32 protein-coding genes (1 of these 32 cut by a window edge) are annotated in these 40,527 nt (G+C 43.0%); 17 read left to right on the forward strand and 15 right to left on the reverse strand.

Annotated elements, in window-relative coordinates; all coding sequences use genetic code 11:
* The 3 genes in view from B2866_RS10320 to B2866_RS10330 are tightly spaced (each overlapping or abutting the next) and all read left to right on the forward strand, a layout consistent with a single transcriptional unit that may run on beyond the window.
* Positions 1-258, forward strand: the end of a protein-coding gene (locus B2866_RS10320; RefSeq protein WP_296193757.1) for an HNH endonuclease signature motif containing protein. Its footprint begins 348 nt before the window's first position; only the last 258 of its 606 coding nucleotides appear in the window; its start codon lies off the left edge, out of view; it ends in the stop codon at positions 256-258.
* Positions 255-761 (forward strand): DUF551 domain-containing protein, encoded by a 507-nt coding sequence (locus B2866_RS10325; protein ID WP_296193760.1) that lies wholly within the window; start codon positions 255-257, stop codon positions 759-761. The genes B2866_RS10320 and B2866_RS10325 overlap by 4 nt, the downstream gene beginning before the upstream one ends.
* On the forward strand, positions 754-972 hold the full coding sequence (locus tag B2866_RS10330) for a helix-turn-helix transcriptional regulator (RefSeq protein ID WP_296193763.1): 219 nt from the start codon (positions 754-756) through the stop codon (positions 970-972). Before B2866_RS10325 ends, B2866_RS10330 begins: the two co-directional genes overlap by 8 nt.
* Positions 973-1,216: 244 nt before the next feature.
* Here B2866_RS10330 and B2866_RS10335 read toward each other — a convergent pair whose 3' ends face one another.
* The 5 genes from B2866_RS10335 to hppD form a co-directional block, all read right to left on the reverse strand.
* The gene (locus tag B2866_RS10335) at positions 1,217-1,915 is read right to left on the reverse strand and encodes a hypothetical protein (protein WP_296193766.1); all 699 of its coding nucleotides are present in this window, start codon (positions 1,913-1,915) and stop codon (positions 1,217-1,219) included.
* A 170-nt stretch (positions 1,916-2,085) separates the two neighbouring features.
* Complete coding sequence (gene nhaC, locus B2866_RS10340; RefSeq protein WP_296193768.1) at positions 2,086-3,510, reverse strand: Na+/H+ antiporter NhaC; 1,425 nt, start codon at positions 3,508-3,510, stop codon at positions 2,086-2,088.
* A gap of 96 nt (positions 3,511-3,606) precedes the next feature.
* The gene (locus B2866_RS10345) at positions 3,607-3,948 is read right to left on the reverse strand and encodes a 4a-hydroxytetrahydrobiopterin dehydratase (RefSeq protein WP_296193770.1); all 342 of its coding nucleotides are present in this window, start codon (positions 3,946-3,948) and stop codon (positions 3,607-3,609) included.
* A 134-nt stretch (positions 3,949-4,082) separates the two neighbouring features.
* On the reverse strand, positions 4,083-5,036 hold the full coding sequence (gene phhA / locus B2866_RS10350) for a phenylalanine 4-monooxygenase (protein WP_296193773.1): 954 nt from the start codon (positions 5,034-5,036) through the stop codon (positions 4,083-4,085).
* Positions 5,037-5,203: 167 nt separating this feature from the next.
* Complete coding sequence (gene hppD / locus B2866_RS10355) at positions 5,204-6,316, reverse strand: 4-hydroxyphenylpyruvate dioxygenase (RefSeq protein WP_296193776.1); 1,113 nt, start codon at positions 6,314-6,316, stop codon at positions 5,204-5,206.
* A 154-nt stretch (positions 6,317-6,470) separates the two neighbouring features.
* Here hppD and B2866_RS10360 point away from each other — a divergent pair, with 154 nt between their 5' ends.
* From B2866_RS10360 to B2866_RS10375, 4 genes are all read left to right on the forward strand, one after another.
* Positions 6,471-7,400 carry a LysR family transcriptional regulator gene (locus tag B2866_RS10360; protein ID WP_296193778.1) on the forward strand — a complete coding sequence of 310 codons (930 nt, stop codon included), beginning with the start codon at positions 6,471-6,473 and terminating at the stop codon, positions 7,398-7,400.
* A gap of 177 nt (positions 7,401-7,577) precedes the next feature.
* A complete protein-coding gene (locus B2866_RS10365) occupies positions 7,578-8,774 on the forward strand; it encodes an aromatic amino acid transaminase (protein WP_296193781.1) in 1,197 nt (398 codons plus the stop codon).
* A gap of 211 nt (positions 8,775-8,985) precedes the next feature.
* Positions 8,986-10,275 (forward strand): fumarylacetoacetase, encoded by a 1,290-nt coding sequence (gene fahA / locus B2866_RS10370; protein WP_296193837.1) that lies wholly within the window; start codon positions 8,986-8,988, stop codon positions 10,273-10,275.
* 134 nt (positions 10,276-10,409) lie between these two features.
* Positions 10,410-10,985, forward strand: a complete 576-nt coding sequence (locus B2866_RS10375; protein ID WP_296193784.1) for a VOC family protein — start codon at positions 10,410-10,412, stop codon at positions 10,983-10,985.
* 80 nt (positions 10,986-11,065) lie between these two features.
* Here B2866_RS10375 and B2866_RS10380 read toward each other — a convergent pair whose 3' ends face one another.
* Positions 11,066-11,935 (reverse strand): IclR family transcriptional regulator, encoded by an 870-nt coding sequence (locus tag B2866_RS10380; protein ID WP_068405595.1) that lies wholly within the window; start codon positions 11,933-11,935, stop codon positions 11,066-11,068.
* An 87-nt stretch (positions 11,936-12,022) separates the two neighbouring features.
* On the opposite strand from B2866_RS10380, the gene maiA reads away from it, so the two are divergent.
* Positions 12,023-12,679 (forward strand): maleylacetoacetate isomerase, encoded by a 657-nt coding sequence (gene maiA, locus B2866_RS10385; RefSeq protein WP_296193840.1) that lies wholly within the window; start codon positions 12,023-12,025, stop codon positions 12,677-12,679.
* Between the two features lie 85 nt (positions 12,680-12,764).
* Here the strand turns inward: maiA and B2866_RS10390 are convergent, their stop codons facing one another.
* Positions 12,765-13,010, reverse strand: coding sequence for a hypothetical protein (locus B2866_RS10390; RefSeq protein WP_296193788.1), 246 nt, complete (start codon positions 13,008-13,010; stop codon positions 12,765-12,767).
* A gap of 359 nt (positions 13,011-13,369) precedes the next feature.
* On the opposite strand from B2866_RS10390, the gene dinB reads away from it, so the two are divergent.
* The 7 genes from dinB (at position 13,370) to infA (ending at position 21,866) form a co-directional block, all read left to right on the forward strand.
* A complete protein-coding gene (gene dinB / locus B2866_RS10395) occupies positions 13,370-14,455 on the forward strand; it encodes a DNA polymerase IV (protein WP_296193792.1) in 1,086 nt (361 codons plus the stop codon).
* Positions 14,456-14,629: 174 nt separating this feature from the next.
* Positions 14,630-15,892, forward strand: a complete 1,263-nt coding sequence (queA, locus tag B2866_RS10400) for a tRNA preQ1(34) S-adenosylmethionine ribosyltransferase-isomerase QueA (RefSeq protein ID WP_296193794.1) — start codon at positions 14,630-14,632, stop codon at positions 15,890-15,892.
* A gap of 112 nt (positions 15,893-16,004) precedes the next feature.
* Positions 16,005-17,639 (forward strand): type IV pilus assembly protein FimV, encoded by a 1,635-nt coding sequence (locus B2866_RS10405; protein WP_296193797.1) that lies wholly within the window; start codon positions 16,005-16,007, stop codon positions 17,637-17,639.
* 57 nt (positions 17,640-17,696) lie between these two features.
* Entirely contained in the window at positions 17,697-19,346 is a 1,650-nt protein-coding gene (locus B2866_RS10410) for a FimV/HubP family polar landmark protein (RefSeq protein ID WP_296193798.1), read from the forward strand.
* A gap of 160 nt (positions 19,347-19,506) precedes the next feature.
* The gene (locus B2866_RS10415) at positions 19,507-20,592 is read left to right on the forward strand and encodes an asparaginase (RefSeq protein ID WP_296193799.1); all 1,086 of its coding nucleotides are present in this window, start codon (positions 19,507-19,509) and stop codon (positions 20,590-20,592) included.
* A gap of 37 nt (positions 20,593-20,629) precedes the next feature.
* Positions 20,630-21,502, forward strand: coding sequence for a tRNA pseudouridine(38-40) synthase TruA (gene truA / locus B2866_RS10420; RefSeq protein WP_296193802.1), 873 nt, complete (start codon positions 20,630-20,632; stop codon positions 21,500-21,502).
* Positions 21,503-21,644: 142 nt separating this feature from the next.
* Positions 21,645-21,866, forward strand: a complete 222-nt coding sequence (gene infA / locus B2866_RS10425; RefSeq protein ID WP_021814850.1) for a translation initiation factor IF-1 — start codon at positions 21,645-21,647, stop codon at positions 21,864-21,866.
* A gap of 232 nt (positions 21,867-22,098) precedes the next feature.
* On the opposite strand, the gene B2866_RS10430 is transcribed toward infA, so the two are convergent.
* The 5 genes from B2866_RS10430 to leuC form a co-directional block, all read right to left on the reverse strand.
* A complete protein-coding gene (locus tag B2866_RS10430; RefSeq protein ID WP_296193805.1) occupies positions 22,099-23,187 on the reverse strand; it encodes a L,D-transpeptidase family protein in 1,089 nt (362 codons plus the stop codon).
* Positions 23,188-23,626: 439 nt separating this feature from the next.
* Complete coding sequence (leuB, locus tag B2866_RS10435) at positions 23,627-24,730, reverse strand: 3-isopropylmalate dehydrogenase (RefSeq protein WP_296193808.1); 1,104 nt, start codon at positions 24,728-24,730, stop codon at positions 23,627-23,629.
* A gap of 187 nt (positions 24,731-24,917) precedes the next feature.
* Positions 24,918-25,682: a hypothetical protein gene (locus tag B2866_RS10440; RefSeq protein WP_296193810.1), complete on the reverse strand. Its 765-nt coding sequence runs from the start codon at positions 25,680-25,682 to the stop codon at positions 24,918-24,920.
* Positions 25,683-25,839: 157 nt separating this feature from the next.
* Positions 25,840-26,490: a 3-isopropylmalate dehydratase small subunit gene (gene leuD, locus B2866_RS10445; RefSeq protein ID WP_296193813.1), complete on the reverse strand. Its 651-nt coding sequence runs from the start codon at positions 26,488-26,490 to the stop codon at positions 25,840-25,842.
* Positions 26,491-26,544: 54 nt separating this feature from the next.
* Entirely contained in the window at positions 26,545-27,963 is a 1,419-nt protein-coding gene (gene leuC / locus B2866_RS10450) for a 3-isopropylmalate dehydratase large subunit (protein ID WP_296193815.1), read from the reverse strand.
* A gap of 379 nt (positions 27,964-28,342) precedes the next feature.
* Between leuC and B2866_RS10455 the strand changes: the two genes are divergently transcribed.
* Both B2866_RS10455 and putP read left to right on the forward strand, forming a co-directional pair.
* The gene (locus B2866_RS10455) at positions 28,343-29,215 is read left to right on the forward strand and encodes a LysR family transcriptional regulator (RefSeq protein WP_144296455.1); all 873 of its coding nucleotides are present in this window, start codon (positions 28,343-28,345) and stop codon (positions 29,213-29,215) included.
* Between the two features lie 519 nt (positions 29,216-29,734).
* A complete protein-coding gene (gene putP, locus B2866_RS10460; protein WP_296193823.1) occupies positions 29,735-31,234 on the forward strand; it encodes a sodium/proline symporter PutP in 1,500 nt (499 codons plus the stop codon).
* Between the two features lie 95 nt (positions 31,235-31,329).
* Here the strand turns inward: putP and B2866_RS10465 are convergent, their stop codons facing one another.
* The 3 genes from B2866_RS10465 to B2866_RS10475 all read right to left on the reverse strand — a co-directional run bounded on the left by B2866_RS10465 (position 31,330) and on the right by B2866_RS10475 (position 40,271).
* Positions 31,330-32,883, reverse strand: coding sequence for a porin family protein (locus tag B2866_RS10465; protein ID WP_296193825.1), 1,554 nt, complete (start codon positions 32,881-32,883; stop codon positions 31,330-31,332).
* Positions 32,884-33,022: 139 nt separating this feature from the next.
* On the reverse strand, positions 33,023-37,261 hold the full coding sequence (locus B2866_RS10470; RefSeq protein ID WP_296193828.1) for a transferrin-binding protein-like solute binding protein: 4,239 nt from the start codon (positions 37,259-37,261) through the stop codon (positions 33,023-33,025).
* Between the two features lie 763 nt (positions 37,262-38,024).
* Entirely contained in the window at positions 38,025-40,271 is a 2,247-nt protein-coding gene (locus tag B2866_RS10475) for a transferrin-binding protein-like solute binding protein (protein ID WP_296193830.1), read from the reverse strand.
* Positions 40,272-40,527 lie beyond the last annotated feature (256 nt).

Consider the following 40,527-nt stretch of genomic DNA (forward strand, 5'->3'; position numbering starts at 1 on the left):
TGGCGACGCAAACACGTTGTTATATGGGAGCAGCATAACGGCAAAATACCCAAAGGTCACTGCATACGGTTCTTAGATAATGATCGTACTAATTGCAATATTGAGAACCTGGTGTGTATCCATCGGGGCGTCAATGCGGTTATAAACCATCAAAACCCCACTAACACTGATAATCCTGATATTAACCACGCCATCATACTGACCGAGAAAATAAATCACACGATTAAAAATATAGATAGATATAGGAGTGAGCCATGAATAATTTACCATTACAGCCGTTGAAGTGGTCACAAAACAACTATGCAGAGATTGTGACGCATACAGCCAAATCGCCACTGCATGACTACACCATTCGTTATGACGACTTAGAAGGTGCTTATCTGATTGACTACTACGAGCGCATGACTAACGAGCATGGAAACGAGTTTTTTAAATCAGTTGATGAAGCCAAGAATTGGGCGCAATCAACGCACTATAAAGACAAGATGCAGCCGTATATTAAGCCCTCGCCTACTTGGATAAGCGTTAAAGATAAGCTACCGACCCATCATCAAGACGTTATCGTCTATCGCTATGATGGTGAGCAAAGCAGCATTGAGCACTCGTTATATTTTGACGGTGAAGTAATGAAAGGATTTGGCAACGTGGCAGATGAAGAAGGGTTTTTTGATGATGTTTATTATTGGCAGCCGATAGAGACAAAAGCACTCTATGAGGCAATGGCAATGCAGTTACAGATTAGCGAGGCAGCAGATGACTAACTTACGGAGATTACGAATCGAGCAAGTGGTTGATAAAATGGCAATACCAAAATCAACCATCTATGAGAAAATAAAAGCCGGTACCTTTCCGGCCCAATATAAAGACGGGACCTCGTCTTTTTGGTTTGAGCATGAGCTTGACGCATGGCTAATAAAAGTGCATGATTTGCACATTGAACCGGCGCCGGTACCAGAGCATGACGAGGCTTGATATAAATTAATAACAGTAAAATTAACAGTAAACTAAGTTATTGGGATTAACTAAAACAATACTATCAATGACTTAGGTATTTAATTAAGTACCGACCACCGGTACCATATACGAAACCCTCGCAATCTATCGATTACGAGGGTTTTTTATGGTTTGCTGTTTAAAATTGGCTGTTCTATCAAAAAAAGACCACGCTAAATTGGCTAAGCGAGGTCTTTTTTAACAGTGGATGGTGTATTTAATGCTACTCGGCTTCATCTAGCAGTTTATTAACCGCATCTGCCATGTCGTCATCTATGATGTTGTCTTCTATATAGTCCACGAGCTCATGAATAGTAGTCAGATCCATTTCTCGAATACCCAAGCCTGCCAGTTGCTCATTAATAGACGCCAAGCTCTCAGTACCCTCAGGATTTTCTAGTAAATGCTCATCAAAGCTCTCACTGACAAGCCAATACATTTTTTCTAACACGCTCTCTCTTCTCGTCAAGGTAGAATAATTATCGCCATGGATAAATAAATTAAAATGATAAGGTATTTCTATCTCATTGATAAAAAAAGTACGCTTACACTCTAGGGTATAGGCTTGTACTTGTTTGTCTTCAGCGCCTTCTACATCACTTGCATCTTCTGCAATTTCTTCTTTTACCAAGCCTTCTAATATCTCATAACGCCCGACTTTGACTTTGTGGTTATAAATAATACAAGCGTCCGCAATCGCATCAAAAATCACCGCACTAACATCCAACGTATGGTCGTCGATATCATAAAACGCTTTTAAAAAAGGTAAGAACTCTGTGAGTTCATCTTCTGGCACTTCGGTCAAAAACTGCTGCTCGTAAATCGTAATCATGTCGTCAGGTGAATAGGTATTGGCGGTATTGGTCTCATTTCTGCCTGTTGGTTGCAAGGGTATCAGATTATATGGATTATTATGGGTCATGCAGGACTGCCTTTTTATTGAGGTAAGCGAAAATCTATGTCGTCTATTATCTCTTATTCAGCCACTTTTAGATATATGGTTTAGTCGTTCAGATTAACCAAAAAAAACCACTCTAAGCGATTTAGAGTGGTTTTTGGTCAACTATCGGCTTATCCTAAAATAGCCCCTCGCTAATTGGCCATTTGTACTTTATGTTGCTTACGAATGCTGGAACCATCTTTACAGCTGATGGTGATACCTGTGAATCCAAACAGTATCGTAAGCAGGAGTGATAAATAACAGAAAAAGGCATAAGGCAAATATTCAAGCACAGGCACGCCTAATGCTTGACTGATAAACACACCGCACACGCTCCACGGTACTAATGGATTGATAACCGTACCCGCATCTTCGATGGTACGCGATAGGTTTTTAGGGTGTAAATTCAAACGCTCAAAGGTCGGACGAAATGCAGTTCCTGATAATAAAATACTCAAATACTGCTCACCAATCAGCACGTTAATGCTTAAAGCCGCCAGCGCCGCGGCAAAAATAGCACGGCCTGAGCTCGTTAGCATATGTCTAATACCTAACAATAATGCTGGCAATATGCCCAATGCACGTAATAAACCGCCCAAACTTAACGCCAATATCACAATAGTCTGGGTAAAGAACATGCTTTGCATACCACCACGTGAAATCATACCTGCCACTTCGCCCAGCTCTAGATTTTCGGCAGGCGTATAACCGGCAAACAGATAGCCGCCCATCTGTCCAATACTTGGCGTACTGTGCAGATAAGTAAGCACTAAAGCGGTCGCAATCGTACAAATGATAGTATAGATGGCATTGACTCGGCATAACGCTAACACCACCAACACGATAAATGGCAACACGGCATAACCATGGACTAAGCCGCTATCGACCAATTGTGATTGCAATAAGGTCACTTGACCCAAATCGCCGGTACCTGTCTGGCCAGAGAAATACCAAAATAGCCCAGCCGTAATGAGCCAAGCCGGTACCGTGGTATACATCATATTGCGGATATGCTCAAACAAATCGATACCGACGACAGAAGATGCAAGCGTACAAGTATCTGACAAAGGCGACATCTTATCGGCAAAAAAAGCGCCCGAAACCACCGCACCAGCAGCAATAGCAACGTTGGCATCAAAGGCATTACTCATACCAATAAAGGCCACACCAAGTGTCGCGGCTGTGGTCAAACTACTACCTAGAGCGACGCCAATAATAGAAGTCAGAACAAAAGCAGAAATATAATAATACTGCGGTGAGATGAGATCAAAACCATAATACATAATGGTAGGAATAGCGCCCGACATCATCAGCGCGGCGACCAGCAAACCAATAAAAAATAATAAATAAATAGCACCGATACCACTGACAACGCCCGACGACATCTGCTCTTGCATCTTCTCAAAGCTTAGACCTTTATACATACCAAGGCCTAATAAAACAACGATTGCAAGCATCAATGACAGATGCGGTACCCAGCCAAAGCCGATCATGGTCACACCCATAATCGCGATGACAACGCTGGCAATAATAAAAGCTACCTTAGGAGATAGCTCGGTAAGTACTTGTGGAGGCATAACACATCCTTATGGTGCCATCATATATATTCTGGCGTTAGGGTTGGTTTTGGGTGGGACAATTTTAATGAGTTGCAATGATTATTGCCAGTCTCATCACTTACCCATTAGGCTATCGGTTTTGGCTGCCATGATAAAATCGTTGCGATGCAGACCTTTAATGCTATGTGACCACCAAGTGACGGTCACTTTGCCCCACTCTACCAAAATACCCGGATGATGCCCTTCTGCTTCCGCAATGTCGGCCAGCTCATTAGCAAATGCCATCGCTGTGACGAAATTTTTGAATTTATATTGACGCTGTAGTTGCTTAATGCCATCGACTTCGATGAGCGACCAATCAGGAATTTGTGTTAATAGCTCGCGTGCTTCTGTGTCATCGACGGTTGGTGCGCCGATACGGCAGGCTTCACAGCTGGCTTGTGATAATGTCGTCATGATAATGTCCTTTTAAGTTAACTATTATTTTTTTAATACTGTTAGGTTTAATACCGTTACGTCCGTGTTAATACTGTTTTTACAGCAGCATGCTTTACTACATTTTTATTTTAACCATGCATTTTTTTAATTTATTAAGAGCTTTTTGGCGCATAAGTTGGTTCAAACAAGCCAAGCGACATCGCTTGTTTGACCATGCCCATGATGTCGCTATCGACGATATCGAACAGCGTATCCAAATCATCAATGACATAATAAATCGGCTGAATATGATCAATGCGATAAGGCGTACGCAGTACATCCAGTAAATCAAATGTGCGGTGTTCTGGTTGATTTTGCGGTTGGTGATGCTTAGAGTGATGCTGATTTCCAGACTGATATCGTTTATCGCTACCATTAAGCGCATAAATCGTTTCAGAAGGCGAGCTTAAAATACCGCCGCCATAGATACGACGATTGTCAGGGTGAGTACCTACCAAACCAAACTCGATGGTAAACCAATAAAGCCGTGCTAAAAACCACCTTTCTTCTTTACTGGCATTCAAACCCAGCTTGCCATACGTCTCATTAAAAGCGGCAAACGCAGGATGGGTCAGCAGCGGACAATGGCCAACGATTTCATGGAAAATATCAGGCTCTTCAATATAATCCATGTCTTCGAATCGGCGGATAAAGGTCGCTACCGGAAAGCGTTTATTTGCTAAGAGTTTAAAAAACTTGCCAAAGCTAATAAGTGCAGGAACGGCAGCAGTTTGCCAGCCAGTTGTTGCTTGCAGGATTTGGTCAATGTCATTTAATTGCGGGATATGCGTCAATGGCAGGTTTAGCTTTTCTAAGCCTTCTAGATAGGCAGAGCAAGCTCGATTGGGTATTTGCTTGGCTTGACGTGTAAGCAGCGCCTGCCACATGGCATTTTCATCGGCGCTATAATCAATATGACCCTGACCGTCTGGCTGATGCGAGAGGTAAGGCTGCTTTTTAGCAGGTGAATCAGTATGGCTAGAAGCATCAGCGCCGAGAGCATTAGAAGTAATAGTCTTAGCACTAAGGGCTTGATGGATAGAATGTTGAGCTTGTAGGCGTTCCATGCCTGTGTTCCTTTTATTAGCGTTAGTACAGTCGCTTGTCGCCAGTAACTCTCAAGTATTGTGGATTTACCATCGCAAGCGGTACTTTGCCGATTAAGGACAAGACAAATTCCTTTTGTCCTGCCCATTTATCATATTTAGCGTATCTATAAGTGATTAAGCTAAAACTATGGCGTTGCCGTGTCTAGCTGACCAATCGTGCCGCGACGGACTTGGTCACGCTCGATTGATTCAAACAGAGCTTTAAAGTTACCTTCACCAAAGCCTTCTTCGTAATCGCCTTTACGTTGGATAAATTCAAAAAACACTGGGCTACCAAGGATGGTTTCAGAGAAAATCTGTAACAATAAGCGTGGCGTACCGCCTTCTGTGGTACCGTCTAACAAGATACCGCGCATTTGTAGCTCAGCGACATTCTCGCCGTGGTTTGGTAGGCGTTCATCCAGCATTTTATAATAGGTTTCATTTGGCGCTGTCATCAGCGGGATACCCATGTCTCTTAATTTGTCGATGCTAGACAACAAATCATCACTCAATAGTGCGATATGCTGAATACCTTCGCCATTAAATTGCATCAAGTACTCTTCAATTTGCCCGCCGCCCTGCTTTGATTCTTCGTTTAATGGAATACGGATTTTGCCATCAGGCGCAGTCATTGCTTTACTGGTCAGACCGGTGTACTCACCGGTGATATCGAAATAGCGGATTTCGCGGAAGTTAAAGATACGCTCGTAGAAGTCGGCCCAATATGCCATGCGACCACGGTAGACATTATGAGTTAAATGATCGATAACCTTGAAGCCAAAGCCTTTTGGATGCTTGTCGACGCCCGGTAGGTATTCAAAATCGATATCATAAATAGAGTTGCCATCGCTAAAGCGGTCAATGAGATAAATAAGCGAGCCGCCGATACCTTTAATCGCTGGCAAGCGCAGCTCCATGACCCCTGTTGGCACGTCTACTGGCTCAGCGCCATTCTCGATGGCAAGATCATATGCTTGCTGCGCATTTTTTACCCGAAAGCCCATGCTACAAGCGCCGGCGCCATGCTCACCTAAAAAATAGCTGCCATGGCTTTTTGGCTCACGGTTCAAAATAAGGTTGATGTCTCCTTGGCGAAACAAGGCGACATCTTTTGAGCGGTGATTGGCAATATGAGTAAAGCCAAGGTTGCGAAATAGCGTTTCGACAAGCTCAGGCTCAGGTGAGACAAACTCAACGAAATCAAATCCTTGCAAGCCCATTGGGTTATCAAATAAATCTGCCTTTAACTCTGACATTGTCATCATCCTTAATTTCAATTGGTGGTATAAATCACTAAAAATTAGCAAAAAATAAGTTTCATCAATCATTCCTATTGACGTGTGATTTATATTAGATTAGCTTAATTTATAAGACTAATCGTTTTTTTTGATTTATTTATCAGGTTTGCTTATGAATATCAGTATTCGCCAATTGAGCGCTTTTGTCAGTGTTGCCGACAATGGCAGTTTTACCCGTGCCAGCGAGCAGATGCATTTGACCCAATCTGCCGTCAGTGGTTTGATTAAAGAGTTGGAGTCCAGCCTTGGTATCGTGCTATTTGACCGCACCACCCGCCAGCTATCTTTATCCGTCGTTGGTTATAATTTATTACCACAAGCGCGGCGTATCTTAAATGAGATGCAGCTATTTGAAAATGAAGCCAGTAGCTTGACAAGTTTGGCGCAAGGTGAAGTCCGACTTGCGGTGTCGCAATTTGCTGCCTCTTCAATGCCAGCCGTTATTGCTCAATTTGCTAAAGCATATCCAGATATCAGCGTGTCTTTACTTGATTGCTCAGCAGAAAATGTTTTAGAACATATTCAAAACATCGAGGTAGATTTGGGCGTCGGTACTGAGCGTGGCTTTACGGAGTCTGAGGATGACATCAGCGCCGATTTGTTATATCAGCTGCCGTTTTGTGTGGTAATGCCAGATAACCATGCGCTGGCGCAAAAAACAGAAGTCATTTGGCAGGATTTAATAGACACACCGCTTATTACTTTACAAGGACCATTTATCGAGCAAGTCACTGCTGAGCTTGATGAGGAAATCGCCAGTCATATTCAGCAGGCGCGCTATAAAGTCAACTTTATGTCCACCGCCCTTGAGATGTCCCGCCAAGGTTTTGGCATTACCTTGTGCTTGCCTTATATGCCAGAGGTGATAGATTGGGTAAGTGCCAATGGTTTGCAAATGCGTCCGTTGGCACAGCCGGTTAAAATGCGCCGATTCTTTATTTATCAACGCTCGTCACGCGCTTTGTCACCCGCCAGCATTGCTTTTAAGCAATTTTTGCAAACTTACTTTGCTAGCCACTTTGACGATTTGCAGCGGGTTTAATGGCAATCAAAGCACTTATTATTTCAGTTTGGCAAAGGCTAAAATCTGTCCAAAAACTTGCTAATAAACAAAAAAATGCGTTAATTAATCAGTATCGCTGAATCTAACATTGAGTTAATCGCCAAACTGGTTTATGCTTTTTAACGCCTTAACTCATCTCCCTTGTAAGGAAAAAAAATGTTTGAACGTATCGATTATTATGCCGGTGACCCGATTTTAGGATTGATGGACAAATTTGCCGCTGACACCAATCCAGATAAAGTCAATTTGGGCGTTGGGGTTTATTATGATGAGGATGGCAAATTGCCTGTCCTTGAGTGTGTCAAAACGGCTGAAGAGCGCATTGCCGACCCTATCTCTCCTCGTCCGTACTTGCCAATGTCAGGCTTACCAGGACACCGTAAAGGTTGCCAAGAACTACTGTTTGGTAAAGACGCGCAAATCTTACAAGACGGTTTGGTTGCCACCATCGCCACTATCGGCGGTTCTGGTGCGTTAAAAGTCGGCGCAGAGTTTATCCATGACTGGTTCCCTCAATCTAAGTGCTACGTCAGCGACCCAACGTGGGGCAATCACATTGCTATCTTTGAAGGCTCGGACGTCGAAGTCGGTAAATATCCGTACTACGACAAAGCAACCAGCAGTGTTAAGTTTGATGAAATGATTGCATTTTTTGAAACTTTGAACAAAAACGATGTCGTCTTGCTGCACCCTTGCTGCCATAACCCGACCGGTATGGATTTGACTCGTGAACAGTGGGATACCACGCTAACTGTCATTAAAGCGCGTGAATTGATTCCATTTATGGACATCGCTTACCAAGGCTTTGGCGAAGATATGGACAGCGACGCTTACGCTATCCGTAAAGCAGTCGAGATGGGCCTACCCGTATTTGTCAGTAATTCATTCTCTAAAAACTTATCACTTTACGGTGAGCGTGTCGGCGGTCTATCGGTCGTGTGCCCGAGCGCTGACGAAGCTGAGCGCGTTTTTGGTCAGCTAAATGCGACCGTGCGTCGCATCTATTCAAGCCCACCATCACATGGCGGCCGCGTGGTCGATATCGTCATGAACGACGAAGCGCTACATGAGCAATGGGTTGGCGAAGTTTATGCCATGCGTGACCGTATCAAAGCCATGCGCTTAAAGCTCAAATCGGTATTGGAAGAAAAAGTCCCTGGCCGTAACTTCGATTACTTAACTGAGCAAAATGGTATGTTTAGCTTTACCGGTCTGACGCCTGAACAGGTTGAAAAACTCCAAAGCAAATATGGTATCTATATGGTTTCGAACTCACGTATGTGTGTGGCAGGCTTAAATACCAGTAATATCGACTATGTAGCCAATGCCATGGCTGACGTTTTAAAAGACTAACTCTCTAGCGTAATTTTAGAAAAAATATGTGATTAAAAAGGTTGAGTCATGATTCAGCCTTTTTTTATGTCTGCCACTTTCTAAAAAAATGTATAAAAAACACTGCACAAAAAACCTTGCAATCTATTTGGCTATAAATTACATTATACGTAAGTAGTTAAATATAACGTAATTATATACATGCTTTAGCAAGGAGCACCCCATGTCAACGATTGACAAAGACCTCACCTCATTTATCGATATCGCTGCCGATTCTGATTTCTCTATTCATAACCTGCCTTATGGTATTTTTAGTGATACCAAAGATTCTGCTGATAATAACCGTCGCGCAGGTGTTGCTATTGGTGAGCAGGTATTAGACTTGTCGGTACTCGAAGCAGAAGGGTTATTAAGTTTGACTGGCGGCCCATACTTTGATCAGCCAACCTTAAACGCCTTTATTGACTCTGGTCGCGACAACTGGACCAAGGCGCGCACCACCATTCAAACGCTGTTGTCTAGTGATAATGGTACCTTGCGCGACAATGCCGACTTGCAGGCAAAAGTCCTGTTTAAGCAAGCAGACGTCACTATGCACCTACCCGTGCAAGTGCCCGGTTTTACCGACTTTTACTCTTCTAAAGAACACGCCACCAACGTCGGTACCATGTTCCGTGACCCAAAGAACGCTCTATTGCCTAACTGGACGGAAATGCCAGTCGGTTACAATGGCCGCGCCAGTACCGTTATCGTTAGTGGCACGGATGTGATACGCCCATCGGGTCAGCTAAAACCCAATGCTGATGAGCGTCCTATTTTCTTACCTTGTAAGCGTTTGGATTTTGAGCTTGAAACCGCCTTTGTCGTTGGTCGTGGCAATGATATCGGTCAACCGATTGCAGTCGATGCAGCCGCGGATCATATCTTTGGCATGGTGCTACTCAACGACTGGTCAGCCCGCGACATTCAAAAATGGGAATACGTGCCTTTAGGTCCTTTTAATGCCAAAACTTTTGCTTCTGAGGTATCACCTTGGATTGTAACCATGGACGCTTTAACGCCGTTTAAAATCGCATGCCCAACGCAAGAGCCAAAACCACTGGCGTATCTCAATGAAAAAGACAGCAACAATAGCTTTGACATTCATTTATCGGTCGAACTCCTGCCTGAAAATAGCGATGAAGCAACCGTGGTTTGTGAAACCAACTTTAAATATATGTATTGGTCCATGGCGCAGCAGCTCACCCACCACACCATCACCGGCTGTAAAGTAGAAGTTGGTGACATGATGGGTTCAGGGACGATTTCGGGACCGACGCCAGACTCTTATGGCTCAATGTTAGAGATTGCTTGGAATGCCACCAAACCCGTCACTTTAAAAGGCGGCGAAACGCGCAGCTTTATCGAAGATGGCGATACCGTGATTATGAAAGGTTATAGCGAAAAAGACGGCATTCGTGTTGGCTTTGGTGAGGTACGCGGCAAGGTCTTGCCGGCGCTTAGCTTTGATTTTGACAAATAAGTCTATTTCATAAAGTAATTACAAATCAGACAAGCGTAAAAAAATTACTTAGGCTGTTAGACAATTATCACTACTTAGTTTAGCGAAATGCTGACAGCCAATTAAGTTGGACGCTTTATCAAAAGGAGTTTGATATGAGTTTTAAAATTGAAAAAATCCATCACGTGGCCTATCGCTGCAAGGATGCTAAAGAAACCGTTGAATGGTATAAAAAATATCTCAATATGGATTTTATCTTAGCATTCGCTGAGGACCATGTCCCCTCGACCAAAGCCTTTGACCCTTATATGCATGTGTTTTTAGATGCCGGTAATGGCAATGTCTTGGCGTTTTTTGAAGTGCCCAATCAACCTGAAATGGGTTTTGACCCCAATACGCCAAACTGGGTGCAACACTTAGCCATGAAGGTAAAAGACCGCGATGCGTTAATGGCGGCAAAAAAGCATTTAGAAGAAAATGGCATCGACGTAGTCGGCGTGACCAATCACGGTATTTTTCATTCTATCTATTTCTTTGATCCTAATGGCCATCGTATGGAACTTACCTACGATGATAGTACCTCAGAAGAAAAAGTCTCGATGATTACGGAAGAGATGAAACACGAGATGCTAGATGAATGGTCGCGCACCAAACGTGCGCCCGTTCATACGCAGTTTTTACACGCAGAGGAACTCGCTGAAGCAAGAGACGTGGCGCCCGTTGGTGAGTAACAGCATTAATTTATGGAATGGTTAAATCTTACTTTATTCAGCAGTTAAGTGGCGAAAGTAAAGAGCTAAGCGCGTCTTGACTAAGCTATTTGATAGCGTCGCGCAATGGCTAGTATTTGCTCGACCACGTTATGTTGCTCACTCATCGGTAACTGCTCGGTGGTACCAATGATAGTAATGGCATATTCTAATGGCAAGCTTTCAGCAGATGGTTTGTCATTAGCAGATAGTTGATTGTTGCTAAGCGGCTGATTAGTGGTCGAGGTATTGCTTTCTAGTGGCGGCACAAGCACTGGAATGGTAATGGCATTAATCCCCATTAACATATCGCCGGTAACTGTGGCATAGCCTTGGGTAAGAATTTTGGCGCGCAACTGGTTAAAATTCTGCCATCGCTCTGCGATAATGTCTTTATCATTTGTCTGCCATTCAGCGATAACCAATGGCTTAATAATCGTTTCTGGCTGATAACTGGCAAACAGCTGCCCTGTTGCCGACGTCGTTAGCGGCATACGTGAACCGATACGAGTAATGATACTAATCGGGCTATCAGGCTCAACCGATTGAATGATAATCGGACCTTCGCTGAACCATTTGGCGATTTGAACCGCACAGTTTACCGTGCCTTTAATCTCTGTTGCCACATGCGTCAGGCGCTCTAATAGGTTGTGTTGATTGAAGTCCGCATGCCCAAGCGAATTTCCTCGAGCGCCAAGTCCATAACGCCCATCACTGAGCTTACGTGCATAATTTTTACGAATAAGACTGACCAAGTAGCGATGACACTTTGCTGGATGCATCTGTACAGCTTGAGCGACGTCCTTTAACATCATAGGCTTATTTTGATCGATAAGAACATCTAACACCGACAATCCAACCTCAAGTGACTGCACGCCACCTTGGTTTTTATTGGTAGTAGGATTGTCTGGCAGGTTTTCAGATACGGGCATGTTTTGCTCAATTAATTATTTACTTTATCAATAATTATACCCATTTATATACCCAACAAGACAACATAATAAAAGGAATAAATAATGATGACATTTTATGGCTATTTTCGCAGTAGCACGTCTTACCGTACGCGTATCGCGATGAACCTAAAAGGCTTAGATTATGATTATATTGCGATTAATTTGGCGCAAGATGAACAATTAAAAAACGAATTTTTATCGCTTAATCCACAAGGATTGGTGCCTGTTTTACAAGCCGATGATTTGCTGTTATTTCAAAGTCCCGCTATCTTAGAATGGTTAGAAGAGGTTTATCCTAAAAATCCATTATTGCCTAAAGACGCTGCGGGGCGTATGCAAGTACGGGCGTTAAGCGCAATGATTGGCTGTGATATCCATCCGCTTAATAACCGCCGTGTTTTACAATATCTACGCAATGAGCTGTCGGTAGATGAAGCTGAGGTCATAAAATGGTGTAATCGCTGGATAAGTGAGGGTTTTGCTGCGTTAGAAAAACGCTTGGCTCAAGATTACAGTCGTGATAATAGCCGCGGGAAATTTTGCTACGGTGACAGTCCGACCTTTGCAGATTGCTATTTGATCCCGCAAGTTTCTTCGGCGCGGCGCTTTGAAGTAGACTTAAACCCTTATCCCAATATCGTCCAAATCGACGCCCATTGCCGCACCCTTAAAGCATTTGCTGATGCAGACCCGATGCTGCAACCTGATGCACCAAACGCTTAACCTTAAAAAAAATAACCTCTAAATGAGGATAAACCCCAATTTAGAGGTTATCGAAAATAGCTAGTTTCTTTATGTACGTCGCTGCTCAAATTTTCATCTCCTCTTGCGTGACCGCCACTATCTTAATAGGTACGGCAAATAGCCATGACATGCCCCCACTACAATAAAAGCAGCCATTTTTAAATGACACAATATAGGCGGTAAAGTCATTACCACATTGATCTTTTATGGCCTCTTCATCACTTTCATCATCGACCGCACACCATACTCGCTTATTACCTCGTTTAAGTAGCGCGCGGGTTAAATCGCTCCCTTTTAGCTCATTATTCATACCAAGCTCCTTAGCTATCCTGCTTTAGCATTACTCAATCCATAAGAATGACGCGAGCTCTAACAACCTCCTATTTTATTAAAAACAATACAACATGGGTCGTTAAATTAATTAACAACTCCTTATTTTTATAGAAACTCTAGTGTAGAACTTTAGTAGCAAAACTGTAACATAGAAAGCAGCATTCCCGACGGACGGTAGGTATTCAAGGACAAGCGGTATAAATTTATACTTTTTTACAAGATGCGCCTTATTCAAGGATAAATAAAATAATGAGCCTAAAATTAAGCTCAGTCTTTTATAATTTCTATTAGCAATAGAGGCTAAAACTCATCATAAAATCAGGTAAAATAGTGGTTATGACCGCTCTTATTCAACCTACTCCTCGTAAAATTATTCATATCGATATGGATGCTTTTTATGCCAGTGTGGAACAACGCGACTTTCCTGAACTGCGCGGCAAGCCCTTAGTCGTTGGTGGGGATCCAAATGGTCGCGGCGTGGTTGCGGCGGCAAGTTATGAGGTGCGTCAGTTTGGCGTACGCTCCGCCATGTCATGTTATGAGGCGCGTAAACGTTGCCCCGAAGTCATATTTGTGCAGCCGCGTTTTGAGGTTTACCGCGCGGTCAGTCAAGATATTCGCCGTATCATGCACCGTTTAACGCCGCAGGTTGAACCTTTATCATTAGATGAAGCCTATCTTGATGTGACAGGATTAAGCGTACATCACGGCTCAGCCACGCTAATGGCAAATTGGCTGCGGGCACAGATTTTGGCACAGACAGGACTCAATGCTTCTGCAGGCGTGTCATTTAATAAAATGCTCGCCAAAATTGCTTCTGATATTAATAAACCCAATGGCACGGCGGTTATCACGCCAGCGGAGGCCGACGCCTTTATTAGCACGCTGCCAATTGAGCGTTTTCACGGTATTGGTAAAGCGACTGCTCGGCGCTTGCATGCGATGGGGATTAGTAATGGCGCTGACCTACGACGTACGCCCGCTGCGCTATTGGTCAATGAGTTTGGCAAGCGTGGTCAGTTTTACCACGATATTGCTCATGGTCGTGACGAACGCCCTGTCAAATCGCAGCGTACGCACAAGTCGGTTGGCTCTGAGACGACTTTCAGAGATAATTTGAGTCATGATGATGAGCTACGTAGACAAATCTATGAGCAAAATACCGATGCCTTTAATCAGTTACGCAAAAAACAGCTTATCGCCTATACCATCACGCTCAAAATAAAATACGCTGACTTTACCCAAGTTACGCGCTCACATACCTTATCTACCGCTTTTGATAGCGCCGAATCTGCCCATTATTGGCTTGATAGGTTGTTTTTAGATATTCCACGCTTACTACCTATCAGGCTTGTCGGTGTGACATTTTCTTCATTGATGCCCGCTACTCAAATCTTGCCACAGTTAGATCTGTTTGAATAAGGGCATTTTATTTGTAGGAATAATGCTGAGTATTCAGCATTTATATATTTCTACTTAGGCTATTTTATAGCTCCTTAATATTAACATGACTGTTAGCCGCTTAGGAAAACGTTCTTTCATAACTGCATTTCTGCTACAATTACGTCAAAATCTCTATCTACTGAAAGACTGACTATGACTGATTCTCAACCTGTAAAATTAGATACGACTTGCACCAATACTATTGAAAAGAACTTTGATAAAAGTAGCATCAAAAGCATCAATGAAACGCTAGATGAAAAAACCGAGGTTTTAGAATATCTAAGTGTTGAGGATTATGATTATGAATTGCCGGACAGCTTAATTGCTCGTTATCCTCTAGCGCAGCGTTCGGCGTCAAAGTTACTATATTTAGCCACAAATCAGCAAAAAAATAGTGACAGCCAGATTATAGACAAACAATTCTCTGAGCTGCCCAATTTGTTAAACGCGGGCGATTTAATTGTTTTTAATGATACCAAGGTTATGAAAGCACGCTTATTTGGGCAAAAAGACACGGGCGGTAAGATTGAAGTTCTTATTGAGCGTTTGGTTAACATCTCAGATTTAGATAGCACAGTCTTACAGCTAGGAACGACGGACAAAGAGGCAATTAATAAAGAACATATCGCCCTTTGTCATGTTAAAGCCAGTAAAGCACCAAAAACTGGACAACGGCTAGAAATTGCAAATGGTCATATGCAAGCTGTGGTGATTGGTCGTCAAGATAATTTGTTTATCTTGGCTTTTGAAGCCCCTATTTTGCCGGATTTAGAGCGTTATGGTGAGCTACCTATTCCACCCTACTTTGAGCGCCACGCCGATGCGACTGACAACACCCGTTATCAGACCGTTTTTCATGATCCAGCTAAGCTTGCCAGCGTTGCAGCACCAACGGCCAGCTTACATTTTGATGAGCTCGTGTTAGATAAATTGGCTGCTAAAGGTATTCATACTGCTTTTGTTACCTTACATGTAGGCGCTGGTACGTTTGCGCCAGTAAAAACCGACAACTTACTTAACCATACTATGCATAGCGAATACGCTCACCTGCCTCAAGCCACCGCTGATCTCATCAACCAAACGCATGCTAATGGCAAACAGGTTATTGCAATTGGCACCACGGTTACCCGCGTCCTTGAGACCGCTTACCAAAAAACAGCGGTTAATGGACAAGCGCTTTCTAGCTGGGCGGGCGATACTGATATCTTTATTTATCCTGGGTTTAGATTTGGTGTGATAGATAAACTGCTTACGAATTTTCATTTGCCAAAGTCTACATTGCTCATGTTAGTGTCTGCATTTGCAGGTAAAGCCGCGATTGAACAAGCTTACCAACATGCTATTGATAACCAATATCGCTTCTTTAGCTACGGCGACGCCATGCTACTTGATAAAAAAGTAAATGTGCAAGCATAAACATCAAGCAAACAATAATTATATTGTTTATAACGGCGGCGAAATAAACTGGTAAACTAAACGCTATTTTGTTATAACAGCATAGATAACACTTATTTATAAAGGGCTGCCCATGTCTTGTCATTTACCTTATCGTCTGACTAAGCTACATCGCTCAGTATCAATGGCACTGCTTTATTCAGTCAGTTATGCCGCCCTTATATCTAACGCCCAAGCGGCTACCATGGGTAAGACAATCATTACTTCGGCTCAGCATGAACCTTTAGTAGCCAGTATTATGGTTACTAACATTCAAACGCCCGATTTTACTGCAAGTTTAGCGGACTCTAGCATTTACCAGCAAATGGGCTTGAGCCCAACTGACTCAATGACGGTTCGTTTCCAGCCTACTTCAGCCACTAGTGGACAGGTCTTTATTACAACCACAAAACCTGTTTCTAAGCCTTTTGCCGATGTGGTGTTAGCCATTAATGATGGTGCGCAGCGTAGCGTTATCCCTAAGACATTGCTTATGCCTCTTGATGGCAGCTTGCCCATTAATCCTTCAAAAAATAGCGTGACAGCCGCAAAGAAACCTAATTTGCCTACAGTTTCTGCTACTAATGCTCAGCCACTAATAGTTACAAAAGGAACTCCTCCGCCGTTGCTTTTGACGTCCACAGAAGTAAACAAGCCTACTGTACAAGGCAATAATACGGTGTATGCCACTGATCAGTCAGACACTAATCGTTTAAATAATGATGGCAATTCAAATAATAACTTTACTGTACCCATTACAAATAATACGAACACGAGTCCAACTGTGGCTCTGAACAGTCCTAATGCTGCGACTCCAATTAATAATACGCCGTTTGAGCTTGACATCTTAAACATTCAGATTATCCGTCAAATACAGCCTAATCGTGCAAATAAAGAAAACAAGGCAAAAAACTCTGACATTATCGTTTCTACCCCAATGTCACCAATGTCACCAATGTCAGATCATAGTCTATCAACCGCTAACACCGTTGCTAATGACACCATTCCTTATAATAACAATTCTTCTAATAGTATCTCTACGCTCGGTTCTAATACTGACATATCTAGCATCAGCCCTGATGATGCTAGTGGCTCTGAGTTCAACTATACAGTACAACGCAACGATAACTTATGGGTTATTGCTCAGCAAATCGCAGAAAAAAACAATCTTGACGTACAAATTGTTATGAACGAGATTCAAACACAAAACCCCAACGCCTTTATTAATAAAAATGCAAATCAGCTCAAGGCCGATGCACAGTTGAGCCTACCTAAATACGATGTCGTGCCATCGCAAAAAAAGCTACAGACAGCCATCGGCGAACAAAGAAAGCATAGTAGAAATGCAAATACGTCTGTTATCAAAAAAGATACTATTTCTAAAGCGGCATCTAAAACACAAACTGAGAAAGCTCAAGCGGCAAAACGCAATGAGACGCTAGCCATCAAGAAAACGCAGAAACTACCAACCGCCCAGTTTTCCGTAATTGCTCCTGGTCATAGTGGCAGCGCTGACGGTACTAAAACCAAAGCAGGCGTGGCAGCGGGCAATGGACTTAGTACAGATGTGTTAGATATTCTTAAGTCATCAAGACAAAGTACCGCAGACCAAGCGCAGCGTTTATCAAAGACTAACAGTACGCTTGACAGTTATACTAAAAAACTGCAATTACAAAACCAAAAACTGGCGGAGCTACAAGCTCGTCTCGAAAAATTACGCAATCAATAGTCGCCTAACTGATCAATATACTATGCTCCAACAATGATCATGAGCGCAGGAGTAACTATGGACTACATACTATACATTATCGCCGGATTAGTACTCATTGTACTAATAGCGGTGTTAGTCATGCGCAAAAACAAAGCGCAAAAACCACCAACACAGCCAAGTATCAAAGCAGATAAAGCTGCAACGTTACCGAAACATACTGCCGTTAAAGGTACTAATACTCAAGCTAATATCGATAATGATAAGCGATTTGATCATATTGAGATAGCACAGCGTTTTATGGAGCAACAGCGCTATGATAAAGCCATTGAAACTCTCAAGCGCGGTCTCACTGAAAGACCAAATGACAATCAGTTAACTCTTAAACTCTTAGCAGTATACGCAACAATAGACGAGTCTGATAACTTTAATAAGGTCTATGATTCCATTAAAACGCATGGTGATGCTAAAAGCATCGCGCAAGCTGATGATTTAAAGGCATTGCTGACGGAAGAACAAAACCAAGCGGCTGAACGTGCCTTGCCTGCTGATAACAATCTAGATACTGGCTTTGAAAGTATCGATTTTGATTTACCAGCGAAAAAAATCGAGAATAACGATCCAACTATCGATCCTAGCCTTAATAAACAAGCGGTCACTCATAACGAATATAAAAATGATTTAGCCGCTAGCTCAGATAGTACATTAGAAACCTCTCATGATTTCGATACTAGCGAGCAAGATTTTTCCCTGAGTTTAGACGACTTAGAACAAGATATTGATGTGCCAGCTGCTACTAGTGCCGCGCCTGTCATTGAGCTAGATATTGCCGATGCAGAAAGCTTATCAACGTCGACGGTTACCAACACAGATGACAACAGTGGTAAGAATGAGAGTGAGCTTGGTTTTGACTTTGATTTCGACCTAGCTGAACAAAATGTTGCTACTACTACCACCACTCTGTCTAGTGACGATTTAAGCGATGCTCATAATGAAATGACATTAGACGATGAAGCGTTCGTATTAGATTTAGCAGACTTAGAGCTAGATACGAGCGAAACTAATGTGAGTCTTAATGATGAGTCTATGACAGACGTCAGCTCATTAGAAGACAATCTTGCTTTATCTCTCAATAGTATAGATGATAATAACGACACACCTGTTGAAACAGAAACATTATCAAATGAAACGTCGACCGTTATTGATGATAGCTTGAATGATCTTGAATTTGACAACTTTGTTCTTGAAGACCATCCATCAGAGAATAACAGTGCTTCGGAAAGCAATAGCATCGACGAGCTTAGTTTCGTAGATGTGGATACGGCAGACAATCAAACCAACGAAACAGTAGCGTCTAGTGCCGCGCCAACTACTGGCAGATTCGATGACAATACTTTGATTGATGACGATTTTGACTTTGACTCTTTAGCAAGCGCTCCAACAGCGACGACGCCTGTTGACGTTGCAAGCGAAATTGAAAACAATGTTCCAAGTGAATTTACTGCTGATACTGAGGTTGAAACTACAAAGGACTTTTCATCACGTTTTGCCGCGGACTTTGATTTTGTTAAAACGTTAGACAGCAATCAAGTCACCTTAGACTTAGCCAGTCAATATGTGCAATTGGGCGAATATGATAGTGCCAAACGTTTACTTACAGAGGTCATTAACCAAGGTAATAGCGAGCAGCAGAGCCAAGCGCAAGCACTACTAGATCGCACTGCATAAAAAGTAGCGTTTTCTTCTATCAGCAAGTATTCTATTAGTATAAGAATACTTGCTGATTTTTTTTGCATTTAACTTTTATCCTATTGAGCATGCTAAATTACTCGTATCATCACCTTTTCCAATACTCTCTGATTGTGCCCCTACTATGCCCTGTTCCGCTATGATAAAAACACTTTCTACCCCTATTCAACTCATTTACGCTGGGGGCACTTTTGGTAGTTATGGACGCCCATTAGCGCCCTTATCAGCCGACGTTTTTTTGCCAACGTTGCAACAATTACTGGCTGAACATAACACGACTGCGCACCTACCGCCCATATCTTGGCTAGAAAACGGTCTGATTAAAGACAGTAGCCAACTTACCCCTAACGATTTTATTCATTTTTATCGGCTGCTACTATCGGCTTATGCACAAGGCTATAAACGCTTTGTTTTAATTACCGGTACAGATACCTTAAGTTATTTAGGGGCATTTTTAACTGAAGCGTTTGCCAGTAGCGATATTTGCGTTGTCGTTACGGGTAGCATGCGCCCCTTACTCGATAGTGAGGTGCTGGATGCTTATACTATTGATTCCCATAGCGACGCTTGGGACAACCTTACTGACGCATTAAAACTGGCGGTAGCGGGTGAGTCAGGTGTGAAGATTAGCTTTGGTGGCGAATCATGGCCTGCACAAACCGTGCAAAAAATTCATAGTCATGACTTTATGGCGTTTACCGGACATTCACGAGCGGCATACCCGGCCAATAGTTATATCAAAAACTTATCAGATACTCGCCGCCAGCATTGGCTAGATGACCAGCAAGCACTGGTCAGCACTATCAAAGCTCGGGCGGAGCAAGCACGCGTTCACGCTTTATACTGTTTGCCAAATGATACAGACGTTTTAAACAATCAGCTACGCGCCTTATTATCACAGCCACCTTGTGGCATTATCTTATTGGGTTTTGGCGCTGGCAATGTGCCTTATTCGCCAGCTTTAGCAGAAACATTGCAACTGGCTTATGAAAAAGGTCACACGGTGATATGTGCCAGCCAATGTCCGTTTGGCGGGGTTAGTGATACCTATGCGGCGGGCAGTTGGCAATACGATTATCACGTCATTGCCGGCGGACGCTTAACCATTCCCGCGATTTATGCGCGCTTGCTATGGTTATTGGTGCGTTATGATACCCCGGCCAGACGGCGTCAACGTTGGTTAAATAATGTCAATCAGGCCGGTACTACTATCAAGAAGCGCTAAATAACTATTCACTGTTCATTACTCTATAAGCTTTAACATGACAATACCTGAGACCGAAAATATCAAAAGTGACAACATTCAAACTGAAACCGCAACTGAAAAACGGGCAATTTATACCTTAGCTATTGCCATCGAGTTTTTAGGCACAAATTACTATGGCTGGCAACGACAACGAGAAGTGTTGGGTGTTCAAGAAGCGTTAGAAACCGCTATCAGCAAGGTCGCCAATGAAACGGTAGAAGTGGTAGCAGCAGGGCGTACGGATTCGAGCGTCCATGCCAGTAACATGATTGCGCATTTTGTCACTCATGCTTATCGCCCTACCCATAACTGGCTACGCGGCATCAATAGCTTATTACCGGATGATATTGCCCTGCGCTGGGTTCAACCGATGCCCGCTGACTTTCATGCGCGCTTTGGCGCTATTGCCCGCCGTTATCGCTATATCACTCTTAATCAAGCCCAGCGCCCTGCTATTTTAAATCATCAAGTGACTCACATTTATGAGCCGCTAGATTTGGCCGCCATGCAATTAGCAGCGGCTGATATTGCCGGTACTCATGATTTTAGTAGCTACCGTGCTGCCGCTTGTCAGTCTAATCAGCCTGTGCGTCATGTCAGTCATGCTAGACTATTTGCGCATGGGCAGTTTATCGTTTTTGATATTCAAGCGGATGGATTTCTACATCATATGGTGCGCAATCTAATGGGCACACTCTATGCTATCGGCCGACATGAGTTGCCGCCAGCCGCCTTTTTAGATATTTTAGCTAAAAAAGACCGTAACATCGCACCGCCGACCGCTTCTGGTGACGGCCTGTATTTTATCAATGCCTATTACCCTGAGCGCTTTCAACAGTTATTGCCACCCGCGCCTTTAACGCCTGTTTGGCTTAACCTGCCTGATTAAATAATGAGCGGGCATCGTTAATACAAATAGGCATACATATCACTTACAAGCTGTCAAGTAAAAATCAGGTACTGTATTGCTTTAATGCGCTAACTTGCGTATAATATGGTCTTATTTTTAATTGATTGATAGATAAAAAATTATGGCAAAAGACGATATTATTGAATTTGAAGGCGAAGTCATTGACACCCTTCCAAATACGTTATTTAAAGTTCGTTTAGAAAACGGACATGAGATCATTGCGCACATTTCAGGTAAGATGCGTAAACATTACATTCGCATTTTAACCGGCGATAAAGTTAAGGTTGAGATGACGCCTTACGACCTATCAAAAGGTCGCATTACTTACCGTGGTAAAAACTAAATTTTTATTACCTAAAGTGGTTATAACTGCATTGATATCAATGCTTGAGTGGTTTAACTGATAATAATAATGATATTGCTAACCTACTCATTATTGCCTAGCGAATTTTAGGGTTGTAATATCAGTTTTTTGCTTTTGCCATAGAAAAAATACCGCTATTTTAGCGGTATTTTTTTGTCTTCATTTCAAGCTCTGAGCTTTAAAAGTCTATTACTCTATACATAATAACTTCTTATTTAAACTCGACCGTAGCCCCATCTTGAATCACCCCCAACAGCGCTAAAGCATCCCAGTTGGTCAGGCGGATACAGCCAGCTGATGCCTGACGGCTAATACGCGCAGGATCTGGCGAGCCATGAATACCGTAAGAAGGCTTACTCAGGCCTATCCATACCAGACCGACCGGATTGTTTGGGCCTGGCGGAATGATAGACTTACTGCCATCGTCACCCGTATAGGTATAGTTAGGCTCATGTACTTTTACTTCTACCGTATGTGTGCCCGTTGGTGAGGGCGTTGCAGTACTGCCCACTGTAGTCGGATAGCTGGCAATTAAGTTATTTTTATCGTCATAAGCGTATAACGTTTCGGTCGCTTTATCAGCAACGACACGGCTCACAGGCTTGGTATTAGGATTGCCTGGGTTATAAACGGTAATGGTTTCGCCGGCGCTAAATTTAGCATTAGGATTGAGCGCTTTAAGGTATTTTTCGCTCATATGGAACTTTTCTGCTAAGCCTTCCGTCACGCTTTCATAATACATGCCATCGAGCTTGGCTTTGGCTTCTGCGCCAGCGGGAATGGTAGTGGTTTTAATATTGACATCCGCTTCACTCAGCTGATAACGAACCAATACTGGCTGTGTTGTCAGCTTGTCATTTTTAGTCAATGCCTGCCAAGTCTCGTTATTTAAAGCATCAGTTACCGTCAAGCCATTGGCTTTTTGAAACGCTTGCATGGCTTTGATGGTGTTTTTACCCCAATATCCATCAACTGCACCAACGCCATTTTGGTTCCAGTTTAATAGAGCTTGCAGCTTGGTAGTAGTCTCACGATCTCTCTTCATTCCTTGTTTCCAAGTAGCACTATTTACCTTTTGCGCCTGCACTGGCAAATTTTCAGTGGTATATTTAATCGTGGGTAAATACTTATTTAACGACGTGGCAGCTTTACTGTTACCGGCAACTTTTTGACTGACGCCATTGGTTACTGGGCTAATATCCTTAGTATTATCAGTAGCAGCAAAGCTTGGGCTCATCAATAGAGCCGTTGATAAACCAAACGCCGCTAAGGCACTACTGATTTTTGTTACCTTATACATGTAAAACTCCTAGAATTATAATCGATGTTCTTTTTATTAGAATTTAATGAGAAATTTACTATTAAAGCCCTTTTCTTATAGAAACCTTATTTAAAGCCCAATGGCTAGAGCTTAATAGTTTTTAAATTATTATGATGTCATACAGAAATATTACAGATAAATAACCCTTACTTTAATTAATAAGTAAGCTACTTATAGTGACATATCAGCGTGTGAGGATATAACAGCTTTGTGTTAATTAAACCTATATCCTGCAGTAGCTGTGTTAAAAAAAGACTTTTTTTGCGACTATCTGGGTAAGTCTGTTACGGTGCATAAACTAGCCATATGGGCATAAAAAAACCCATAACTTGCTTGGCAAATTATGGGTATATCATGCTTAAGTTTTAAAAAATCATTAGGATGTAGAAATATCAGCTTCTCTTTAAAGCTGAACCCACTAGCCAAACTTGGCCAATACCGCCTGCCCCATCTCTTGACAACCTACTTGCTTGAGTCCTGTCTCGCTTCGATCGAGGATATCAATGGTACGTAAGCCATCATCAAGTACCTCACTGACCGCTTGCTCAATCGCTTGCGCGGCAGCTTCTTGTTTAAAGGTATACCGCAGCATCATCGCCACAGATAAAATGGTCGCCAATGGATTGGCTTTATCTTGACCGGCGATATCAGGCGCTGAACCGTGGCAAGGCTCATACATACCTTTACCTGCCTCATCAAGGCTCGCTGATGGCAGCATACCGATAGAACCAGTCAGCATCGCTGCTTCATCAGATAAAATATCACCAAACATGTTGCCCGTGACCATGACATCAAACTGCTTAGGGTCTTTAATAAGCTGCATACAAGCATTGTCCGCATACATATGCGATAACGCTACGTCATTATAATCCGCTTGCTGCATCTCAATCATCGTCTGCTTCCACAGCTCAGTGACTTCTAAAACATTTGCTTTATCAATTGAGCAAACCTTGGCGGGCGTACCTGCTGCTTGTGCACGAGTTTTTGCCAACTCAAAAGCAACTTTACCGATACGCTGAATTTCACTGGTGCTATAAACCATGGTGTTATAGCCTTGCTGCTCGCCATTTTCTAGGGTACGAATACCGCGCGGCTCACCAAAATAAATACCGCCAGTCAATTCACGAACGATTAACAAGTCCAAACCTGAGATAATTTCAGGCTTGATGCTTGAAGCATTAGCAAGCTGCGGATAAAGTTTAGCCACACGCAGATTGGCAAACAATCCAAGTTCGCTACGAATTTTAAGCAAGCCACGCTCAGGGCGTTTGCTGCGCTCAATAGCATCCCATTTAGGACCACCCACAGCACCTAGTAACACAGCATCTGCTGCGCGCGCACGTTGAAGCGTTTCTTCTGGTAACGGTTCACCCGTTGCATCAACCGCCACACCGCCGATCAATCCAGATTCAAGGGTTAAGCCTAATTCAAACTTATTATTGACAGCATTAAGCACATCAACGGCTTGAGTCATGATTTCAGGGCCGATGCCATCGCCTGCTAATGTTAAAATCGTTGCCATACTAATCCTTGTGAGTAAATGGGGAAGTAAGTTGTTGTTTATGGTATTGCTAGTTTATGGTATTACCACTTATCGTATTGCTAGCAGGCTTATATATCCTGTTAAAAAACGACTTCTTGGGCAATGAGCGCCGCAAGAAGTCAGGCTCTATAGTCGATATTTAATAATTATTTGTATCCAACTTTATCTATCCCGCTTTGGTTTTCACTTTATTTTTTGCTGGTGATGGCGTTTGAGCAGGTGGAGCCTTGACCACACGAGTTTCTACAAACTCTCCTTGATGCTCAGCCCCTACCTCTTTACAAAAACGGCGCTGGACGCTATTACCTTGATAAAGATCGACACATAATGGCTCTGGAGAAGCCGTTTCTAACAAGCTACCTGAATTTGCGCCAGATTTTTTTTGGTAAGCACGTAACTGATACGTACCTTGTTCCATAAAGTCGTGAATCATTGCAAAACGCTCGACGTAGCCCAAATTATTTTCTGGATAAAAATTAATCTGTACTTCACGTTTAGCAGGTGTTACCCGCGCATAATAATTGGTAAGCCCAGGCATAGCAGACGCTGACAAAGGAACAATTTTAATAGCGTTTTTGTGAGTCAGCGGCGTCATATCCATAACAATGGGCGCTAAGACCTGCTTATTACCCGCACGGCTTTTGCCATTTGCATTCGCATCTTGTATCTTGACTAGCATAGCGGGGTTGATAGGCTCATGAGTGTCACTGCTTATGATACGTGTCTGATCAATGCGTGCAATTTCACAATGATACGTCCCCACGCAGGCGATATTTACTTCGCCAGCGACAGGTTTTATTTTGCCTGTCCACGCTTTGGCATTCTCTGCTGAGTCTATCTGCTGATAGCCCGTCAATAATTGACAGCCAGATAATAATAAGCTTGCGGCAACAGCCGTGCCTGTCCATACAGCAAAACGTGTTTTATTCATAATGGCGTCTACTATTTATGAGGAAGAAAATACAATAAGGTAAAAAATAGATTGCCATTCATTTTAGCCACTTAATGCCCATAACTCAACGCTGTATTAGCGCTGAGCACTTTTTTATGTCGATTAAGATGTTCGTATGAAGCGTTTTTGGTAAAGACTAAGCTCTAACCTCATTGAATATCCAAGGCGTTTTTTGCATCATTTTATGCTCATATTCTTTGATGGCGTCGCTTTGTTGCAAAGTCAGGCCGATATCATCAAGACCATTTAGCAAACAATGCTTACGAAACTCATCGACCTCAAAAGCGTACTCTTCACCGCTTGGGGTGATGACCACTTGGCGCTCAAGGTCGGCGGTTAATTTATACCCTTCATTGGCAAACGTCGCTTTCATCAAGGTATCAACGATGGCTTCATCTAGAACGATGGGCAGCATGCCATTTTTAAAACAGTTATTGTAAAAAATATCAGCGAAGCTCGGTGCGATAATCGTGCGAAAGCCATATTCTGAAAGTGCCCAAGGCGCATGCTCACGGCTTGAGCCACAGCCAAAGTTTCGGCGTGCCAGTAAAATAGTTGCACCTTGATAACGCGGCTGATTTAGAACGAAATCTGGATTAACCACGCGAGTGCTACTGTCTTGACCCGGATAGCCTTCGTCAAGATAACGCCAGTCGTCAAATAGATTGACGCCAAAACCGGTACGCTTAATAGATTTTAAAAACTGCTTGGCGATAATTTGGTCGGTATCGACGTTTGCGCGATCGAGCGGACAAACGATACCCGTCTGTGTGTTATAAGCTTGCATAAGATTTCCTATCAAATATATTTATTATTGATAAATAAAGTACAAGGTCAAAGATTAAAACGTACGCACATCGACAAAGTGACCCGCCAACGCTGCTGCTGTTGCCATCGCTGGGCTGACCAAATGCGTACGACCGCCATTCCCCTGACGACCCTCAAAGTTACGGTTAGAGGTTGAGGCACAATGTTCCCCTGGCTCTAGCTTATCGGCATTCATCGCAAGGCACATAGAACAACCCGGCTCACGCCATTCAAAACCTGCATCCGTAAATAAGGCATCTAAGCCTTCTGCTTCTGCCTGCAATTTCACTTGCCCAGAACCGGCTACTACAATCGCTTCTTTAATATTATCGGCAACTTTACGCCCTTTAATCACCGCTGCGGCATCACGTAAATCTTCGATACGTGAGTTGGTACATGAACCAATAAAAATACGATCAAGTTGGATATCCGTAATTTTTTGCCCGGCTTCTAAACCCATATAGGTATAAGCACGTAACCAACCTTCTTCTTGCGCTTCATCAACCGCTTGGTCAGGGGTTGGTACTGACTGAGTGATATCCACAACCATCTCAGGTGAGGTACCCCAAGACACCTGCGGCGCAATCTCGCTACCATCCAACTCAATCACGCTATCGAATACGGCATCATCATCTGAATACAGGGTGCGCCAATAAGCTTCGGCTTGCTCCCACTGCTCCTCGGTTGGCGCATAAGGACGACCTTTGACATACTCAATCGTCGTATCATCGACCGCCACCATGCCGACGCGTGCGCCCGCTTCAATCGCCATGTTACAAACGGTCATTCGACCTTCCATGCTCATGTCTTCAAATACTTGCCCTGCAAACTCAATGGCATACCCTGTCCCGCCTGCGGTGCCAATTTTGGCAATGATAGCAAGTACCACATCTTTTGGTGTCACGCCAGCGCCAAGCTTACCAGTGACTCGGATTTGCATGTTTTTTGATTTCTTTTGAATCAAACACTGGGTGGCTAGTACATGCTCAACTTCTGAGGTGCCGATACCATGCGCTAAGCAGCCAAGAGCGCCATGGGTAGCGGTATGCGAATCACCGCAAACCACCGTCATACCAGGCAAAACTAAGCCTTGTTCAGGACCGACTACGTGCAAGATACCTTGACGCGCATCATTAATGGTAAATTCAGCAATATCAAACTTGCTACAGTTCTCATCTAAGGTCAGTACCTGCAGGCGCGATACCTTATCTTTAATACCAGACACGCCCTCTAAGCGCTCTTTGGTCACTGTTGGCACGTTGTGGTCAGGGCTTGCGATATTAGCCGACAGACGCCACGGCTCCCGATTGGCAAGCTCTAAGCCTTCAAAGGCTTGCGGACTTGTCACTTCGTGCAGCAAATGGCGGTCGATATAAATCAGGCTCGAACCATCATCACGCTTGGTGACTTCGTGAGCATTCCAAAGTTTGTCATATAACGTTTGACCGGCCATATTGCTATCCTTTTATTTACTAATGACTAAATGGCTTATTACTTACTAATGAAGGTATGACTTAATCTATTTGCTGGCGCACTTTAAGTTGCTGTTTACATCTAATATTTAATTAACCAGAGATTTTATAAAGGCAAATATTTTATAATAATGACTATTTATGATGCTAAAAGCTTGTTAAAACAAGTAATAGGCTGTCAAAAATGCGCTTAACAGAATAAATATGTCACAATACGTCTTGATGTCTTGTGATTATAGCAGGCTAATCCTATAATAATAATTGATGATTTTTACATAGTCACAAACTTTTATTTCTAATTCATTTTGATTAGGCCAGCCAACTTTTAATTATAGCTCGCTACTAGCTAAGGACATCGGTGTGAATACCACAAATTTGACGACATTCGTCACGGTTATGCAAACAGGCAGTATTTCAGGTGCCGCAGAAAAGCTGTTTATTACTCAGCCTGCAGTCAGTAAACGTATTAAAAACTTAGAAGACGAATTTAACATCACCCTATTTGATACAGTCGGGCGCGGTATTGTACCGACGCAAGCGGCCAGTGAGATGTTGCCTCATGCCAAACGCTGGCTTGAAGATTATGAGAATTTTAAAATCAATCTCCAGCACTCGCAGCATATTGTCTCGGGCAAACTCGTTATCGGCACTAGCCACCATATTGGCTTGCACCACTTAGCCCCTGTGCTCAAGCATTTTATCCAAGCTTATCCTGCCGTGCAGCTCGAAGTGCATTTTGTCGATTCAGAAACGGCTCATAAAGCGGTGCTCGATGGCGATTTGTCACTCGCATTTTTAACCTTGCCGCCTGTTTACGATAAGCGCTTAACCTATCATACCTTATGGTCAGATCCGCTTTACTTTATGACCGGTACGTTATCGCCTTTAGCGACTAAGTCCAATGTGACGCTCGAGCAATTGGCGCGCTACCCTGCTATCTTACCGTCTGCCAATACCTTCACCAGCCAGATTACCTTAGCGGAATTTGCCAAACACAATCTAAAACCTTATGCCACCATGAGCACTAATCCTTTAGAATCTATCCGCATGCTGGTTTCTGTGGGACTTGGCTGGTCAGTATTGCCGCAAACCATGGTCAGCCAGGATTTGGAACGTATCGATATGGCCGATAATATCGAATTACAGCGTTATTTGGGCGTGGTCATTAATCCAAAACTCACCCAATCTAGTAGCGTAACAGCTTTACTAGATTTGCTTGCGCCGATTGACTAAAGCTTTGGCAAGCGATTATATATTATTCGCTAATCAAGATATTTATTCGATAAACTGGCGCGTTCGCATTTGTGTGACTCATACGTTATAATACGTCTGACGTTGTTTAGATAACATAATTTTACCTGAAACTCACTGATAATCATATATTGAAGACTTCTAGTAATATATGATAGTAAGCAGTAGGTTTGATGGTTTTAAATGATTGGTTATATAAGCGGCTGATATTTATAAATGATGATTTGATGCGAGCAAGTGAGAAAATAAGATTGCGCTACAAGTTTGCCGTTTGCATTTCATCATAACTTTGTAGGTATCAGCCCACAACCACACCAATCATATAAAACTAACAGCAGATTTTGAATAAAAGCCATTATGTCCTACTTAATGGCTTTTTTCGTCTTTAGATTTTTTATCTTGAGATACATTGAGATATGGTTTTTAAGCAGCGTCTTATAAGACTCAATTTTTCTCGTTAAAAATAATGACAGCCAACTATGTTGGTTAAGGACAGTTTATATGAACGGAGTTTCTAGTGGCGTGCTGATATCACTTGGCGCCTATTTCTTAGTGATGATTGGGATTGGCGTCTATGCTTATTTTAAGCAAGCCAATGATACTGAAGGCTATATGCTCGGTGGTCGTAGTCTAGGCCCTGCCGTAACGGCTTTATCAGCAGGCGCATCAGATATGTCAGGTTGGTTGCTCCTTGGCCTGCCAGGCGCCATGTATGCTGACGGTGTGGTCAGCGCTTGGATTGCCATTGGTTTGACCTTGGGTGCTTTTTTAAACTATATCATCGTAGCCCCACGTCTTCGCGTTTATACCGAAGTCGCTGACAACGCCATCACTTTACCCGATTATTTTGCCAACCGCTTTGAAGACAAATCGCATTTACTGCGCGTCATTTCAGCCGTGGTTATTATCTTATTCTTTACCGTCTATACCGCTGCAAGCTTGGTCGGTGGCGGTAAACTCTTTGAAAGCTCGCTCAACTTATCATATAGCACAGGTCTTTGGGTGACCGCTGGTGTCGTCGTCGCTTACACGCTATTCGGTGGTTTCCTAGCCGTATCAATGACCGACTTTGTGCAAGGTATTATCATGCTCTTTGCCATGGTAATTGTCCCTATCGTTGCTTTGACTGACCTTGGTGGCGTTACCGCAACGACCAATGCTATCAGAGCCATCGATCCAAGCATGCTCGATATCACCAGTGGCATGACGGCTTTAGGTATTATCTCCTTGCTCGCTTGGGGGCTTGGTTATTTTGGTCAGCCGCATATTATCGTACGTTTTATGGCGATTCGCTCAGTCAAAGATGTACCTACTGCGCGTAATATTGGTATGAGCTGGATGATTATTAGCCTGATCGGTGCTTGTGTTACGGGTATCGCGGGCCGCGCCTATGTACAGAAAACGGCAATGACTTTAGATGACCCTGAAACCATCTTTTTGGTATTCACGCAGTTTTTATTCCACCCACTTGTTTCAGGTTTCTTATTAGCTGCTATTTTAGCCGCGATTATGAGTACCATATCATCACAACTACTCGTGGTATCAAGCTCATTGACCAAAGACGTATATAAGCTTTTCTTTGATAGAGACGCTCCAGAAGCGCGTCAAGTACTGGTCGGCCGTATCTCAGTTATTGTGGTTGCCGTTGTTGCTATTCTGCTGGCGTCTAATCCAGAAAGCTCGGTACTGAACTTAGTTTCTAACGCTTGGGCAGGATTTGGTGCGGCATTTGGACCTTTGGTTATTTTCAGTCTGACATGGCGTGGTATGAACCGCAATGGCGCTGTCGCCGGTATGGTAGTTGGAGCGTTGACCGTTATTCTGTGGGTCTATGGCCCGTTTGAGATGAATGGCGTGGCATTAAACAGCTGGTTATACGCTATCGTTCCAGGCTTTATCTTAAGTACCATCGCTATCTTTGCCGTGAGTATCATGACTGGTGGTCCAAGACCGTCGGTATCTGCTAAGTATAAAGAGATGGAAATGAACTTAGATAAATAAGCAATTATTATTTACGGTTCTGTTAATAATGTTAATAAAAAGACCTCGCTACGATTAGCGAGGTCTTTTAGTATCAACGTTTTATATGTATTTTATTAAAAAGTCTTTGTTAGTAGTACCGTTGCTGACTTTTCATCACGATCATCATAATAAGCGAAGTTACTAGAAGTCGTTTCATAATCAAATACCAATCTTGGTGTTAAGCCAAGTACAGTAAAATCGCGTTTCCATACTTGCAAACCCAGTGAGGTAGTTTTGTCTTTTCTTCTTGAGCCAGGCTCCCCGCCTACCGCATTATAATAGCCTTTCCAAGCGCCACTGCCTGCTGGATATGCATCAGCGGGGTCTTCGTACTTTTTAATACCGTAGCCTGCTGACGCGAGTGTTGAGATACCGCGTTTCCACTCTCGTCCCCAACCACCGTTAATTGAGTTACGGTCATAACTAATAATACTTGATTTAGGCACATCATTTTGATAATTACCTAAACCGCCATAAAAGTATTCTTTCGCGTCTTTAATATAAAACGCGTTCAAGCCCAAAAACTGTCCATCTGTTTCACGATTTTTATTATCATCATCTTCAAACGTCTCTTTAGACAAGATACCTGTTGCAGATAGCTTAAGCTTCGGTTTAACCCAACGCGAGCCACTAACAGTCACGCCCTTGCGTAAGCTATAGGGATCTTCATCATAATATCGCTTAGTGACAAATGGCGTCAGTGAGACATCATTTTTGGCATCATCATAACCGACGCCAGCGGAAGCGGTAAATAGATAGTCGTTATAATCAGTTTCATCCCAAAAGGCTTTTAGCGAGGCATTACCGCCTATGGTTGCATAAAAATTATCTGGCAAATTAAAGCGCTTATTGGCACTACCAGACACTTGAATACCATTGGCTGATTTTTGCTCTATCGAGCGCCCTAAATCAGATTGAATAGACTTAGAGGGTGCGTCGTTAATATTATTATCTCTGACATAGCTGGCAGAAGCATTAAATTGCCATTTCTCTGAACTATTTATTTGAGCTAACGAGTTTTGTACTCTTGCCATGACAGGCGCTGGTAAATCAACTGACTGGAGTTTGAGAAACTGCTCTTTTGCAGCCGCATACTGCTTATCTGCTTGCATGGCAATTGCCATATTTAAGCGTACTGGGTGAAAGTCTGGATCTGCTGCTAACATCTCACGATAAATTTCAATGGCTTGTTTGTTTTTAGCTTCACTGCGATATATTAAGGCGTCAGCAAACTTAATGAGCATAGGATCATTGGTTTCCAGCGCTTTATAGTGGGGCAATATCTGTTTAACTGTCACCATATCTTGCGCAGCTAAGGCGTCATTTAAGAACTTGCTAAACGCAGCTGGATTGGCTTTTAACGCTTCTAAATTATAAGCAGTTGCTGCAGCGAGTTGTTGACGACTTTTGATGGCGCGTTGTGCTTCTGTGTCAGTGACAGTAGTGGAAGGCGCAGTAGGGTCTGCTACAGCAGTTTGACTTTCACGTTTTAAGAGTTCATCAGCTTGGCTAAGCTCGGGCTCTATGTCTGGTAAATCATCTGGCGCAGCCAGTGATGGTAGAGAAAACGCCATCATTGATAGCAAAATAGAAGCGGTGATAGGTTTGCGCATATATTGATTATTCATGGGTATCCTTACCTAAGTACGATCACTAATTTCCTAAACATTTTTTCAACCTCAATTATCCTAAGGCATTTTAATCGTTTAAGCGAGAAAAAAAGCGCCCTAGGACGCTTTTTTGTTTGTTTTATACAGTCATATTACTTTATTGCTTTTCGGCACCGAAGGTTCCTTGGAACTTGGTACCTGTTCCTGCAATGGTTCCCTTGCCTCCTTGTACTGAGGCATCTTGATAAATACCGCCTAGGAACTTACCTTCTTCACCGTAGAAGCCACCAGCGGTATCGATACCATTCTTATTACCAGCAAAGGTATTGCCCGTAATATCTGCCACGATATCAATCTTATTACCAGAAGGCATATATTTATAATCGGTACCAGTAAATGATAAGGTACCATCAACTGAGCCTTTGACAAAATCGACATTGAAAGCAGAGTTACCTTCAACTGGTACGGTGGACTTATTGTCCGCTAAATGAATATTTTCAATATAAGTGGCCATACCATTATATTGAGCTTTACCGTCATTAACGGTTTTTAGGTTATCCATTCCATACTGAGAGGTTAGATAGCCTTCTACATAAACGTTGGCGGCACGTGAAACATCGCCGGCAAGTGAATTAAAGTTACCATATAAATGACCTACCTGCATCTGACTATCAAAGTTTTCATAAACTGCACTGTAGTTAAACTTAGGATTAAATGCACCCTTACCTGCTTCAACAGTGACTGAACCACCCTTAGTAAGTGATACTGCCAAAGGTTCTCCCACATTTTCAGGCTTAACCATGTCAGCTCGAACTACGCCAGTATCAAAACTTTTGAAGTTATCGCCTTTACGGTTATCTACAGGGACGACGCTACCATTTTCAGTCTTTTTCTCTGTAAAGTCAGATTTATCATCACGAATAGCAACATAACCAATAGCGTTTTCTAATTTAGTACCAACGACCGTCTGTTCTATACTACTCAAGGTTGTTGATTGGAAGCCAGTCATTTTAGATTCTATAGGGTCTGGAACAACTACTACTGTTGGATCTAGCTTGGTAGCTCCGTAAGTTCCTTTGATATAACTCTTACTATCTTCTCTCTCGTAAACACCGCCTAACAGCCCAGCACCTTTACCGTAGAAACCACCTACAGTATTGACAGTAGCTCCTTCCTTGCTAGCAAAGGTGTTGTTAGTTATATCTGCAGCAATATCGACTTGCTTATCAGCAAAATCTAACTCACCTTTCAACGATTTCGCGACAAAATCGACATCGAATTTGGATTTGCCATCAACGGCTATTGTGCCTTTAGCGCCTTCTATATAGGACGCCACCCCATTATAACTGGCTTTACCTTCATTTACGTTGGCAAGCTTACTCATGTCACCAAGGTTTGTAGCGTTACCCTGCACATAAACGTTAGAAAGAGGCTCATTGAATACAATGGTTTGTTTAATATCACCCTTTATATGGCCAATTTGCATTTGATCATCGAAGTTTTTGTAAACTGAAGAGTAACTTAGATTCCTATTACCTATAGTGACACCTGAACGACCTTCAAATGAAGTAGAGCCTTTATACTCTTTGAAACCATTAGTATTACCACTATAAATGCTATCACCAGCTCCTTTATCGGCTCCTCTAAGGGTTAGCTCAATTGGTTTTATAGAAGACTTGCCATCGACTTCATTAGTATAGAACATTATTTTATCGTAACTGTTAGCGTTATTCTCAAATATACCGTCTTTCTTACCTACCGAAGTACTTTGGAAGCCAGATATTCTAGAATCTGGAGCACTAAATGCATTAGCAGCATCTAAAGCATCTTGCTCAGCAGCTTCAGCTCTTGCAATCGCCTCATCTCGTGCAGTTTCAGCTTTAGCCTTAGCTACTAACGCTTCATCTTTAGCCTTGTCGGATTCAACTTTGGCTGCCAACGCTTCATCTTTGGCTTTCTCTGCAGCCGCTTTGGCTACTTCAGCTTTTTCTTTAGCTGCTTTTTGTTCAGCAGCATCGCCTCTGGCTTTGTCTGCAGCTACTTGCGCTGCAGTGGCTGCATTTTCTGCAGCCGCTTGAGCTAACAATGCAGCCTCTTCAGCAGCTTTTGCAGTCTCTGCGGCGGCTTCTGCTGCCGCTTGAGCGGCTTCTGCGGCGGCGGCCTGCGCTAATGCTGCAGCCAGTTGATCTTCGCCATTACCAGCATTTGCTAAGTTCTCTTCTGCTTTTACCAAGGCTTCTTGAGCTTTAATGGCATCCGCTTGGGCTTTGTCTGCAGCCGCTTGAGCAGCAGCCGCTTGAGCTTGAGCAGCAGCGATGGCTGCATTGGCTTTATCAGCATCCGCTTGCGCTTTTACCGCCGCTTGTTCTGCTGCGGTTTGCTTGTCACTCTTGGCACCATAGGTACCTTGAGCGCCATTACCTTCGTAAACACCGCCTAGGTACTGGGCGTCACCACCAAAGAATCCACCTTCAGTGAGATAGCCGCCGTTAGCGTCTGCACTACCTGAGAATTTGTTGCCGTTGATACCAGCGGTGAGACCAATCTTACCGGCGTTAGCGAAGCTAAGATCACCTTTTACGTTTTTAGCAACGAAGTCGGCCGTAAAGACGGAGGTGCCAAACTCGATGGCATTGCCAATGCCAAGCTTGCGATAGGTAGCATCCCCTGTGTAACCAACCTTACCTTCTGTTGGCATGTTGGCCGCTTGGGTGGCATTACCGACGACAGCAGCACCGTTAACGGGTAGCTCAAGACCACTAAAGGTCGCGGTACCATCAATATGGCCGATGCGCATGTCATCGCCAAAGTCTTTATAGGTTGAGGTATAAGCCAGTGGTAGTTCTTGACCAAGTGCCGCAACAATGGCGTTGTCTTTATGGGCTTTAAAGCCGTTTGAGCCTGAAACGGCTGTGTCGCTATCACCTGAGGTGGTGATGGTAAGTGCGCCTAGTAAGCCTGGGGTGCCGTCTGGGTTTTGAGAGGCAATGTCTGCGCGGGCAACGACGCTGTTCTCATCCGCGCTAAAGTCACGGGTGGTGGCGTTATAGACTTTGTTTAAGGGAACCACATTAACATTGAGTGTCTGAACGCCAGACTTAGCGGCTTCAGGTGCGTTTTTGATTTGAGAGGCAGCTAAGGCAGCTTCGGCGGCCTGTTGGGCAGCTTGGGCAGCAGTGACTTGGGCCTCGGCTGCGGCTTGCGCTGCGGCTTGTGCTTGCTGTGCTTCTGTGGCTTTAGCGTTCGCTGCATCAAGGGCAGCTTGGCGACGATCCACTTCGGCTTGGAGGGCTTCGGTGTTGCCACCGCCATTTGCTAAGGCGGCATCTAGTGCTTCTTGGGCGGCAGCCAGTTCTTCTTGGGCAGTCGCAAGCTCACTTTTGGCTTTATCCGCTTCTTTCTGTGCAGCGGTGGCCTTGGCTTTTTCATCTGCAGCCAACTTATTAGCAGCATCTGCTTGCGCTTTGGCATCTGTGGCTATTTGTTCTGCCTCTTTCTTAGCTTTTTCCGCTTCTTCTTTAGCAGCTGTTTCTGCCTTAAGTGTGTCTTGTATTTCTTTAGCTTTAGTTTCTGCTAAGTGAGCCCGATTATCGGCGGCTTTCACTTTTTCCTCAGCATTTTTAACTTTCTCTATGGCTTCAGCAGCAGTTTTTTTCGCAGCATCTACTTGTTGTTTAGATGCTTTCGCAGCTGCTTCAATTTTCGCTACTGCTTCTACTCTAGCCGCTTCTGCCGCCGCTTTTGCCTGTACTACTTCTGCTCTTGCGATATCTATTGCGATTTTTCCAGCTGCAGCAGCTTTCTCTGACTCTTTTCCAAACCTTTCTTCTGCAACTTTTAATGCTTCTTCGGCTGCTTTAGTTTTGGCCTCTGCTACTTTAAGTGCTTCTTCAGCCGCTTTAGTTTTAGCCTCTGATACTTTGATGGACTTTTCTATTTCATTTACAGTAACAACTACCCCTGTGTTACTACTAGTTCCACTGCCACTGGTTCCACTGCCACTGGTTCCACTGCCACTGGTTCCACTACCACTGCTTCCACTACCACTGGTTCCACTACCACTGGTTCCACTACCACTAGTTTCACTGCCACTGGTTCCACTGCCACTGGTTCCACTATCACTGGTTCCACTACCACTGCTTCCACTACCACTGCTTCCACTACCACTGCTTCCACTACCACTGCTTCCACTACCACTGCTTCCACTACTACTGCTTCCACCCGCATCTACTGTCGGCAAAATAGGTGATGGTTTTGTGACCACTGTGTCCCCACTACCGTCTGTTGCACATGAGGACAAAATAATAGCGGTTAATAGAACCACACTCGCTTTAAGCGGAGTGGTTAGATTTTTTGCTGTCGATACAGCTGAGATTGAATGACGGTTAGGTGACATTCGTCTTCCTCCATGAAGAGTTTATGATATTTTCTAATCCATTAGGCAGAACATTTATCTAGTAACTTGAATAGATAAACAAATTAGCTACAAAAAGTCAAACATTATTAATGAAATATTGTCTGCTGTAACATCCAGTTACTAACTAATATTCTTTAAAGAGGATATTCATAGAATAATACGAATTATCAAGAGAGCAGCTTCATCGATAGAATCAACTTCTTTAGTACAAACTGTAAGAATAAAGCTGAATTAGAAGCTTTTTTTATGTAAAAAAATTATAACCATGATACTGTGACGAGTAGAAATTGATTATTTCTCTACTAACCAACTGAATTAAATGAGGTATTACTAAGGGAGCTTATTAAATATTCGTTAAATTGAAGTTAAAATCATTCGCTATTACAAATATGATGCACCTTAATGGCGTTCAAAATATATACCGAGAAGCTAATGGCAGAAAGGCTATATAGCAAATTTCTCAGATACCAGGCGTTTGGTTAAATGTAAAAATTGAAAGGCTTACTCATCGAATAATTGAGTCAGCTACTATATTGTTGATTAATGCTAAAGAATTTGATACTGAGTTTACATACAATAGTTTATTTATATAATTATATTATAATAATACTTTAAAGAATCTTTATTTTAATATTGGACATTAGTCAATCAATAAAAGATACATATTTGTTTCTCTTTATTATATTTAACAAAAAAAGCGCCCTAAGGCGCTTTTTTATTTAAGATTATGTATTTCATAAATTTACTGCTTTTCAGCGCCAAAAGTGCCTTGGAAAGTGGTGCCTGTACCTGGTCCTGTTCCTGAACCACCTGGTTGTAATGCCTCTTGATAAATACCGCCTAAGAAGTTGGCATCCTCACCATAGAAACCGCCTGATGTTTGAACATTACCTTTAGTGCCAGAAAAAGTACTGCCACTGATATTGGCACTGATGTCAATGTTCTTATCTATATCATTAAATACTAAATTACCTTCCAATGAATCATTGACAAAATTAACATCAAAGTTTGACACACCATTCACTGTTGGGCCTTGGCGGTTTTCAGTATCATTAAAGTGTAGGTTATCCATGTAGGTGGCAACACCAGTATAAGAAACCAGGCCATCATTGATATTATTATCAATGTTATATTGAGACAACGCTTTCATGTACTCCATATCTTCGTTAGCAGTTAGGTTACCTTCCACATAAACGCTTGAAACACGAGCAGAACGAAGAATACCAAGCGCTATAGCATCACCATATATATGACCAATTTGCATCTGATTATTGAAGTTTTTATAAACAGAATCATACTTAAGATCTAACGGTGCAGAAACTACATTTGTCTGTACAGATGCTTTCCCTTTATAATTCTTGAATCCATTACCACCAGTATAATCAGCATCATTAGCCGTAGCAATTACTGCTGAAACTGGTTCTAAAACTGTGTTAGCCTTAGTTAAATCAGCACGCGCTATGATGTTTTGATAATCATTGGCGAAGTTATTGCCATCATTGGTATTTGTAAAGCTACCATCACCTTTAGGATCAGTACCATCTTTTGGCGCTTTATTATCAGTATCATTCCAAAACTGTCTAAATCCAATAGCTGTGCCATTCGATAATGTAAAACTTTGAGATCCTGTAACGTTTGCGTCAGGTTCAAAAGTGTCATTTACGGATGGTTCTGGAGGTGGCTCAGTCGGATCAACTGGATCAACTGGTATGCCATCTTTCTCTGCACCAAAGGTACCTTGTGAGCCGTTACCTTCGTAGATACCACCGATGAAGTTAGCATCTTTACCGTAGAATGCGCCTTCGGTATTATAGCCAGTATCGTCAGCTGCAGCACCAGAGAACTCATTACCAGTAATATCTGCTGATAGCCCAATTTGACCAGCTTGAGCAAATTTAAGCGTGCCATCAACTTTACTAGCGACAAAGTCAGCGGTAAACTCAGAGCTACCATATTCAATAGCATTGTCTAGACCAACTTTACGATTGGTGGCATCACCCGCATATTCGAACTTACCTTCTGTCGGTAGCGTTGCTGTTTTATTACCCACTACCGCAACACCATCTACAGGAACTGTGATCACACCACCAGCCGTAACTGCACCATCAATATGGGCAATGCGCATTTCGCCATTATCGCCAAAGTCTTTATAGATTGAGGTATAAGCCAAATCACCTTCGCCCAATACGTTGGCTGTACCTTCATAAGACTTAAAGCCACTTTCCGTGTCAGCGTCATTATCACCTGAAACCTGAATTGCTACTTTTGGTACTTCTAAAACACCTTCAAGCGCTAGATCAGCACGGGCATCGACATCTGAGGTGCTACGGATAGCAAAATCACGGGTCGTGGTCGTTTTTACCCCTAATTGTGGATTCAGCGCGCTAGCGTCCACTGCTAGATGCTGCACACCTGACCGCTCTGTTTCGATATCAGACTCGTATATTGCACCTGTGTCACCGCCAGTATCGCCACCTGTGTCACCGCCAGTATCGCCACCTGTGTCACCGCCAGTATCGCCACCTGTGTCACCACCTGTGTCACCACCTGTGTCACCACCTGTGTCACCACCTGTGTCACCACCTGTGTCACCGCCAGTATCGCCACCTGTGTCACCGCCATTTTCTCCGGCTGGACCAGTGTCGCCTTTATCGCCTTTATCGCCTTTATCGCCTTTATCGCCTTTATCGCCGTCTACTCCATCTTGACCAGCAGCTCCGGTATCGCCTTTATCGCCTTTATCGCCTTTATCGCCTTTATCGCCTTTATCGCCTTTATCGCCTTTATCGCCGTCTACTCCATCTTGACCAGCAGGACCAGCTACACCAGGCATGCCTGTGGCACCGGTGGCACCAGTAGCACCGGTATCACCGTCAATGGCACAAGATGCTAAAATCATTGATGTTAAAAGAACAATACTAGCTTTGAGGGGAGTCTTTAACTTTTTTGCTGTTGATAAAGCTGAAACTGAATGAATGTTAGGTGACATTCGTCTTCCTCCATGAAGAATTTATGATATTCCGTTGAGTACCGATTAAAATCTAGTACTGCTATAGATAATCAAAAAACCTACATAAAGTCAACTATTATTAACGAAATATTGTTGGATGTATTATTTTGTTACTATTTAATGTATAAATACAAGAATGCTTGCAACATACCTAACAGTATTTGATTAAGAGTATTCTTATCTTAGAAAATAATGATAAGAGTTTAAAAAGCAAAAAAGCACCCTAGGGCGCTTT

Source organism: Psychrobacter sp. UBA3483 (genome assembly GCF_002377905.1).
GTDB lineage: Bacteria > Pseudomonadota > Gammaproteobacteria > Pseudomonadales > Moraxellaceae > Psychrobacter.

Excerpts from the sequence above, each read along its gene's own strand:
- B2866_RS10380 (WP_068405595.1), bottom strand. The coding sequence starts at position 11,935 with ATGCCCGTATCTGAAAACCTGCCAGACAATCCTACTACCAATAAAAAC.
- hppD (WP_296193776.1), bottom strand. The coding sequence starts at position 6,316 with ATGTCAGAGTTAAAGGCAGATTTATTTGATAACCCAATGGGCTTGCAA.
- nhaC (WP_296193768.1), bottom strand. The coding sequence starts at position 3,510 with ATGCCTCCACAAGTACTTACCGAGCTATCTCCTAAGGTAGCTTTTATT.
- B2866_RS10365 (WP_296193781.1), top strand. The coding sequence starts at position 7,578 with ATGTTTGAACGTATCGATTATTATGCCGGTGACCCGATTTTAGGATTG.
- maiA (WP_296193840.1), top strand. The coding sequence starts at position 12,023 with ATGACATTTTATGGCTATTTTCGCAGTAGCACGTCTTACCGTACGCGT.
- B2866_RS10330 (WP_296193763.1), top strand. The coding sequence starts at position 754 with ATGACTAACTTACGGAGATTACGAATCGAGCAAGTGGTTGATAAAATG.
- B2866_RS10440 (WP_296193810.1), bottom strand. The coding sequence starts at position 25,682 with ATGAATAAAACACGTTTTGCTGTATGGACAGGCACGGCTGTTGCCGCA.
- B2866_RS10415 (WP_296193799.1), top strand. The coding sequence starts at position 19,507 with ATGATAAAAACACTTTCTACCCCTATTCAACTCATTTACGCTGGGGGC.
- phhA (WP_296193773.1), bottom strand. The coding sequence starts at position 5,036 with ATGGAACGCCTACAAGCTCAACATTCTATCCATCAAGCCCTTAGTGCT.
- B2866_RS10430 (WP_296193805.1), bottom strand. The coding sequence starts at position 23,187 with ATGTATAAGGTAACAAAAATCAGTAGTGCCTTAGCGGCGTTTGGTTTA.
- B2866_RS10465 (WP_296193825.1), bottom strand. The coding sequence starts at position 32,883 with ATGAATAATCAATATATGCGCAAACCTATCACCGCTTCTATTTTGCTA.
- B2866_RS10470 (WP_296193828.1), bottom strand. The coding sequence starts at position 37,261 with ATGTCACCTAACCGTCATTCAATCTCAGCTGTATCGACAGCAAAAAAT.
- B2866_RS10475 (WP_296193830.1), bottom strand. The coding sequence starts at position 40,271 with ATGTCACCTAACATTCATTCAGTTTCAGCTTTATCAACAGCAAAAAAG.
- B2866_RS10390 (WP_296193788.1), bottom strand. The coding sequence starts at position 13,010 with ATGAATAATGAGCTAAAAGGGAGCGATTTAACCCGCGCGCTACTTAAA.
- leuD (WP_296193813.1), bottom strand. The coding sequence starts at position 26,490 with ATGCAAGCTTATAACACACAGACGGGTATCGTTTGTCCGCTCGATCGC.
- B2866_RS10360 (WP_296193778.1), top strand. The coding sequence starts at position 6,471 with ATGAATATCAGTATTCGCCAATTGAGCGCTTTTGTCAGTGTTGCCGAC.
- B2866_RS10335 (WP_296193766.1), bottom strand. The coding sequence starts at position 1,915 with ATGACCCATAATAATCCATATAATCTGATACCCTTGCAACCAACAGGC.
- infA (WP_021814850.1), top strand. The coding sequence starts at position 21,645 with ATGGCAAAAGACGATATTATTGAATTTGAAGGCGAAGTCATTGACACC.
- B2866_RS10410 (WP_296193798.1), top strand. The coding sequence starts at position 17,697 with ATGGACTACATACTATACATTATCGCCGGATTAGTACTCATTGTACTA.
- dinB (WP_296193792.1), top strand. The coding sequence starts at position 13,370 with ATGACCGCTCTTATTCAACCTACTCCTCGTAAAATTATTCATATCGAT.
- leuC (WP_296193815.1), bottom strand. The coding sequence starts at position 27,963 with ATGGCCGGTCAAACGTTATATGACAAACTTTGGAATGCTCACGAAGTC.
- B2866_RS10325 (WP_296193760.1), top strand. The coding sequence starts at position 255 with ATGAATAATTTACCATTACAGCCGTTGAAGTGGTCACAAAACAACTAT.
- putP (WP_296193823.1), top strand. The coding sequence starts at position 29,735 with ATGAACGGAGTTTCTAGTGGCGTGCTGATATCACTTGGCGCCTATTTC.
- B2866_RS10405 (WP_296193797.1), top strand. The coding sequence starts at position 16,005 with ATGTCTTGTCATTTACCTTATCGTCTGACTAAGCTACATCGCTCAGTA.
- leuB (WP_296193808.1), bottom strand. The coding sequence starts at position 24,730 with ATGGCAACGATTTTAACATTAGCAGGCGATGGCATCGGCCCTGAAATC.
- B2866_RS10345 (WP_296193770.1), bottom strand. The coding sequence starts at position 3,948 with ATGACGACATTATCACAAGCCAGCTGTGAAGCCTGCCGTATCGGCGCA.
- B2866_RS10375 (WP_296193784.1), top strand. The coding sequence starts at position 10,410 with ATGAGTTTTAAAATTGAAAAAATCCATCACGTGGCCTATCGCTGCAAG.
- truA (WP_296193802.1), top strand. The coding sequence starts at position 20,630 with ATGACAATACCTGAGACCGAAAATATCAAAAGTGACAACATTCAAACT.
- queA (WP_296193794.1), top strand. The coding sequence starts at position 14,630 with ATGACTGATTCTCAACCTGTAAAATTAGATACGACTTGCACCAATACT.